Here is a 57,671-nt window from a genome sequence, read left to right as displayed (position 1 = left end):
AGCGGGAAGATGTAGGCGAAGTAACCCAGCACCATGAACAGAATGTCGGCGAAGTAGGCACCGGCACGCCCGGCGGCGTTCTGCACCTGGTCGACGTTGCTGGTGTGGCTGAAGCCCGGGTCCGACGTGTCGTAGGTCAGCAGCGCCATCCACAGGTACAGGCACAGGGCGCCGACTGCGATCAACGCACCTTCCTTGAGGCGATAATGCAGCTGCTGCCGCCACAGGGGGACGGGCAAGGGAGCTGGAGTTGCGGTGGATTTCTTCAAAACGCGTCTATTCCTGCGCGTGCTGCGCGTCCAATAGTGATCGGCCGACGGTGCGGCCAATGAACCACTACTTTTAACATTACTGCCCGCCCACTGCCATGACGGCACGCCGTAAGGAGCTTGAGTGGGGGCGACTTTCGTATACCTGCAATTTGAGCACGCATTGTCTTCTGTGACAAAGGCTTATGCTGTGTTTTTGCACAGGTGTGACAGCAAATGTAGCGGATGGTGCCTGCGGTTTCATGAATGTGTAGGAAATTGCCTATTTTCATCGCCTGTGCCGGCCTCTTCGCGGGCTTGCCCGCTCCCACAGGTATTGCAACACCCCTGAAGGCAGCAGGGCCCCTGTGGGAGCGGGTTTACCCGCGAAGGGGCCACAACCATTGACCCTGCCATGCGCGCAAGCCATGCTGAGCCCTCCCCTCCCCCACCGCACGATAGACCATGCTCACCTGGCTGACCCGCGACTCGCTTGCCTTCCCTCCTCTGGAAAAGGCCCTGCACGACCCCAACGGCCTGCTCGCCGCCGGCGGCGACCTGAGCCCCGAGCGCCTGGTGCAGGCCTATCGCCATGGCTGTTTCCCGTGGTACCAGGACGGCCAGCCGATCCTCTGGTGGTCACCCGACCCGCGCACGGTGCTGTTCCCTGACCAGCTGCACGTGTCGCGCTCGCTGGCCAAGCTGATGCGCCAGGGCCGTTACCAGGTCAGCTTCGACACTGACTTCGCCGCCGTCATCGCCGCCTGCGCCGCGCCGCGTGACTACGCCGACGGCACCTGGATCACCGACACCATGCGCGCCGCCTATTGCGAGCTGCACCGGCGCGGCATCGCCCATTCGGTAGAGGTGCGCCGGGACGGCGAGCTGGTCGGGGGCCTGTACGGCCTGGCCATGGGCCAGCTGTTCTTCGGCGAATCGATGTTCAGCCGCGCCGACAACGCTTCCAAGGTCGGCTTCGTGACCCTGGTCAACCACCTGCGCCAGGCCGGTTTCGTCCTCATCGACTGCCAGATGCCGACCCACCACCTGCACAGCCTGGGCGCCCGCGCCATCAGCCGCGTCGAGTTCGCCGGTTACCTGGCACGCCACCTCGACCAGCCCAACAGCGCCACATGGGTTCCCTAGGCGAGTTCCCATAGCTGGCTTACACTTAAAGCAAAGTCTCACCGAGGGGGTTGATCATGACAGAGTTGGCGCGGTTGAAGTTCTATGCCACTCAGCCCCACTCCTGCAGCTACCTGCCCGACGAACAGGCAACCACGCTGTTCCTCGACCCCAGCCAGCCAATGGACGTGCATGTGTACGCCGACTTGTCGGAAATGGGCTTTCGCCGCAGTGGCGACCACCTGTACCGCCCGCACTGCCAGAACTGCAATGCCTGCGTGCCGGCACGCATCCCGGCGGCGCGCTTCATCCCCAACCGCCAGCAACGGCGCATCCTCAAGCGCAACGCCGACCTGACCGTGACTGCGGCACGCCCGGTGTTCAAGGAAGAATACTTCGATCTGTACCGGCGCTATATCGAAACGCGCCACGCCGACGGTGACATGTACCCGCCCAGCCGTGACCAGTTTTCCACCTTCCTGGTGCGCGACCTGCCGTTCTGCTGGTTTTACGAGTTCCGCCTGGAAGGCCGCTTGATGGCGGTAGCGGTGTGCGACCTGCTGCCCAACGGCCTGTCGGCGGTATACACCTTCTACGAGCCGGACGAAGAACGCCGCAGCCTGGGCCGCTTCGCCATCCTCTGGCAGATCACCGAAGCCCTGCGCCAGAACCTGGAGGCGGTTTACCTGGGTTACTGGATCAAGAACTGCAAGAAAATGAACTACAAGACGCAGTATCGGCCCATCGAACTGTTGATAAATCAGCGCTGGGTCACCCTCAACTGAAAGGCATTGGCTTGACACACAGTTTTCGGGCATAATCCACGCCACTTTTTTGCCCGGTGCGGTTATGCGTCGGGCCAACACTGGATCCGAGGGCTCTACTGCATGTCGAAAGAAGACAGCTTCGAAATGGAAGGTACTGTCGTCGACACCCTGCCCAACACCATGTTCCGCGTGGAGTTGGAAAACGGGCACGTCGTAACCGCGCACATCTCCGGAAAGATGCGCAAAAACTACATCCGTATTCTCACTGGCGACAAGGTCCGCGTCGAACTGACGCCCTACGACCTGAGCAAGGGCCGCATCACCTACCGTGCGCGCTAAGCTCAAGCCATGAAAAAGCCCGGCCATGTGCCGGGCTTTTTTGTGCCTGCCAGATGCAGGGGGCTGCATTGCAGCCCCCGCTGTCACGCAACCTCAGCCGTCGTCTCGAAGTCGAACACCAGTTCGCCATCGCGCAGGTCGACGTGCACCACGCCACCATGCTCGGCCAGTTCGCCAAACAGGATCTCCTCGGCCAACGGCCGCTTGATCTTGTCCTGGATCAGCCGCGCCATCGGCCGCGCACCCATCTGCACGTCGTAGCCCGAGGCCGCCAACCAGCCGCGTGCATCCTCACTGACCTCAAGCAGTACCCGCTTGTCTTCCAGCTGTGCCTGCAGTTCGATAAGGAACTTGTCGACGATGCTCTTGATCGTCTCGTGGCTCAGGCGGCCGAACTGGATGATGGTATCCAGGCGGTTGCGGAATTCCGGCGTGAAGCTCTTGCGGATGACTTCCATGGCATCGGACGCATGGTCCTGATGGGTGAAGCCGATCGAGGCCCGCGCAGCGGTTTCTGCACCGGCGTTGGTGGTCATGATCAGGATCACGTTACGGAAGTCGGCCTTGCGCCCGTTGTTATCGGTCAGGGTGCCGTGGTCCATCACCTGCAGCAGCAGGTTGAAGACTTCCGGGTGGGCCTTCTCGATTTCATCGAGCAGCAACACGCAGTGCGGTTGCTTGGTAATCGCCTCGGTCAGCAAACCACCCTGGTCGAAGCCAACATAACCAGGAGGCGCACCGATCAGGCGCGACACGGTGTGGCGCTCCATGTACTCGGACATGTCGAAGCGCACCAGCTCTACACCCAGCGCCTTGGCCAGCTGCCGCGCCGCTTCGGTCTTGCCGACGCCGGTCGGGCCGGCGAACAGGAACGAACCAACCGGCTTGTCTGGCGACTTGAGGCCGGCACGGGACAGCTTGATCGCGGTAGCCAGCGAATCGATCGCCTGGTCCTGACCAAATACGGTCAGCTTCAGGTCACGCTCGAGGTTACGCAGCAGTTCCTTGTCGGAGCTGGTGACGTGTTTCGGCGGAATCCGCGCGATCTTGGCGACGATGTCTTCGACCTGTGGCACGTCGATGCGCTTGACGCGGCTGGCCTCCGGCTGCAGGCGCTGGTAGGCACCGGCTTCGTCGATCACGTCAATGGCCTTGTCCGGCATGTGCCGGTCGTTGATGTAGCGCGAGGCCAGCTCGGCAGCGGCGCGCAAGGCTTCGTCGCTGTACTCGATGTTGTGGTGGCTTTCGAAGCGCCCTTTCAGGCCACGCAGGATGCCCACGGTGTCTTCGACCGAGGGCTCGCTGACATCGACCTTCTGGAAGCGCCGTGCCAGGGCACGGTCCTTCTCGAAGATGCCGCGGAACTCCTGGAACGTGGTCGAGCCGATGCAGCGGATTTCACCGGACGACAGCAGTGGCTTGAGCAGGTTGGACGCATCCATTACCCCGCCCGACGCTGCACCGGCACCGATGATGGTGTGGATTTCGTCGATGAACAGGATTGCCTGCGGGCGCTTGCGCAGCTCGCCCAGCAGCGCCTTGAAGCGCTTCTCGAAGTCGCCACGGTACTTGGTACCGGCCAGCAGTGCGCCGAGGTCGAGGGAATACACCACGCTCTGCGCCAGCAGGTCGGGCACCTGGCCATCGACGATGCGCTTGGCCAGGCCTTCGGCGATGGCGGTCTTGCCAACGCCAGCCTCACCCACCAGCAGTGGGTTGTTCTTGCGCCGACGGGCAAGAATCTGCGCCACGCGCTCCACTTCCTGCTCGCGACCTACCAGCGGGTCGATACGGCCGGCACGGGCCAGCTCGTTCAGGTTGCTGGCATAGGCATCCAGCGGGTTGCTCGAAGAAGCGGTATCGCCGCCCTCTTCGTCCTGCATTTCCTGGTCGGTTTCGGAATGCGAACCATGGCCCGGCACCTTGGAGATGCCATGGGCGATGTAGTTGACCACGTCGATGCGGGCCACGCTCTGCTGCTTGAGCAGGAACACGGCCTGGCTTTCCTGTTCGCTGAAGATCGCCACCAGCACGTTGGCGCCGGTGACTTCACGCTTGCCGGAGCTTTGCACGTGGAACACGGCACGTTGCAGTACACGCTGGAAGCCCAGGGTCGGCTGGGTTTCGCGGTCTTCGTCGTTGACCGGAATCAGGGGCGTGGTGGAATCGATGAACTCTTGCAGGTCGTGCTTGAGTTTGTCGAGATTGGCGCCACAGGCGCGCAGAACGGTCGCGGCAGCCTCATTGTCAAGGAGTGCCAGCAGCAGATGTTCGACGGTCATGAACTCATGACGCTTCGAACGGGCCTCCTTGAAGGCAAGATTGAGGGTGACTTCGAGCTCGCGGTTTAACATAGCTTCACCTCATACCCAAGTGGTCGGCGATTAACCGTCCTTCTCGATTTCACAGAGTAGCGGATGCTGGCTTTCCCTGGCGTATTGGTTGACCTGCATAGCCTTTGTTTCGGCGATGTCACGGGTAAACAATCCGCACACTGCCCGCCCTTCGGTATGGACGGTCAGCATGATCTTGGTCGCCAGCTCGCGGTTCAGATTGAAGAACGTCTCGAGCACTTCGACGACGAAATCCATCGGCGTGTAGTCATCGTTGAACAAAACCACCTTGTACATCGGTGGTGCCTGCAGGATCGGCTTGGCTTCCTGTACTGCAAGACCTGAGCCGTCGTCCTCATTCGATTGCGGGCGATCCTGATTGAATGTTAGTCGAATCTCACTAGGTGCATGCATGGAAAGAATTTCATCATGAGCGACAGGTTAAGGTTATGGGTTGACTGCGAAAGGCACGGCCAGCGCAGGCGCCGGGCGACCTTGACTATCGGCAAAACGGTGTTACAAACAATAAGAACCCACCGTGGTCGATAAAGATCCGCGCAGTCAACCAGATTTTTCGCATGGTTCGTATGCGGATGAAGTGGATGATACTCCAGTGATGGAGTCCTTTGCAGAGGGACATAGGGATGGCAAGCGGTAAAGTCAAGTGGTTCAACAATGCCAAGGGCTATGGATTCATCAATGAAGAGGGCAAGGACGAAGACTTGTTCGCTCATTACTCAGCCATCCAGATGGACGGGTACAAGACGCTCAAGGCCGGCCAGGCCGTGAGCTTCGACATCGTCCAGGGCCCCAAAGGCCTGCACGCGGTGAATATCAGCAGCGCCACTGCCGCCACTGCCACCAGCGCACAGCAAACCGGCAGCACTGCCGACGCCTGACTTGCCGCGCGGCCTGCCGGCATACGAAAAACCGGCCGCCTCCTTACTGGAAGCGGCCGGTTTTGCATTGCTTTACATATGCTTGATCATTTCATCGCCAAAGCCTGAGCTGCTCACCAGCCTGGCGCCGTCCATCAGCCGTTCGAAGTCATAGGTCACGGTCTTGGCGGCAATCGCGCCGTTGGTGCCCTTGATGATCAGGTCGGCCGCCTCGGTCCAGCCCATGTGCCGCAGCATCATCTCCGCCGACAGGATCACCGAGCCTGGGTTGACCTTGTCCTGCCCCGCATATTTGGGTGCGGTGCCGTGGGTGGCCTCGAACATGGCCACGGTGTCGGACAGGTTGGCACCCGGCGCAATGCCGATACCGCCCACTTCCGCCGCCAGGGCATCGGACAGGTAGTCACCGTTCAGGTTAAGGGTGGCGATCACGTCGTACTCGGCCGGGCGCAGCAGGATCTGCTGCAGCATGGCGTCGGCAATGGCGTCCTTGACGATGACCTCGCGGCCGCTCTTGGGGTTCTTGAACTTCATCCACGGGCCACCATCGAGCAGCTCGGCGCCGAACTCGTCGCGCGCCACTTCATAGCCCCAGTCCTTGAAGGCACCCTCGGTGAATTTCATGATGTTGCCCTTGTGCACCAGGGTCAGCGACTCGCGGTCGTTGTCCACCACATACTGCAGGGCCTTGCGCACCAGGCGCTTGGTGCCCTCGCGGGACACCGGCTTGACGCCAATGCCACAGTCCTGGTCGAAGCGGATCTTGGTAACGCCCATTTCCTCCTTGAGGAACTTGATCACCTTGTTCGCCTCGGGCGAACCGGCCTTCCACTCGATGCCGGCATAGATGTCCTCGGAGTTCTCGCGGAAGATCACCATGTCCACATCGCCAGGCTTTTTCACCGGGCTCGGCACGCCCTGGAACCACAGCACCGGGCGCAGGCACACGTAAAGGTCGAGCTGCTGGCGCAAGGCCACGTTGAGCGAACGGATGCCACCACCCACCGGGGTGGTCAGCGGCCCCTTGATCGACACCACGTAATCACGCACGGCATCGAGGGTTTCCTGGGGTAGCCAGGTGTCCTGGTCGTACACCTGGGTGGCTTTTTCGCCGGCGTACACCTCCATCCAGGCGATCTTGCGCTTGCCGCCGTAGGCCTTCTGCACGGCGGCGTCGACCACCTTGATCATGACCGGCGAGACATCGACGCCAATCCCGTCGCCCTCAATATAAGGAATGATCGGGTTGTCAGGCACGTTGAGCGAATGGTCGGCATTGACGGTGATCCTGGCGCCGTCGGTCGGAACCTTGATTTTCTGGTATCCCATGCTTGCACTACTCCGCTGTCGGGTGTGGTTTGGACATCAAGTGATGCAATGAGCCTAAACCACATCTGCGGACCTGCAAGGCATGCGACAACCCGCCACATTGCCGCTTAGTCTTTGGTCTTATAAATGGGCCGATATCACTTGGCCTTGCTGATTAGCCCGAATGGTTTGGTATACTGCGCCGCGACCGAAGGGTCATCGGGGCGATCCCCAGGAAAAATGCGGACCGCCCTCGGCCATGAATGGACACAAAGCCTGGCCACGAAGCCTGGGTTGTTACCGCAGCTCAGCACTTGACGCTCGACTGATGCATCCACCATCACCGCTCGCAGCCTCTCGACTTTCCGCTCATGGCGCTGCCAGGGCGATGCGCCTACCCTGCGCAGCACGAGACTCGAGCACGCTCAGCACACAGAGAGTTAACCCGCATGCCCACCCGTTCCAAGATCATCTATACCTTCACCGACGAAGCCCCCGCCCTCGCCACTTACTCGCTGCTGCCGATCATCGAAGCCTTCACCGCTTCGGCTGACATCGCCGTCGAAACCCGCGACATCTCCCTGGCTGGCCGCATCCTCGCCGCCTTCCCGGAGCAACTGGGCGCAGAGAAGCAAGTAGGCGATCACCTGGCGGAACTGGGCCAGCTGGCTACCACCCCTGAAGCCAACATCATCAAGCTGCCGAACATCAGCGCCTCGGTACCGCAGCTGAAAGCCGCGATCAAGGAACTGCAAGGCAAGGGCTTCAACATCCCTGACTACGCCGACGAGCCGGCCACCGCGCAAGAGAAAGAATCCCGCGCCCGCTACGACCGCATCAAGGGTTCCGCCGTGAACCCGGTACTGCGCGAAGGCAACTCCGACCGCCGCGCGCCGCTGTCGGTCAAGAACTACGCCCGCAAGCACCCGCACAAGATGGGCGCCTGGGCTGCCGACTCCAAGTCGCACGTTGCCCACATGACCCAGGGCGACTTCTACGGCAGCGAAAAAGCCGCACTGATCGAAGCTGACGACAGCCTGCGCATCGAGCTGGTCGGCAAAGACGGCAGCACCACCGTGCTGAAAGAAAAGACCGCGGTAAAAGCCGCCGAAGTCATCGACTGCGCCACCATGAGCCGCAAGGCCCTGAAAGCCTTCATCGCCGAGCAGATCGCCGATGCCAAGGCCTCCGGCGTGCTGCTGTCGGTGCACCTGAAAGCCACCATGATGAAGGTCTCCGACCCGATCATGTTCGGCGTCATCGTCGAAGAGTTCTACAACGACGTGCTGGCCAAGCACGCCGCCGCCCTGGCTGAAGTAGGCTTCAACGCCAACAACGGCATCGGCGACCTGTACGCCCGCATCAAGGACCTGCCAGCCGAGAAGCAGGCCGAGATCGAAGCCGACATCCAGGCCCTGTACGCCCAGCGCCCGGCCCTGGCCATGGTCAACTCCGACAAAGGCATCACCAACCTGCACGTGCCGAGCGACGTCATCGTCGACGCCTCGATGCCGGCCATGATCCGTGACTCGGGCAAGATGTGGAACGCCGCCGGCGAACTGCAGGATGCCAAGGCGATCATCCCGGACCGCTGCTACGCCGGCATCTACCAGGCCACCATCGAAGACTGCAAGGCCAACGGCGCCTTCGACCCGACCACCATGGGCAGCGTGCCGAACGTCGGCCTGATGGCACAGAAGGCCGAAGAATACGGTTCCCACGACAAGACCTTCCAGATCAAGGCCGACGGCGTGGTGCGCGTGGTCGACAGCAAAGGCAAGGTCGTTCTCGAGCAGAACGTCGAAGCCGGTGACATCTTCCGCATGTGCCAGGTCAAGGACGCGCCGATCCAGGACTGGGTCAAGCTGGCCGTCAACCGTGCCCGCCTGAGCAACACGCCGGCAGTGTTCTGGCTGGACCCGGCCCGCGCCCACGACGGCGTGATGATCGAGAAGGTGCAGAAGTACCTGAAGGATCACGACACCAGTGGCCTGGACATCCGCATCATGGCACCGGTCGACGCCATCAAGTTCTCCCTGGCCCGCATCCGCGAAGGCAAGGACACCATCTCGGTGACCGGCAACGTGCTGCGTGACTACCTGACCGACCTGTTCCCGATCATGGAGCTGGGCACCAGCGCCAAGATGCTGTCGATCGTACCGCTGATGAACGGCGGCGGCCTGTTCGAAACCGGCGCTGGCGGTTCGGCACCGAAGCACGTGCAGCAGCTGGTGGAAGAGAACTTCCTGCGTTGGGACTCGCTGGGTGAATTCCTGGCCCTGGCCGCTTCCCTGGAGCACCTGGGCAACACCTACGACAACCCGCGCGCCAAAGTGCTGGCCAACACCCTGGACCAGGCCACTGGCAAGTTCCTCGACACCAACAAGTCGCCGTCGCGCAAAGTCGGTGGTATCGACAACCGCGGCAGCCACTTCTACCTGACCCTGTACTGGGCCCAGGCCCTGGCTGCGCAGAACGACGACGCTGCCCTGCAGGCACGCTTCGCCCCACTGGCCAAGACCCTGACCGAGAACGAGGAGACCATCGTCGCCGAGCTCAACGCCGTCCAGGGCAAGCCGGCCGACATCGGTGGCTACTACGCCCCGGATGCCGAGCTGACCGCCAAGGTGATGCGCCCAAGCCAGACCCTCAACAGCGCCATTGCCGCCCTGTAAGGCTCGCTTGAAGTAACAGCACAAACCCCGGCCACGCACCGGGGTTTGTGCTTTCTGGATAAACGATTTCTGGCCGCCAGCGCGGACCCTGTGGGAGCGGGTTTACCCGCGAATGCGATGGCGAGTCCACTGACGCATTCGCGGGCAAACCCGCTCCCACAAGGGCTGTGCAGGCCTCTAAGGAGCTGTTCATGACCTGGCAACCCCACATCACCGTCGCCACCATCGTCGAACATGAAGGCAAGTTCCTCTTCGTCGAAGAATTCAAGGCAGGCCAACACGTCTTCAACCAACCCGCCGGCCACCTCGAACCCAACGAGACCCTGCCCCAGGCCGCCCTGCGCGAAACCCTCGAAGAAACCGCCTGGGAAGTCGAGCTCACCGGCGTGGTCGGCATCTACCTGTACACCGCACCAAGCAACGGCGTGACCTACCAGCGCATCTGCTTCGCCGCCCGCCCCGTGCGCCATCACGCCGACCTGGCACTGGACCGCGACATTGTCCGCGCCGTGTGGCTGACCCGCGACGAACTGCTGGCCGACCCCGCCCGCTGGCGCAGCGAACTGGTGCCACGCTGCCTCGACGACTACCTCAAAGGCCCCTTGCACAGCCTCGACCTGCTGCGCGACTGACGCGCCGCCGCAGGTTTGATAGAATCGACGTTTTTCCCCCCTTGATACACACCGGTAACCATGACCAGCCCAGCACTCAAAGACCCCGCCAAGACCCGCGTCATCGTCGGCATGTCCGGCGGCGTGGACTCTTCTGTCTCCGCCCTTCTGCTCATGGAGCAGGGCTACCAGGTGGAAGGGCTGTTCATGAAGAACTGGGAAGAAGACGACGGCACCGAATACTGCACCGCCCGTGAAGACCTGGCCGACGCCCAGGCCGTGTGCGACCGCATCGGCATCAAGCTGCACACCGCCAACTTCGCCGCCGAATACTGGGACAACGTGTTCGAGCACTTCCTCGAGGAGTACAAGGCCGGCCGCACGCCCAACCCGGACATCCTCTGCAACCGCGAAATCAAGTTCAAGGCGTTCCTCGACTACGCCCTGTCGCTGGGTGCCGACCTGATCGCCACCGGCCATTACGTGCGCCGCCGCGACACCGGTGAACTCACCGAACTGCTCAAGGGCCTGGACCCGAACAAGGATCAGAGCTACTTCCTGCACGCCGTCGGCGGCAAGGAAATTGCCCGCACCCTGTTCCCGGTCGGCGAGCTGGAAAAGCCCGAAGTCCGCGCCATTGCCGAAAAACACGGCCTGGCCACCGCCAAGAAGAAGGACTCCACCGGCATCTGCTTCATCGGCGAGCGCCGCTTCAGCGACTTCCTCAAGCAGTACCTGCCGGCACAGCCAGGCGACATCGAAACCACCGACGGTGAAGTGATCGGCCGCCACCACGGTCTGATGTACCACACCATCGGCCAGCGCCAGGGCCTGGGCATTGGCGGCCTTAAGGACGCCGGCGACGAGCCGTGGTACGTGCTGCACAAGGACCTGACCCGCAACGTGCTGGTGGTCGGCCAGGGTAACGAACACCCATGGTTGTTCTCCCGCGCCCTGCTGGCTTCGGAAATTTTCTGGGTCAACCCGGTCGACCTCAGCAGCCCGCGCCAGCTGACCGCCAAGGTACGCTACCGCCAGAGCGACCAACAGTGCACCCTGGCGCTGACCGAAAGCGGTTACCGCGCGGTGTTCGACGAGCCGCAGCGCGCCGTTACCCCGGGCCAGTCGGTGGTGTTCTACGACGGCGAAGTGTGCCTGGGTGGCGGCGTGATCGAAGCCGCCGAGCCCTGGAGCCCGCGCACATGAGCAACCTGCAGGAGCAGCTGATTGCATTGGGCGGTGTGTTCCAGGCCGCTGTATTGGTCGATCGCATCGCCCGCACCGGCCAGGCCAGCGAGGCCAACATCGGCTGCATGCTGGGCAGCCTGCTGGTGCGTGACCCCAAGGACACCCTGGAGGTATTCGGTGGTGACGACCTGAACCTGCGCGACGGCTACCGCGCGCTGGTCGGCGCGCTGGAGCGCGACCCCAGCAGCCTGCAGCGCGAGCCGCTGCGCTACGCCCTGTCGATGCTGGGCCTGGAGCGCCAGCTGAACAAGCGCGGCGACCTGCTCGACACCATCGGCAACCGCCTGCCGCAAATCCAGTCCCAGGCCGAGCATTTCGGCCTGGTTCATGAAAACGTCATTGCATCCAGTGGAGCCTTGTACCAGGACACCCTGAGCACCTTGCGCCAGCGCATCCAGGTACATGGCGACATGCGCTTCCTGCAGCAGGCCAGCAACGCCTCGAAGATCCGCGCCCTGCTGCTGGCCGGCATCCGCGCCGCGCGCCTGTGGCGCCAGCTGGGCGGGCACCGCTGGCAGCTGGTGTTCAGCCGGCGCAAGTTGCTCAACGAACTGTACGACATGATGCGTTCGCCTTCCTGACAGGCGACCCCCACCCCTGTGGGAGCGGGTTCACCCGCGAATGCGATGCTGGATCAGCCGACGTATTCGCGGGTAAACCCGCCCCACAAGGGCCGCGACATGCTTTTAATGGCCCGACCTTTGGTCAGCCACCCGACTCGGGCGCAAAATTCATGTATGATATGCGCCCTTCCAAAAGCCTGACTGTCCGAGAACACCCCATGCAGCTCTCTTCGCTCACTGCGGTTTCCCCTGTAGACGGCCGTTATGCCGGCAAAACCCAGGCCTTGCGCCCTATTTTCAGCGAATTCGGCCTGATCCGTTTCCGCGCCCTGGTCGAAGTGCGCTGGCTGCAGCGCCTGGCCGCCCACCCGCAGATCGGCGAAGTGCCGGCATTCTCCGCCGAAGCCAACGCCCTGCTGGACAGCCTGGCCACCGACTTCAAGCTCGAGCACGCCGAACGCGTCAAGGAAATCGAGCGCACCACCAACCACGACGTCAAGGCGATCGAATACCTCCTCAAGGAGCAGGCTGCCAAGCTGCCTGAGCTGGCCAAGGTCAGCGAGTTCATCCACTTCGCCTGCACCAGCGAGGACATCAACAACCTGTCCCACGCCCTGATGCTGCGCGCCGGCCGTGACGAAGTGCTGCTGCCGCTGATGCGCCAGATCGCCGATGCCATCCGCGCCCTGGCCCACGCCCATGCCGACGTGCCGATGCTGTCGCGCACCCACGGCCAGCCGGCTTCGCCGACCACCCTGGGTAAAGAGCTGGCCAACGTCGTGTACCGCCTGGAGCGCCAGATCGCCCAGGTTGCCGCCGTGCCGCTGCTGGGCAAGATCAACGGCGCCGTGGGCAACTACAACGCCCACCTGTCGGCCTACTCGCAGATCGACTGGGAGCAGAACGCCCGCGCCTTCATCGAAGACGAGCTGGGCCTGCAGTTCAACCCGTACACCACCCAGATCGAGCCGCACGACTACATCGCCGAGCTGTTCGACGCCATCGCCCGCTTCAACACCATCCTGATCGACTTCGACCGCGATGTGTGGGGCTACATCTCGCTGGGCTACTTCAAGCAGAAGACCGTTGCCGGCGAAATCGGCTCGTCGACCATGCCGCACAAGGTCAACCCGATCGACTTCGAAAACTCCGAAGGCAACCTGGGTATCGCCAACGCGCTGTTCCAGCACCTGGCCAGCAAGCTGCCGATCTCGCGCTGGCAGCGTGACCTGACCGACTCCACCGTGCTGCGCAACCTGGGCGTAGGCTTTGCCCATAGCGTCATCGCCTACGAAGCCAGCCTGAAAGGCATCGGCAAGCTGGAAGTCAACGAAGCCCGCATCGCCGCCGACCTGGACGCCTGCTGGGAAGTACTGGCCGAGCCGATCCAGACCGTGATGCGCCGCTTCAACATCGAAAACCCCTACGAGAAGCTCAAAGAGCTGACCCGTGGCAAGGGCATCACCCCGGAAGCGCTGCTGACCTTCATCGACGGCCTGGACATGCCAGCCGACGCCAAGGCCGAGCTCAAGCAGCTGACCCCTGCTACCTACATCGGCAACGCGGCAGCACAGGCCAAACGCATCTAAGCTGACCGTCGCGTTCAACGCCCGGCCTGCCCGGGCGTTTTTATTCCCGGACGAAAATTACATTTTTTCAATAGGTTGAACATGAATCCTGATACTCCACTGCAGCTGCTCGGCGGCATCTCGGCCCGCGAATTCATGCGCGACTACTGGCAGAAGAAGCCGCTGCTGGTGCGCCAGGCCTTCCCGGACTTCATCAGCCCGATCGACCCCGACGAGCTGGCCGGCCTGGCTCTGGAAGAGGAAGTAGAGTCGCGTATCGTGCTCGAGCACGGCGCGCACCCGTGGGAGCTGCGTCGCGGCCCGTTCACCGAAGAGACCTTCGCCGAGTTGCCGGAAAAGGACTGGACCCTGCTGGTGCAGGCCGTCGACCAGTTCGTCCCGGAAGTGGCCGAACTGCTGGAAAACTTCCGTTTCCTGCCCAGCTGGCGCATCGATGACGTGATGATCAGCTTCGCCGCCCCCGGTGGCAGCGTCGGCCCGCACTTCGACAACTACGACGTGTTCCTGCTGCAGGGCCACGGCCAGCGCAACTGGAAAATCGGCCAGATGTGCAGCAGCGACAGCTCGCTACTGGAGCACGCCGACCTGCGCATCCTCGCCGAATTCGAGCAGAGCGATGAGTGGACCCTGGAGCCGGGCGACATGCTCTACCTGCCACCGCGCCTGGCCCACTACGGCGTGGCCGTGGACGACTGCCTGACCTACTCGGTCGGCTTCCGCGCCCCAAGCGCCGCCGAAGTGCTGACCCACTTCACCGATTTCCTCGGCCAGTTCCTGCCCGACGAAGAACGCTACAGCGACGCCGACGCCCAGCCGGTCAGCGACCCGCACCAGATCCAGCACGACGCCCTCGACCGCCTGAAGGCGCTGCTCGACAAGCACATGGGCGACAAGGACCTGCTGCTGACCTGGTTCGGCCAGTTCATGACCGAGCCACGCTACCCCGAGCAGATCGTCGGTGAAGAGCTGTCCGAGGAAGAGCTGATCGACGCCCTGGAACAGGGCGCCATCCTGATCCGCAACCCGAGCGCACGCCTGGCCTGGTCGGAATTCGAAGAAGACCTGCTGCTGTTCGCCAGCGGCCGCAGCTGCCCGCTGCCGGGCAAACTGCGCGAGCTGCTGAAGCTGGTTTGCGCGGCCGACGCCCTGCACATCGATAACCTGGGCGAATGGCTGCAGGATGAAGATGGCCTTATGCTGGTACAGCAGCTGGTCAAACAAGGAAGCCTGGGATTCGCCAATGAATAAGATTCGTGTGCGCCTTGCCGACTGGCACAAGGACAACGCCGACATCCGCCGCATCCGCGAAGCGGTGTTCATTGCCGAACAGCACGTGCCGCCGGAGCTGGAGTGGGACTCGGACGACCCGACCGCCGCGCACTTCCTGGCCCTGGAAGGCGACTACCCGATCGGCACCGCCCGCCTGCTGCCTGACGGCACCATCGGCCGGGTCTCGGTGCTGAAGGACTGGCGCGGGCTTAAGGTGGGTGACGCGCTGATGAACGCGGTGATTGTCGAAGCCCAGAACCGCGACCTGAAGCAGCAGATGCTCAGCGCCCAGGTGCACGCCACGCCGTTCTACGAGCGGCTGGGTTTTCGCGTGGTCAGCGAGGAGTTCCTCGAAGCCGGCATCCCGCACGTGGACATGGTGCGCGACTCGCGCGCCTGATCCACGACCTTCCCACAGGCCCCCACAAATTCTGAAAATTGTGGGGCCCCTGTGGGAGCGGGTTCACCCGCGAAGAGGCCGGTACAGCCAAGACATCCCCTCTGACAAAAAACCTGTACATCCATCCAGATAAAACTTGCCTCCGCGCCCTCGCTTGCGCATCCTATCGCCCATCACCCCCGATGAAGCGTCCCCGGCCATGCGCCTGTTCCTCTGCGAAAAACCCTCCCAGGCAAAAGACATCGCCAAAGTGCTCGGCGCCAACCGCAAGGGCGATGGCTGCTGGCAAGGCACCGACGTCTGCGTGACCTGGTGCATCGGCCACCTGCTGGAAACCGCCCCGCCCGACAGCTACGACGAACGCTACAAGCGCTGGAACCTGGCCGACCTGCCGATCATCCCGGACAAGTGGAAGATGCTGGTCAAGCCCAAGACCGCCAGCCAGTTCAAGGCGGTCAAGCGCCTGCTCGGCGAAGCGCGCGAACTGGTGATCGCCACCGACGCCGACCGCGAAGGCGAAATGATCGCCCGCGAACTGGTCGAGCATTGTCGCTACCGCGGCCCGGTGCAGCGCCTGTGGCTGTCGGCACTGGACGACGCCTCCATCCGCAAGGCACTGGCACGCCTGCTGCCGGGCCACGAAACCTTCAACCTGTACCACTCGGCGCTGGGCCGCTCCCGCGCCGACTGGCTGATCGGCATGAACATGAGCCGGCTGTTCACCCTGCTGGGCCGGCAGTCCGGCTACCAGGGCGTGCTGCCGGTGGGCCGGGTGCAAACGCCCACCTTGCGCCTGGTGGTCGACCGCGACCGCAGCATCGCCGACTTCGTGCCGGTGCCGTTCTGGGCCATCGACGTGCAACTCGAACACGCAGGCTTTGGCTTCAACGCCCAGTGGCGCGCCCCCGAGGACGCCTGCGACGACCAGGGCCGCTGCCTGAACCAGGCCCTGGCGCAGCAGGCTGCCGCCGACATCGGCAATGCGGGTATTGCCCGGGCCATCAAGGTGACCACCGAGCGCGTGCGTGAGGCGGCTCCCCTGCCCTTCGACCTGGGCACGCTGCAGGAACTGTGCTCGAAAAAATTCGGCCTCGGCGCCCAGGAAACCCTCGACATCGCCCAGGCGCTGTACGAAACCCACAAGCTGATCACCTACCCGCGCAGCGACTGCGGCTACCTGCCACAAAGCCAGCACGCCGAAGCGCCCGCCATCCTCGCCGCCCTGCAACGGGCCGATGCCAGCCTGGCGCCGCTGCAGCCCTACCTGGAGCCGCAGCGCCGTTCACGGGCGTGGAACGACGCCAAGGTCAGTGCCCACCACGGCATCATCCCCACTGCCGCCGCCAGCGACCCGTCGCGCCTGCCGGCCAAGCACAAGGCGGTGTACACCCTGATCCGCGCCCGCTACCTGGCGCAGTTCCTGCCCAACCACGAGTACGACCGCACCCAGGCCGACTTCGATTGCGCCGGCCATGCCCTGCGTGCAGTAGGCAAGCAGATCGTCGAACCCGGCTGGCGCCGTGCACTGCCCGAAGCGCTGACCCCGGCCAAGGGCCGCGAGACACCACCGGCCCAGGTGTTACCAGCGCTGCGCGAAGGCCAGGACTGCAGCGTGCAGAGCCTGCAACTGAAAGACCTGTGGACCCAGCCACCCAAGCCGTTTACCGAAGGCGACCTGATCAAGGCGATGAAGAACGTCGCCAAGCTGGTGGATGACCCTCGACTGAAGCAGAAGCTCAAGGAAACCACCGGCATCGGCACCGAAGCCACCCGCGCCAGCATCATCCAGGGCCTGCTTGACCGTGGTTACCTGGTCAAGAACGGCAAGGCCCTGTCCGCCACGCCTGCGGCGTTCAGCCTGATCGACGCCGTACCGCGCGCCATTGCCGACCCGGGTACCACGGCTATCTGGGAGCAGGCGCTGGACATGGTGCAGAGTGGCGAGATGACGCTGGAAGAGTTCGTCGCCCGGCAGTCGGCATGGATGGGCAAACTGGTGGAGCGGTGCAGCGGTATGCGCATGACCATCAGCGGGCCGGCGGCCGGGGCGGCGCCGCCGTGGAAGAAGAAGCGCAGGGGCGGCGGGAAAGGAAAAGCGGCCGCAGGCAAACCAAGGCAGCCTCGAAAAAAGGCGACAACCTGAAGATTTTGCCCTCCCAGGTCAGGCCCCTTCGCGGGTAAACCCGCTCCCACAGGAACAGCGCCGACCTCAAGACCTGTGATGACTCTGTGGGAGCGGGTTTACCCGCGAAAGGGCCAGGACAGGCAACACAACAACCCCAGGTAAACCACAAAGGCGGCCAATGCATTGGCGCCATGAAATTTACCTGCTAAATTTTCATGAAAATAATCAAAATAAATTTCATGAGACCCCTGCATGTTCAAACAATCCGCCCAGCACGTCGCCAGCTACTACGCCCAGACCTACCCCACCAGCATTCCCCTGCGCCCCACCCTGCAAGGCAACCACGACACCGATGTACTGATCATTGGCGCCGGCTTCAGCGGCCTGCACACCGCCCTGCGCCTGACCCAGGCCGGCAAACGCGTAACGCTGCTGGAAGCCAGCCGCGTGGCCTGGGCCGCGTCCGGCCGCAATGGTGGCCAGGCACTGCTCGGCTGGTCGTGCGACATGCCGCCGCTGGAAAAGGCCCTGGGTATCGAACGCACCCGACGCCTGTGGGCCAGCATGTGCTGGGCCGCCGACGAAATGCGCGAACTCCCCGTGCGCCATGGCTTCGACATTGACTACCGGCTGGGCAGCTTGTGGACTGCCGTGCTGCCGCGCCGGGTGAAACTGTTGGAAGAAGCCCTGCACGAGGCCGAACACAAATGGGGCTACGACGCCCTGCGCCTGATCGGCCGCGACGAGCTGCCCCAATGGATCGACAGCCCGCGCTACCAGGCTGCGCTCTATGACGCCAAAGGCGCCCACCTCAATCCGCTAAAGCTGGCCCAGGGCCTGGCCAGTACCATCGAAGCTAGCGGTGGGCGTATCTTCGAACAAAGCCAGGTGCTCGACTACCAACAGACCGGCAGCGGCTACATCGCCCGCACCGAGCGTGGCGAAGTGCGCAGCGACGTGCTGGTACTGGCCTGCAACGCCTACATCGACCGCCTCGACCGCAGCCTGTCACGCCGCCTGCTGCCCGTCGGGTCCTATCAGGTAGCCACCGCGCCGTTGGACGCCGACTTCGCCCAGTCGCTACTGCCCCGCAACAGCTGCGTAATCGACAACCAGTTCGTGCCCGACTATTTCCGCCTTACCCCGGACCATCGTCTGCTATTTGGCGGCGGCTGCACCTACCTGGGCGGTATTCCCAGGGACGTCGCCAGTGCCACCCGCCCCTACCTGGAGCGGGCTTTCCCGCAGCTGGCCGGGGTAGCCATCGACTACGCCTGGGGCGGCCATATCGATTGCAGCATCCAGCGTACCCCGGACGTCGGCCGCGAGGGCCAGCGCTACTGGCTACAGGGCTTCTCAGGCCATGGCGTGCTGCCGACCCTGGCCGCAGCCCGGGCCGTGAGCGATGCCATCCTCGGTGACGACGACCTGCTGGCGCTATATCAAGGCATCGACAACGGCCGCTTCCCCGGTGGCGACCTGCTGGCCGCACCGCTGGAAGCCGCCGCCAAGGCCTGGTACCGGATGCGCGACCGCGCCTGATCGCCTGGCACCGCTCCTACACGGCGCCGGGCAGGCCGGAAGCATGGTGCAAGCCCACTGCAGTGCAGTCACCACAAATTCCGGCGCCAAGCAAAATTCCTCCTATTCTCAATAGCTCACTTCGCTTCCTGCACACAGGAGACCCGACCATGAGCTATGTAACCACGAAGGACGGCGTACAGATCTTCTACAAGGACTGGGGCCCGCGCGATGCGCCGGTCATCCACTTCCACCACGGCTGGCCGCTCAGTGCCGACGACTGGGACGCGCAGATGCTGTTCTTCCTCGCCCACGGTTACCGCGTGGTCGCCCACGACCGCCGCGGCCATGGCCGCTCCAGCCAGGTATGGGACGGCCACGACATGGACCACTACGCCGACGACGTAGCCGCAGTGGTGGCCCACCTGGGCATTCAGGGCGCCGTGCATGTCGGCCACTCGACCGGTGGCGGTGAGGTGGTGCGCTACATGGCCCGACACCCTGCAGACAAGGTGGCCAAGGCCGTGCTGATCGCCGCCGTACCGCCGTTGATGGTGCAGACTCCCGATAATCCCGGTGGCCTGCCCAAATCCGTTTTCGACGGCTTCCAGGCCCAGGTCGCCAGCAACCGCGCGCAGTTCTACCGGGATGTGCCGGCAGGGCCGTTCTACGGCTACAACCGCCCCGGTGTCGACGCCAGCGAAGGCATCATCGGCAACTGGTGGCGCCAGGGCATGATCGGTAGCGCCAAGGCCCATTACGATGGCATCGTGGCGTTTTCCCAGACCGACTTCACCGAAGACCTGAAGGGCATTACCCAGCCGGTGCTGGTGATGCATGGCGACGACGACCAGATCGTGCCGTATGAGAACTCCGGGCTGCTGTCGGCCAAGCTGCTGCCCAATGGCACACTGAAGACCTACCAGGGCTACCCGCATGGCATGCCGACCACCCATGCCGATGTGATCAATGCGGATTTGCTGGCGTTTATCCGTAGCTGATGTGATCGCCTGCACCGGCCTCTTCGCGGGCACGCCCGCTCCCACAGGTACTGCACAGGTCTTGAAATGTGCAGGTAACCTGTGGGAGCGGGCGTGCCCGCGAAGAGGCCGGCACTGGCAACACACCTCCCCCAGGATTACCATGTCACGCTTCTAGTGCGGCCCTTTGCCGCCCCTTGCCTCCCTGCCTGCCAAAACCCCATGCCCTTCGAACTCACCGTAGAACCCCTCACCCTGCTGATCCTGGCCCTGGTCGCCTTCGTTGCCGGTTTCATCGATGCCATTGCCGGCGGTGGCGGCCTGCTCACCACCCCGGCGCTACTCACCGCCGGCATGCCACCGCACCTGGTACTGGGTACCAACAAGCTCAGCTCCACCTTCGGCTCGGCCACCGCCGGCTTCACCTACTACAGGCGCAAGCTGTTCCACCCGGCACAATGGCGCCCCGCCTTGTTCGCCACCTTGACCGGGGCCTTGCTCGGCGCGGTCATCGCCCACTACATGCCGGCCGAATGGCTGAACAAGATGCTACCGGTGATCGTCTTCGCCTGTGGTGTCTACCTGCTGTTCGGCGGCACGCCCAAGGCACCGCTGGATGCCGATGCACCGATCAGGAAAAAGTGGCAAGTACCACAAGGCTTCACCCTGGGCTTCTATGACGGCGTGGCCGGCCCGGGTACCGGGGCGTTCTGGACGGTCAGCACCTTGCTGCTGTACCCCATCGACCTGGTCCGTGCCAGCGGCGTGGCGCGCAGCATGAACTTCGTCAGCAACATCGCGGCGCTGACGGTGTTCATCATTTCCGGGCAGGTGGACTACATCGTCGGCCTGTGCATGGGCCTGTCGGTGATGGTCGGCGCCTTCTTCGGCGCACGCACGGCGATCAGTGGCGGCAGCAAGTTCATCCGCCCGGTGTTCATCACCGTGGTGCTGGCATTGACCGTGCGCCTGGCGTGGCAGCACTGGTTCGGGCAAGCCTGATGGGCTGTGATACCCCTGCTTACCCGCCCTATCTGCGCGAGAAATGTCCTCCGCCGTCGTTGCAGGACTTGGCAATGGAATGACCATTGCCTGCGCCCTGCGCCTAGTCGGAGAACATTTCTCACTGCAGCTAGGACGGGAAAGCAGGGATATCACAGCCCAGCCGCCGTGCAACATAAAGGTCGATCAGGTACCGGGCAATCGAACGCCCGGCCGGCAGCGGCGGCAGGTCGTGGACGCTGAACCACCTGGCGTCCTCGATCTCGTCCGGCTGCATGACGATATCGCCGCCGGCATACTCGGCATGGAAGCCCAGCATCATCGAATGCGGGAACGGCCAGCACTGGCTGCCGACGTACTGGATGTTCTGCACCTCCACCGCCACTTCTTCACGTACTTCGCGCACCAGGCAGTCCTCGGCCGACTCGCCCGGTTCGGCGAAGCCTGCCAACGTGCTGTATACCCCGGTGACGAAACGCGGCGAGCGCGCCAGCAGGATTTCGTCGCCACGGGTCACCAGCACGATCATGCTCGGTGAAATGCGCGGGTAGCTGCGCAGGTCGCAGGGCTGGCAGTACATTGCCCGCTCCCAGCGAATCTGCGTCATCGCCTGGCCGCAGCTGCCGCAGAAGCGGTGCTCACGGGCCCAGGTGCCGATCTGTGCGGCATAGCCCAGCACTGTGTAGGTATCGAAGTCACCTTCGAGCATGAATGCGCGCAATCCTCGCCAGGCGCAGCCGGGCACGTCGGTGGCGCTGCGCAGCTCCAGCAGGAACACCGGCTGGCCGTCGAAGTGGCCAATGCCGTGCTCGCACAACACATCGAGGTCCTGGCGCTTGAGCCAGTCGCGGGGGAACAGCGCGCCGTTGTCGTCCACCAGGAACCCTTCCGGGCTGCGGGCCACGGCCAGCCCCCCGGTGATCTGCGGGTCGAGTACTGCGGTAGTCCAGCGTGCTGACATGTCGGGGGGTTCCTTTACTGCGCGTCCCCCGGCCTGATCAGTCGGCGAACGTCGGTTTCTGTTTGCTCATGTGCGCCGCCACTGCCACGCGCAGGTCTTCGGACTGCAGCATCGCGGCGTTCCAGGTGGCGATGTACTCCAGGCCATCGTCGATGCGATGGTCACGCATGTAGCTGAGCATTTCCTTGGTGCCGGCCACGGCGATCGGCGATTTTGCGGCAATCTCGCGGGCGATGGCAAAGACCCCGTCCATCAGCGCGGCCTGATCATCATAGACCCGGTTGACCAGGCCAATGCGCAGCGCCTCTTCGGCCTCGACATTGCGCCCGGTGAAGGCCAGCTCACGCATCATGCCGTCACCGATGATACGAGGCAAACGTTGCAGTGTGCCGACATCGGCGGCCATGCCCATGTCGATTTCCTTGATCGAGAACTGCGCGTCGCTGCTGCAGTAGCGCATGTCGCAGGCCGAGATAAGGTCGATGGCACCGCCAATGCAGTAACCCTGCACCGCTGCCAGTACCGGCTTGCGGCATTTGTCCACGGCATTGAACGACGCCTGCAGGCGCAAGATGGTGCTGCGCAGGAAGCGCGCATTGCGGCCCACGTCCTTGCCCATCTGCCCGGCCAGCGAGGCCAGCATCATCAGGTCGATACCGGCGGAAAAATGCTTGCCGGCACCGCTGATCACCACCACCCGCACCGCGTCGGTGTCATCGACCCACTGGAAGATGTCGGTGATCTCCTCCCAGAAGGCCGCATTCATCGCATTGACCTTTTCCGGGCGGTTGATCTGAACATGGGCAATGCTGTCGGTCAGTTCGACCTTGAATGCGCTGTACTCGGTCACGGGCGGCACTCCTGCGGGTGAAGGGTTCATGGCACGGATGGTAACCCAGCCCGATGACCGCACTTGTGCCAAAAACGGGACTTTACGCCTTGCCTAAGACGCGCTGATCCGGCACCGTGCGCCATCGCCGAATCATAAGGATACAAATTCATGTCGCGCTCCCTGACCGGCGCCCTCGCCCACAGCTTTCTGGGCCAGTCGCCGCTTTGGTACAAGGCAGTCATCTGCCTGTTCCTGGTGCTCAATCCGCTACTGCTGCTGACCGTCGGCCCGGTCGCGGCCGGCTGGGCACTGGTGCTCGAATTCATCTTCACCCTGGGCATGGCCCTGAAGTGCTACCCGCTGATGCCCGGCGGCCTGCTGCTGGTCGAAGCCCTGTTGTTGCAGATGACCACCCCGCAAACCCTGTACGAAGAGTTGCAGCACAACTTCCCGGTGATCCTGCTGCTGATGTTCATGGTTGCGGGCATACACTTCATGAAGGAACTGCTGCTGTTCCTGTTCTCGCGCATTTTGCTGGGGGTGCGTTTGAAGGCGACCCTGGCGTTGCTGTTCTGCGTGCTGTCGGCATTCCTCTCAGCGTTTCTCGATGCGCTGACCGTGACCGCCGTGATCATCAGCGCCGCGGTCGGCTTCTATGCGGTCTACCACCGCGTCGCCTCCGGGGCCAACCCGCGCGAAGACGGTGCACTGGACAGCGACCAGCAGATCGCACAGTTGCACCGTGAAGACCTCGACCAGTTCCGCGCCTTCCTGCGCAGCCTGCTGATGCATGGCGCGGTGGGTACCGCCCTGGGCGGCGTGTGTACGCTGGTGGGCGAGCCGCAGAACCTGCTGATTGGCCACGAAATGGGCTGGCACTTTGCCGATTTCTTCCTGAAGGTGGCACCGGTGTCGCTGCCGGTGCTGGGCGCCGGCCTGCTGACCTGCGTGCTGCTGGAGAAGCTGCGCCTGTTCGGCTATGGCACGCTGATGCCCGAACCGGTGCGCCAGGTGCTGGCCGCCTACGCCGCCGAGGACGATGCTGCGCGCACCACAGCCCAACGCATTGCGCTGTGGGTGCAAGGGTTCGCCGCACTGATCCTGATCGTCTGCCTGGGGCTGCACGTTGCCGAGGTCGGCCTGATCGGCCTGATGGTGATCGTGCTGATCACGGCCTTTACCGGCATCACTGACGAACACCGCCTGGGCCGTGCCTTCCAGGACGCCATGCCGTTCACCGCATTGCTGGTGGTGTTCTTTGCCGTGGTGGCGGTGATTCATCAACAGCAGCTGTTCAGCCCGTTGATTGCCTGGGTGCTGGCGCTGCCGGCCGAGCAGCAGCCGGGCATGCTGTACCTGGCCAACGGCCTGCTGTCGGCGATCAGCGACAACGTATTCGTCGCCACTATCTACATCACCGAGGTGAAGCAGGCGTTCCTCAATGGCGGCATGAGCCGTGAGCATTTCGAGACGCTGGCGGTGGCAATCAACACCGGTACCAACCTGCCCAGTGTGGCGACACCGAATGGGCAGGCGGCGTTCCTGTTCCTGCTGACGTCGGCGATTGCACCGCTGATCCGGCTGTCGTATGGGCGGATGGTGTGGATGGCCTTGCCCTATACCGTAGTGATGGGTGGCCTGGGGTGGTGGGCGGTGACCTACTGGCTGTGATGTAGCCTGTACCGGCCTCTTCGCGGGTGAACCCGCTCCCACAGGTACTGCACAGCCTGCGAAACTGTGGAGATCATGTGGGAGCGGGTTTACCCGCGAAAGGGCCAGTGCAGACCACTCAAACAGCCCTGTCGATTCTGCTGCCTGCCATTCGACTATCCCATGCCCACAGCCACCCCGGCTGCCAACAGGAGAGTCCCCATGCGCAAACTCATCGTAGCCGCCTTCATCAGCCTCGACGGTGTCATGCAGGCCCCCGGCGGCCCGCAGGAAGACACCAGCGGCGGCTTCACCTACGGCGGCTGGATCGTGCCGTATGCAGAGGAAGTCTTCGGCCAGGCCATGCAGGCCCTGTTCAGCGAGCCCTTCGAGCTGCTACTGGGCCGGCGCACCTACGACATCTTCGCCGGCTACTGGCCTGACATCAAAGACAGCTCGGAAGACTTCTCCATCGCCAACCTGTTCAACAGCGTGCCCAAGCACGTGGCCACCCACAACCCCTCAACCCTCGACTGGCACAACAGCCATGCCCTGGGCACGGACATCGCCGCAGCGGTTCGCACGCTGAAACAGCAGGACGGCGCCAACCTGCTGACCCAGGGCAGCAGCGAACTGGTACAGCAACTGCTGGCGGCAGGCCTGGTCGATGAACTGCAACTGCTGATCCACCCGCTGCTGCTCGGCCACGGCAAACGCCTGTTCGGCGACGATGCGGCAGCGGCGGCCTTCACCCTGCAGCACTCGCAGGTTTCGCCCAAGGGCGTGGTCATCGCCCGCTACGTGCGCGCAGGCGAAGTGCAGACCGGTTCGTTCTGAAAGCTACAATCCCGTACAACTTTTGCCTCTCGCCCGCATCGAAACACAGGTAAGCCCCGTCCGTATCAAGGAGGTTCACCATGGCGCTACGCACCACGTTGCTGCTTTCCTGCATGACCCTGGCCCTGCTCGGCTGCGCCGGCAACGACCACCCGGCACCGCCGCGTACCCAGCAGGTCGACCTGCAACGTTACCAGGGCTCCTGGTACGAACTCGCGCGGCTGCCGATGTTCTTCCAGCGCAACTGCGTGCAGTCCGAGGCGCACTACGGTCTGCGAGAGGACGGCCGCCTCGACGTGACCAACCGCTGCCAGGAAAAGGACGGCCAGTGGAACCAGGCCAAGGGCATCGCCGAAGCCCAGCAACCGGGTAGCACCGACAAGCTCTGGGTGCGCTTCGACAACTGGTTCAGCCGCCTTGCGCCCGGCCTGGCCAAGGGCGAGTACTGGGTGCTGTACCACGATCAGGACTACCGCGTGGCCTTGGTCGGCCACCCGAACCGCGAATACCTGTGGCTGCTTTCGCGCACGCCCGCGGTCACCGACCAACTGCGCGAGCAACTGCTGATGATCGCCCGTGAGCAAGGCTATGACACCAGCAAGCTCATCTGGCGACAGGCAGAGTAGGCAAACCTGGCGGGCCATCGACGACATGCGGCAATCCGGCTAAGGTGTGCGCCCCGTATCACCTCGAAGGAATGAGCCCGTTGAGTACCACGCCGCCACAAGCACCTTGTATCCGCCTGATGCATATCGGTCCGCTGGTACAGGCGTCGCTGCCGGGCTGAAACAAGGAGCCAGACCATGGATTTGCTGTTCCTGGGCACCTCCGCCGGCGTGCCGACCAAGGCACGCAACGTCAGCGCCACCGCTGTGATCGAAGCCAGTGGCAGCCACTGGTACCTGGTCGACTGTGGCGAAGGCACCCAGCACCAACTGCTGCACACGCCGCTGTCGATCCGCGACCTGCGCGCCATCTTCATCACCCACGTGCACGGCGACCATTGCTTCGGCCTGCCAGGCCTGCTGGCCAGCGCCGGCATGAGCGGGCGCACCCAGCCGCTGGACCTTGTATTGCCCACCGCCCTGCACGACTGGGTGCGCCAGGGGCTGGTGGCCAGCGATACCTTCCTGCCGTTCGAACTGCGCCTGCTGGCCGTGGAAGACCTGGTGGAGTGGCGCAGTGAAGCCGTGCAGGTGACCAGCGTGCAGTTGTCGCACCGGGTGCCGAGCGTCGGCTTCGTGTTCACCGAACTCAACCCCGAACCGCGCCTGGACATCCCGCGCCTGGAAGCAAAAGGCATACCCCGTGGCCCACTGTGGGGCGACCTGGCCAAAGGCCTGACGGTGCAGCATGGCGGGCAACTGCTGCACGGCAGTGATTACTTGCGCCCTTCGCGCCCGCCACGGCGGATGATCGTGTGCGGCGACAATGACAACCCCGCGCTATTGGCCGATACCGCCAGGGGGGCGGACGTGCTGGTACACGAAGCCACGTTCACCCAGGCGGTGGTCGAGCGCACGGGGGTCACCTTCGGCCATAGCACCGCGGCTGCGGTGGCACGCTTTGCCGAAGCTGCGGGCGTGCGCAACCTGGTACTGACGCACTTCAGCGCCCGCTACCAGCACGACTCACGGCGCAGCCCGAGCATCGACGATGTGCGTGCCGAGGCGTTGGCCCACTATAGCGGGCGGCTGGTTCTGGCGCAGGACCTGCAGCGTTATCACATTGGGCGCGATGGCCGTCTTGAGCCCGCGGGATGAATTGTGGAGCTCGCAGGTGCTCGCCACAACCCGCCGCTCCACTATGCCGCCAACCGCCCGCTGGCAATCGCCTCCGACGCCGCCAGCATCGCGCGCAGCAACACCGCGCAGCCCGCCGCCAGGTCCTCGGGCGTGGCGTTCTCGATCTCGTTATGGCTGATACCGTTCTCGCACGGCACGAAAATCATCCCCGCCGGCCCCAGCTCGGCCAGGAAGATCGCGTCGTGCCCCGCCCCGCTGACGATGTCCATGTGCGGCAGGCCCAGCGCCTGCGCCGACTCGCGCACGGCATCGACACACCCTTGGTCGAAGTACAGCGCCGGGAAATCGGCCGTGGGTACCAGTTCGTAGCTCAGGCCATGCCTGGCACAGGTCGCCTCGATCACCGCGCGCACATCGGCAATCATCGCATCCAGTTGCTCACCCTCCAGATGACGGAAGTCCAGGGTCATGCGCACTTCGCCCGGGATCACGTTGCGCGAGCCCGGGTAGGCCTGCAGGCAACCCACCGTGCCGCAGGCATGGGGCTGGTGACCGAGGGCAGTGTGGTTGACTGCCTCCACCACCGCCGCCGCACCGACCAAGGCGTCCTTGCGCAGGTGCATCGGCGTCGGGCCGGCATGGGCCTCGACACCGCGCAGGGTCAGGTCGAACCACTTCTGGCCCAATGCGCCCAGCACCACGCCGATGGTCCTGGCCTGGTCTTCGAGGATCGGGCCCTGCTCGATGTGCGCTTCGAAATAGGCCCCCACCGGGTGGCCTGATACAGCGCGCGGGCCGGCGTAACCGATGGCGTTCAACGCCTCGCCAACGCTGACACCCTGGGCGTCACGCTTGGCCAGGGTTTCCTCCAGGGTGAACTTGCCGGCGAACACCCCCGAACCCATCATGCACGGCGCAAAGCGCGAACCTTCCTCGTTGGTCCACACCACCACTTCCAGCGGCGCTTCGGTTTCCACGCCCAGGTCATTGAGGGTGCGGATCACCTCCAGCCCGGCCATCACCCCGAAGCAGCCGTCGAACTTGCCACCGGTGGGTTGGGTGTCGATATGGCTGCCGGTCATCACCGGGGGCAGCTTGGGGTTACGCCCCGGGCGACGGGCGAAGATGTTGCCGACGGCGTCGATGCTGACCGAGCAACCGGCGGCCTCGCACCATTGCACGAACAGGTCGCGGGCCTGGCGATCGAGGTCGGTCAGGGCCAGGCGGCACACGCCGCCCTTGGCGGTGGCACCGAGGCGGGCCAGGTCCATCAGGGATTGCCACAGGCGGGTGCTGTCGATGTGGTGCTGGCTGGATTGCAGTACTTGTTGAGCTGGGGTCATGGGGTTTTCCTCAGGCATTTTTGTTGTCTGTGCCGGCCTCTTCGCGGGTAAACCCGCTCCCACAGGTACAGCGCAGGTCCCGAGGTCAGCGCTTTACCTGTGGGAGCGGGTTTACCCGCGAAGGAGCCAGCGCGGTCTCACGGCAAAGGCTTGGCCACCCGCGCCGGGCTGCGCGCCAGCACGCCGGCAAAGAGGTAATACAGCGCCCCGCCCAGCAGCGAACCGGTGAACCAGCCGTAGTCGTAGAACCAGCTGAAACTGCTGTTGCCAATGGCCATCACGGTCAGCGCCACCGGCAGCGCAAAGGCGGCAAACCCGGCCCGGTTCCATGCCGGGTACACGTCGTCGCGGTACAACCCGGCCAGGTCCAGCTTCTGCTGGCGGATCAGGAAGTAGTCCACCACCATGATCCCGGCGATCGGCCCCAGCAGGCTTGAATAGCCCAACAGCCAGTTGGAGTACACGCTCTCCAGGCTCAGGTCGGAGACGATCCAGCCCAGCTTCTTCAGCAACTCATGGCCCATCAGCGCCAGGCCGATGAAGCCGGTAAGCCACACCGCGCGGCTGCGCCCGATCAGGCGTGGGGCGATGTTCTGGAAGTCGTTGGTCGGCGACACGATGTTCGCCGCAGTGTTGGTCGACAGCGTGGCGATCACGATCAGCGCCATGGCCAGGGCCACCCAGAACGGGCTGTGGATCTTGCCGATCAGGCTGACCGGGTCGGACACGGTCTCGCCAACCAGCGACGCCGAGGCAGCGGTCAGCACCACGCCCAGCGCGGCGAACAGGAACATGGTCAGCGGCAAGCCGAAGATCTGCCCGAGAATCTGGTCCTTCTGGCTGCGGGCGTAGCGGCTGAAGTCGGGAATGTTCAGCGATAGCGTGGCCCAGAAACCGACCATGGCGGTAAGCCCGGCGCAGAAGTAGCCGAGCATGCTCGCCCCTTCCGGGCGCTTGGGCGGCTGGGCCAGCAGTTCGGTCATCGACATGTGCGGCAAGGCCCAGAACAGCAGGCCGACGCCCACTGCCACCAGCAGCGGCGCCGACAGCGTTTCGAGCCACTTGATCGACTCGGCGCCACGCAGCACCACCCACAGGTTCAGGCACCAGAAGATCATGAAGCCGATCACCTCGCCGGTGCCGCCCAGGGCCTTCCAGCCGTCGAACACCGAGCCGAGGAACAGGTGGATGGCCAGGCCGCCGAACATGGTCTGGATGCCGAACCAGCCACAGGCGACCACCGCGCGGATCAGGCATGGCACGTTGGAGCCGATAATGCCGAACGACGATCGCAGCAGCACCGGGAACGGGATGCCGTACTTGGTACCGGGGAAGGCGTTGAGGGTGAGCGGGATCAGCACGATCAGGTTGGCCAGCAGAATCGCCAGCAAGGCCTCGCCCACGCTGAGGCCGAAGTAGGCGGTGAGCACGCCGCCGAGGGTGTAGGTGGGCACGCAGATGGACATGCCCACCCACAGGGCGGTGATGTGCCATTTGTTCCAGGTGCGCTGGTGCACCTTGGTCGGGGCGATGTCGTGGTTGTAGCGCGGGCTGTCGAGGACATCGCTGCCCTCGGACAGCTCGAACAGGCCATCCTGCTCGACCACTTCCGATCTGCTCTGCTGCATGGGGCTTTCTCCAGATTTTCTTGTAGTTGTTTGCCCACCGGGCTATTGCGATGGCCGGAGTACACACGCTTTATGTGCTTGAAAATCTTGACCAGATTTTCATCTTGTCAAGTCAGTCAAAGTTTTCAAAAGCCCCATAGTCAGCGCCATAAAACAATTTAATCCTCTAATTTCAATCACTTAAAAACCACAAAATTAATGGGAAAATTTTCTTGATGAATCGAGGATCAGCATCTAGCCTCCAATCTTGTCAGACCTGACAGGATTAACCACCCTGCCCGCCCTGTACCAAGAAAATTCCAAGAACCGGCCCAGACCGGTCAGCCTGCGAGGAAAACGGCATGTCCCTGTTGATCCGTGGCGCCACCGTGGTCACCCACGAAGAGAGTTACCCCGCCGATGTCCTGTGTGCCGATGGCCTGATCCGCGCCATCGGGCAAAACCTTGAACCACCCACCGACTGCGAGATCCTCGACGGCAGCGGCCAGTACCTGATGCCCGGCGGCATCGACCCGCACACCCATATGCAACTGCCATTCATGGGCACGGTGGCCAGCGAGGACTTCTTCAGCGGCACCGCTGCGGGCCTGGCCGGTGGCACCACCTCGATCATCGACTTCGTCATCCCCAACCCGCAGCAGTCGTTGCTGGAGGCGTTCCACACCTGGCGCGGCTGGGCGCAGAAAAGCGCCAGCGACTATGGCTTCCATGTCGCCATTACCTGGTGGAGCGAGCAGGTGGCCGAAGAGATGGGCGAACTGGTGGCCAAACACGGGGTGAACAGCTTCAAGCACTTCATGGCCTACAAGAATGCGATCATGGCCGCCGACGACACCCTGGTGGCCAGTTTCGAGCGCTGCCTGCAACTGGGTGCGGTGCCCACCGTGCATGCCGAGAACGGCGAACTGGTGTACCACCTGCAGAAAAAACTGCTGGCCCAGGGCCTGACCGGGCCGGAAGCCCACCCGCTGTCACGCCCCTCCCAGGTCGAGGGCGAGGCGGCCAGCCGCGCCATCCGCATTGCCGAAACGCTGGGTACGCCGCTGTACCTGGTGCATGTTTCCAGCCGCGAAGCGCTGGATGAAATCGCCTATGCCAGGGGCAAGGGTCAGCCGGTGTACGGCGAGGTCCTGCCCGGCCATCTGCTGCTGGATGACAGCGTCTACCGTGACCCGGACTGGGCCACCGCCGCAGGCTACGTGATGAGCCCACCGTTCCGCCCGCGCGAACACCAGGAGGCGCTGTGGCGCGGGCTGCAGTCGGGCAACCTGCACACCACCGCCACCGACCATTGCTGCTTCTGCGCCGAACAGAAAGCCATGGGCCGTGACGACTTCAGCCGTATCCCCAACGGCACTGCCGGCATCGAGGACCGCATGGCGGTGCTGTGGGATGCCGGGGTGAACAGCGGGCGCCTGTCGGTGCATGAGTTCGTCGCGCTGACCTCCACCAACACCGCGAAAATCTTCAACCTGTTCCCGCGCAAGGGCGCCATTCGTGTTGGCGCCGACGCCGACCTGGTGCTGTGGGACCCGCAAGGCACCCGTACCATCTCGGCCAAGACCCACCATCAGCAGGTGGACTTCAACATCTTCGAAGGCCGTACCGTGCGCGGCATCCCCAGCCACACCATCAGCCAGGGCAAGGTGCTCTGGGCCGATGGCGACCTGCGCGCGGAAAAGGGCGCGGGGCGGTATGTGGAGCGGCCGGCGTACCCGTCGGTGTATGAGGTGCTGGGGCGCAGGGCCGAAGTGCAGCGGCCGACGCCCGTGCAGCGCTGAAGCCATTGGGGCTGCTGCGCAGCCCGTCGCGCAGCGGCCCCGGAAACCACCGCAATGCTTGTCGCCTGCATCCATAAAAAATAGAGAGGCTACAACCGTGATCGACGCCCTGAACCACTTGCCGCGCCCCCGGGCCGGCGCCGACCAGCTGGCCGAGCGCTTCAGCGACCTGGCCCCACCCCTCACCGCCCGCCAGGCCGCCGTCGAAAGCGCACGCTGCCTGTATTGCTACGACGCCCCCTGCGTCAACGCCTGCCCCAGCGACATCGACATCCCGTCGTTCATCCACCGCATCAGCGACGAAAACCTGCAAGGCGCCGCCGAACGCATCCTCTCGGCCAACATCCTCGGCGGCAGTTGCGCCCGCGTCTGCCCCACCGAAATCCTTTGCCAGCAAGCCTGCGTGCGCAACAACGCGCAGGAATGCGCACCGGTGCTGATCGGCCAGCTGCAGCGCTATGCCCTGGACAACGCCCATTTCACCGAGCACCCGTTCCAGCGCTCGCCGGCCACCGGCAAGCGCGTCGCCGTGGTCGGTGCCGGCCCTGCCGGGCTGTCCTGCGCCCATCGCCTGGCCATGCACGGGCATGATGTGGTGGTGTTCGAGGCCTGCGACAAGGCCGGTGGCCTCAACGAGTATGGTATCGCCCGCTACAAGCTGGTGGACGACTACGCCCAGCGTGAAGTGGAGTTCCTGCTCGGCATCGGTGGCATCGAGATCCGCCATGGCCAGCGCCTGGGCAGCAACCTCGGCCTGGGTGAACTGCGCGACCAGTACGACGCAGTGTTCCTCGGCCTCGGCCTGAATGCCGTGCGCCAGCTGGGCCTGCCGGATGAAGAAGCCCCCGGCCTGCTCGCCGCCACCAAATACATCCGCGAGCTGCGTCAGGCCGATGACCTGACGCAGCTGCCCCTGGCCGACCGCTGCCTGGTAATCGGCGCCGGCAACACCGCCATCGACATGGCCGTGCAGATGAGCCGCCTGGGTGCCCGCGACGTCAACCTGGTGTACCGCCGTGGCCATGCCGACATGGGTGCCACCGGCCACGAGCAGGACATCGCCAAGGCCAACCAGGTGCGCCTGCACACCTGGGCCCGCCCCGATGCCGTGCTGCTGGACGACACCGGCAAGGTGCGCGGCATGCGCTTTGCCCGCACCGAGCTGGCAGGCGGCCACCTGCGCGACACCGGCGAAACCTTCGAGCTGGCCGCCGATGCCATCTTCAAGGCCATCGGCCAACGCTTCGACGACGCCAGCCTCGGCGACCCGGTGGCCGCACAACTGGCACGCGACGGCGAGCGCATCCGCGTCGACGAAACGATGCAGACCAGCCTGCCAGGCGTATATGCCGGCGGCGACTGCACCGCCCTGGGCCAGGACCTGACCGTCCAGGCCGTGCAACACGGCAAGCTGGCCGCCGAAGCCATCCATGCCCAACTCATGCTCAACGTGGAGGCTGCGTAAATGGCCGACCTGTCCATCGAATTTGCCGGCATCAAGGCACCCAACCCCTTCTGGCTGGCCTCCGCACCGCCAACCGACAAGGCCTATAACGTGGTCCGCGCCTTCGAGGCCGGCTGGGGCGGCGTGGTGTGGAAGACCCTGGGCGAAGACCCGGCGGCGGTCAACGTGTCGTCACGCTATTCGGCGCACTATGGCCCCAACCGCCAGGTGCAGGGCATCAACAACATCGAGCTCATCACCGACCGCTCCCTGGACATCAACCTGCGCGAAATCACCCAAGTGAAGAAGGACTGGCCCGACCGCGCGCTGATCGTGTCGCTGATGGTGCCGTGCGAGGAGCAGTCCTGGAAGTTCATCCTGCCGCTGGTGGAAGCCACCGGGGCCGATGGCATCGAACTGAACTTCGGCTGCCCGCACGGTATGCCGGAGCGCGGCATGGGTGCGGCAGTCGGCCAGGTGCCGGAGTACGTGGAAATGGTCACCCGCTGGTGCAAGACGTACTGCTCGCTGCCGGTGATCGTCAAGCTCACGCCGAACATCACCGACATCCGCCAGTCGGCCCGCGCCGCGCATCGTGGCGGGGCCGATGCGGTGTCGTTGATCAATACCATCAACTCGATCACCAGCGTCGACCTCGACCGCATGGTCGCCCACCCCATCGTCGGTGACCAGAGCACCCATGGCGGTTACTGCGGTTCGGCAGTAAAGCCGATTGCCCTGAACATGGTGGCGGAAATCGCCCGCGACCCACAAACGCACGGCTTGCCGATCTGCGGCATTGGCGGCATCGGCAGCTGGCGTGATGCCGCCGAGTTCATGGCCCTGGGCAGTGGTGCCGTACAGGTGTGCACGGCGGCCATGCTGCATGGCTTCCGCATTGTCGAGGACATGAAGGACGGCCTGGCGCGCTGGATGGACCAGCACGGGCACCGCAATATCGAGGCGTTCCGCGGCCAGGCGGTGGGGCATACCACCGACTGGAAGTACCTGGACATGAACTACAAGTCGGTGGCGCACATCGACCAGCAGGCATGCATTGGCTGCGGGCGCTGCCACATTGCCTGTGAGGATACCTCGCACCAGGCGATTGCCAGCACGCTGAAGGCGGATGGCACGCATGCCTACAACGTGATCGAGGAGGAATGCGTAGGCTGCAACCTGTGCCAGATCACCTGCCCGGTGGAGAGTTGCATCGAGATGGTGGCACAGGACACCGGCAAGCCGTACCTGAACTGGACGCAGGACCCGCGTAACCCCTACCGCGAGGCCAGCTGAAACCCATTGGGGCCGCTGCGCAGCCCTTCGCGGGTAAACCCGCTCCCACAGGGACCGCGCCGCTTGTGAGGGCAGCAAGACACCTGTGGGAGCGGGTTTACCCGCGAAGGGCCGCGCGGCGGCCCCGACCTCAAGGCTCCAGCCCGATCCCCCGCAAGATCACACTGGTCACCGTCTGCACGGCATTTTCAAAGGCCATGTCCGACAACGCCTCCCCGCCATTGAGCAATGCCACTTGGTAACCAAAGTCGGCATAGTGCTGGGTCGAAGCCCAGATCATGTACAACAGCGCCGACGGCTCCACCGGCAGGATGCGCCCCTCCTCCACCCAGCGGCGGATCTTGGCTTCCTTCAGCTTGGCCCAGGGCACCAGGCTTTCATCCAGGCTCACCCCCAGTACCGGCGCCCCGTGCAGCATCTCTTCGGCCCAAATCTTCGAACCCAGCGGCCGCGAGCGCGAATGGCCCATCTTCGCCCGGATGTAACTGGTCAGCACCACGCGCGGGTCGTCGAAGTTCTCGAAGCACAGCGCGTCCTGCTTCCACACATCCAGCAGATCCTGCAGCACCGCGCGGAACAGGTCGTCCTTGGTGCTGAAGTAGTAATGCAGGTTGGAACGCGGCAACTCGGCCTGCTCGGCGATATCCCCCATCGAGGTGGCGCCGTAGCCTTTCTCGGCAAACACCTTTTCCGCCGCCTGCAGGATCTTCTCGATATTGCGCCGGCGGATTTCGATCTTGTGATTGGCCATCAGGCTTGGGCCGTCCACACCGCCAGTTCATAACCATCCGGGTCGATGAAGTGGAAGCGCCGCCCGCCAGGGAAAGCAAAGGTGGCCCGGCTGATTTTCGCCCCGGCTGCTTCGATCCGCTGCTGCGTAGCCTCCAGATCGTCGGCGTACAAGATGACCAGCGGCCCGCCCGGGCGCACCGGCTCCCCCGTGGTGAAGCCACCGGTCAGCCGGCCATCACTGAACTCGGTGTAGGACGGCCCGTAGTCGGTGAACGCCCAGCCGAACACACTGCCGTAGAAGGCCTTGCTCCGTGCGATGTCGCTGACATTGAACTCGATGTTGTCGATCTGCCGGTCAGTACCGCGAATGCCCATGTGTGCTCCGTGCCGAAAGGGTTTGCCCTAGTCTACTCCGGTCGTTTCACACTTTTATATCAGGCAGCCTGAAACAACCGGGTAATCAGGGCATAGTCTTCGATGTGGGCGGACATTGAGACGTCTTTGTGTGGTTGCCTGTGCTGGCCTCTTCGCGGGTAAACCCGCTCCCACAGGTACATCACAGGCCTTGAAACCATCGATATCCCTGTGGGAGCGGGTTTACCCGCGAAGAGGCCGGCACAGGCTTTACAAACAAACTCAGCCCAAGCTGTGCCACTCCCGCTTGTCCCGCGCCAGCAATTCATTGCCGGCCTCGGGCCCGTCTTCACCGGCCGGGTACTCATGCACCTCGCCGCCCTGGGCCCAGGCATCGAGGAACGGCTGCACCGCGCGCCAGCCGTTTTCGATGTTGTCAGCCCGCTGGAACAAGGTCTGGTCACCGGTCAGGCAGTCGTAGATCAGCGTCTCGTAGCCGGTCGCCGGGGTCATCTTGAAGAAGTCCTTGTAGGCAAAGCCCAGCTCGACATTCTCCATCACCAGCTCCGGCCCGGGGCGCTTGGCCTGCAGGTCGAACCACATGCCTTCGTTGGGCTGAATCTGGATTTTCAGGTAGTTGGGCTTGGGCCGTTCCAGCTCCGATTCACGGAACTGCGCATAAGGCGCAGGCTTGAAGCAAATGGCGATTTCGGTGTCACGCACGCTCATGCGCTTGCCGGTACGCAGGTAGAACGGCACCCCGGCCCAGCGCCAGTTGTCGATCATCACCTTCAGCGCCACATAGGTCTCGGTCTGGCTATCGGCCGCAACGTTGGCCTCCTGACGGTAGCCGGGCAACTGCTTGCGCCCCTGCTTGCCGGCGCTGTACTGGCCACGCACGGAGTTTTTCAGGGCCATCTTCGCCGACCATGGGCGGATGGCACCGATCACCTTGGCCTTTTCGCTGCGCACGGCATCAGCGGCGAACGCGGCCGGGGGCTCCATGGCCACCATCGCCAACAACTGGAACAAGTGGTTGGGCACCATGTCGCGCAGCGCCCCGGTGCTGTCATAGAACGCGCCTCGGGTCTCGACACCGACGGTTTCCGCAGCGGTGATCTGCACATGGTCGATGTAGTGGTTGTTCCAGAACGATTCGAACAAACCGTTGGAGAAGCGGCTGACCAGGATGTTCTGCACCGTCTCCTTGCCCAGGTAATGGTCGATGCGGTAGATCTGCCGCTCGCCCATCACCTTCAGCAGGCAGGCGTTGAGCGCTTCGGCGCTGGCCAGGTCGGTGCCGAAGGGCTTTTCGACCACGACGCGACGAAAGCCGCCGGCCGATTCGTCGAGCAGCCCGGCCTGCCCCAGGCGCTGCGCCACCTCGGGGAAGAAGCGCGGCGAGGTCGCCAGGTAGAAGATGGCGTTGCCATGGCGGGTTGTGTCGATGCGCCTGGCAAGGGCCTGGTAGGTGGCCGGGTCGAGGAAATCGCCGGTCTGGTAATCCAGGCGCTTGGCCAGGCGTGCCCAGCGCTTCTCGTCCAGGCACTTGGTCGTGTCCTCGCCACCTTTGTCACGCTCGACCATGAAGGCATGCAGGCGCCCGGCGAACTCCTCGGCAGTGGCCGGGTTGTGGTCGACCCCGACGATGCGCAGGTTGCGGTCCAGCAAGCCGTCACGGCTGAGGTTGTACAGCGCCGGCATCAGCAGGCGCTTGACCAGGTCGCCATTGGCGCCGAACAGGAACAGGGTGCAGGGTGGTGCGGCCGGAATACTCTGTTTGGTCATTCGCCTTTCTTCTCGACATGGCCACCAAAGCCCAGGCGCATGGCCGAGAGAATCTTGTCGCCATAGGTGCCCTGCTGCTGACGCGAACGGAAGCGGGCGAACAGTGCGCTGGACAGTACCGGCACCGGCACCGCCTGCTCGACGGCGGCGTCGATGGTCCAGCGGCCTTCGCCACTGTCAGACACCGAGCCACTGAACTGCGACAGCTGCGGGTCGGCCACCAGCGCATCGGCAGTGAGGTCGAGCAGCCACGAGGTGACCACGCTGCCACGCCGCCACACTTCGGCGATTTCGGCCACGTTCAGGTCGAAACGCTGGTCTTCCGGCAGTTCGTTGCCGCCCTTGCTGCGCAGCAGGTCGAAACCTTCGGCATAGGCCTGCATCAGGCCGTATTCGATGCCGTTGTGCACCATTTTCACGTAGTGCCCGGCACCGGGTGGGCCGGCGTGGATGTAGCCGTGTTCGGCACGCTGATGCTCGCCGCTGCGGCCATGGGTACGCGGGATGTCACCCACCCCCGGCGCGAGCGCCTTGAACAGCGGCTCCAGGCGCTCGAACACATCCTTTTCGCCACCGATCATCATGCAGTAGCCACGGTCCAGGCCCCACACGCCACCGGAGGTGCCGACGTCCAGGTAATGCAGCCCGCGCTTGGCCAGCTCGGCGGCGCGGCGCACGTCGTCCTTGTAGAAGGTGTTACCGCCGTCGATGATCGCATCGCCCGGTTCCAGCAGTTCGGCCAGTTGGGCGATGGTCTGCTCGGTGGGCTCGCCGGCCGGCAGCATTACCCACACCGCACGCGGTGCTTTCAGCTTCTGTACCAGCGCACCGAGGTCGTGCGCGCCCTGGGCGCCTTCGCTCTCCAGGCCGTCGATGGCCTCACGGTTGCGGTCATGCACCACAGTACGGTGGCCGGCGCGCATCAGGCGCCTTGCGATATTGCCGCCCATGCGGCCCAGCCCGATGATTCCCAGTTGCATGAGCCGATGCTCCCCTTTCGAAATAAATGACAACACAATCCAGCTTTTCAGATTAGTCCAGCGAACCGATCGAGGGTTCAGCGACGAACGGCGAGACCACGATAAACAAAAAAGTTCCCAAGGCCTGCGAAAGAATTCAGAATGCGCCCGCGTGAAGCGTCTACGCTTTGACTTGTCACTAGCCAAAACCGCGAGGTGTGCTCATGGGTACCTTGATGCCTGCAACCCCAACCCAGACCCTCTATGTCTCTGTGCGCCGTGATGAGCTGCGTAAACTGAAGGACGAACGTGACCAACTGCGCCAACAGGTCGCCCAACTGAACCTGCTGCTGGCGCAAGCGCGCACAGACGGCAAGGCCGTCAGCCTCTGAACCTGCCCCGTCCCTGTGGGAGCTGAACTGCTCCCGCATCGCTCAATCGAGCAGCCAGCTATTATCGCCATTTTCCAGGGTACCGCCATGACTGGTGGCATCGCCGATCCTGGCAAGCGGCTGCCCATCATCCATCATCAGTGCCGAGCCGCTGGTAATCACCGCCCCACACCCGAGCCTGTCGCCAACCCTGGCGGCTGCCCTGCCGTTGACGAAGAACAGGCTGGAGCCGCTGCTGATGCTGGTCGGTCCGCACGACGGGCAGTGATGAGGGTGACCCAGCAGAACGATGGCAGGCATTGTTGCCACTCCCGAATCATGTGAGGCGCCAGGCACGCATGCCGGCAGCGCCATCAGAACGTTTTCGACAGCCGCCAGTGCACGACCTGGCCATCGATCTCAGGGAAAGGTACCTGGTGCATGAACACTTGCTCACCTACCATGCGCTCGACGCAGACGTAGTAACCGGGCCATGGGCAAGGTGTGCCGGAAGGCCAGCCTGGGGCATCCTCGCGCCTGGCGGTTTCCGGATCGCGGAACTGCTTGCCCAGGCGTCGGTAATGCGCCCTTTCGACGAGCGCCTGCGGGTAAAAGTGGGGAGCGCTTTCCAGGCCATCACCCTGCACTGACCATAAAAACGCCACCAGTGCCGCCTCGAAGGCCCAATAACCCAAGTGGTCGCTCCGTGCCCAGGTGTGGCGCTCATACCAGTAGCAATCGTGCGCATTGGCGTACCACTGCCCGAGATAGTGCATGAGCGCGTCATGCTGCGCGGGCCCTTTCAGGTCGAGGCTCTCCAGCAAGGCGCCATAAGGTTCGGGGTGAAGCAATAAGGTGCCAGGGTAGGCCTTGCCCAGCCGCTGGAACAGGCGATGCAGCAGCAGGTCGGGGCTGCGCTCGTCGTTCTGGTTCAGCCAGCCCAGTATCTGGCCGACACGCTCGGGGTAACCGCACAGCACCGCCAGCGACAGCAGCCACAAGGCAAGCCGGTATTCATCCGACACCCAAGGGCGCAACTGCTCGCTGGATGCCGGGTACGCCGAAAAATGCCGGGCGAACTGGGCGAACGCATAGTCTGCATAGGCCTCCACCAGTTCCATTGGCTCGCCACCGGAATACCGCTGTACTGCCAGCTCCAGTGCCATGTGTGCCCAGTCGCGGCTAAGGCCACGGTAGTGATGCCTGTGCTCGGCTGGCCCGATCAGCAATGCCTGGGCGTCAGGGTCGGCGAATTCCTGCTCTTTTTCACGCGTCGAAGCCAGGTAATGCTGCTCGACCATCCACGGGTCGCGCTTGATGCTGTCGAACTGGCCCATTGGCCCTCCCGCACGCTATAAGCCTTTCACCAAGCGCCAAACCAGAGAGCGCCCATTTTCGCTCGGCATCTCTACGCCTTGCATGAATGTCTGGGGCCCCACCGCCCATTCATCACATACCCACACGCCCGTGCGCGGGCAAATTTCGCCCGACCTGGCAAGCGCATCCGAATACGGCGCGCTTTGCAGTTGTTCAGGGAAGCTTTTGATAACTTGACGCTTGCGAGCATCGTCTACCAAATCCTTCGGGTAGAAAGGAAGATCTCTATAGGGCGTATCGTCGACGCCCCACAACACAGTGACCAATCCTGCCTCAAAGGCCCAATAGCCAAAGAAACCCGCATCGCTTCGTGCCTTGTGCCGGTCATGCCAATAACAGTTGCGCATGCCGCGATACCACTGCTTCAGGTAACTACGCACTGCCTGTTGCTGCTCATCCTTCTCAGTAGTTACGGCATTGAGCAATTCATGGTAGGGGCGCTCATGAATCAACGTACTCCCAGGGATCGTCACCCCCACACGGGAAAACAGTTGCCGCAACAGGATGTCCTCACCGTCATCTGGGGCTTCACTCAAAAAACCTGCGATTTGTCTGATGCGCCCGGGCTTGTTGAACAGCACTGCAAACGATAGAAGCCAGAGTGTGTACTGATAGGCATCCGGCTCCCACAGTTTCAAGCTGAAACTCGGATAAGCTTGCTTGTGACGTTGAAACTGGGAAAACATGTGATCCGCGTAAAACTCAAGCGCTTCAATGGGTTCCCCTCCCGAATATAGAGCAATGAGCAACTCCATAGACTGAAAGCACCACCTCCAGCTCAACATCTTGACATTTACATACTCGGGACGCTCAATTTCGAGAAAAGACTCAGCCTGGCGCTCTACATAATTCTCCTTCCAAAAAGAAACACTATCGAGATAGGCTGCCTCTTGCAAAAAAGGCTCACGCTTGACCCGATCAAATCCAGTCATTACACACCCCTATTGGATCACATCACCGATAAATTTAGCATTTTCGTCGAGCTTGACTATTTTCGTTACCACACCACCTTCATCTACGATCATTAACCAACGTTCATATCCGGCGAATGCAACTTCTTCCGCCTGTTTTTTCCCAAGCTCCAAGTCAAGTCTCGGCTCAATCCACGCATCACTCATCTGCCTGGCGCTCGGAAACCCCTTACTCCCCTTTGTAACCGGCAAACTACCCGGCGAAAACGCGCCCCCCGTTCGATACTTGGTCTCGGTAATGATGAACGGCGGCGGTGGATGGGCATTACGATAGACGCCATCCAGCCCGCGCCCGGTGGGTTTCATTTCCAGGCTGCGAGGCCCACGAGCGACCGACAGCAGGTTCTCATGGCCTTTGCCGAGCATGTACTGATCACTGACCACCTCCCCATAAATGCCCTTCTGCGCCCGGGTCGCCGTCGAATGATCGAAGACGTGCACATTGGCGCCATGCGTGGCGGCAGCCGCAGAGGTGGGCACTGGCGGGCCGAGCGCACCCTCGGGGCGCTCGAGGTAACGCGGACGCATGCCAATGCCAGAAGTCACCCGCCCACCACTCATCGCCATGGGCACCGGCTTAGGCGCATGCACCCCGGCCTGCGCAACCTGCGCGGGCAGATCGCTGGCCTGTTCCAGCACCTTGGCCAACCTGGCGTCGAGTTGCATTAGCGCCTGTGGGATTTCCCGCACTGCATGCACCTGCACCGCGTAGAACTGCGCTTCCATGGCCTGCAGCCGCACCAACAGGTGCGAGGCCGCTTGGTTGAAGGGCCAGTTGCCCAGGTAGCTGCGAAGCTTTGCCGTTGCAGCGATGACCTTGGTCAAGAACTGGTTCAGATAGGCCAGCAAATCCTTTTCATAGCTCGTGAACCTGACCTGGCGCAGCCAGAACTCCACGCTGCCGCGGGTGAACTTGCCAAGAAACGCAACCACGGTCCGCAAGATGATCTGGCTTTCACGGATAAGTAGCAGGCACAAACCTCGCAGAAACGCTGCCGCTTCCTGGCCGACCAATGCACCTGCCACCGAGCCCACGGGCGTACCCACCGCCCCCACCACGGCACCGATGATCGGCGCGATCAAAGTAAGCAGGCAGGCAACCAGCAGCACCCACTCCTGCCACTGTGGCGGCTGCGCCGTTGCCTGGCTGCCATCCGCCGTGTAGCGCTTGCCCAGGCGCAGGCACACTGCGGCCAGGTCACGGGCACTGAGCACAATCACTACCCCGGGCACCAACGACAGCAGCATGTCGGCGATGACCACGCTCAGTGGCCGTTCCTCGGCAAACTCGCCCAGCACCAGGTCACGCAGCCAGCCAAAGCCGCCTGCCACCTTTTCCACCGCTTCATCCAGCCAGTCAGCAGCGGAGTTCATGGCTGGCCACCTGCCGAGGTGCAGCCGGCAAGCAATGCCTGCAAGGCAGCATCCGGCTCGGTTGCGGTCGTCAGTTGCAGCGAGCCTTGGCCAACCTCGTAGCGCACCTGGGCGCTGCAACCGGGGGTAACGCCAGCCAGGCGGGCATAGCCGTTCTGATCGACCATACCCTGGCGCTGGGTGCCATCGGACAACGTCGCCACGTAGGCCGTGCCCGCAATCGGCGTACCGTCGGCATGCACCAGGCGAAACTCGATTTCATCCTGCAACGGTGCAGGCGGCTCACCGTAACGTGCAGGCGCCTTTACCTGGGCGATGGCATGCAACAGCAGTGGCTCGGGGCAACCGATTTCGATGCGGCCATCACCCAGCTTGATGAACGCCCCGCCGCAACTCAGGGTCAGCGACGTTCGGCTGTCGATGTGCACATGGCCGTGATGGCTGGTGAGCGACACATCGTCATTGGCATCGACCCGCAGTTGCCCGCCGACCTGCACACGCTTGTCCTGCGCGACCTGCTCGCTGGCCTCGAGGCCAACCATCACGCTCAACGCCCCGCCAACGGCCAACGACTTGCCCAGGCCAATGCTTTCGACTTTGCCAAGGGCGACCGTTTCGCTCTTGCTGGCGCCGACCTTGACACTGCGGTTGCCACCTATGTGCACCACTTCGTCATGCTCGACGCGCTCGCTACGATCATTGCCGATGAACGTGGTTTCGTTGTGCTTCACGACGTTGTTCTGGTCGCGCTCGGCATGAATGAATACTTCCTGCCGCCCCAGTTCGTCCTCGAAGCGCAACTCGTTGAAGCCATCGCCTTTGTGGGTCTGGCTCTTGATGGTCATGCGGGTCTTGTGTTCGGGCAGGTCGTAAGGCGGCAGCTGGTCACCGCAGTAGGTGCGCCCGGTGATCATCGGCTGGTCAGGGTCGCCATTGACGTACTGGACAATCACATCCTGGCCAACACGCGGAATGGCCATCGAACCCCAACTGCCACCGGCCCAGCCTTGCGACACCCGCACCCAGCAGGAACTGAATTCGTTGTTGCTGCTTTCACGGTCCCAGGGGAAGCTGACCTTGACCCGCCCCCACTGGTCGCAAAAAATCTCTTCGCCCGGCGGGCCGACCACGGTGGCCATGTGCGGGCCATCGATGCGCGGCTTGGCCAAGGGTGCCGGGCGCCATTCGGCCATGCCTTGCACCAGCAGCGCATCGTTCACATAGCGGGTACCTTGTTCGGCACCGGCGGCTTCTTCCTGCAGGCTGGTGAACTGCGTACCTTCGTGGCACAGGCTGATCACGCGCCAGTGCACATTGAGGTCTTCGCGCGGGTGGCCGACGAGGGTGAAGCTCAGGCCTGGCTGCAGGCGCACGTCATCGCCCTGCACTTCGGCCAGGCGGGCGTCATGGCGCAGGGCCGTCAGCCGCGTTTCAGTGAAGCGCTTGCCGACCGCATCGCGCTTGTAGCGGCCCGGGTAATCAAAAAACTCGTAGTCCAGCGACTGGTGCGTGATTCCGCTGGCCTGAGCCTTGTGCTCCTGGCGATAGGCCGGGTTGGTGAAGGTGTAGTCGCGCTGCACCTGCTGCGCGGTACGCACCTGCTCGCAGTAGCGCAAACGCCGCAGGCAGGCACGGGCTTGGTCGCCACCGCTACTGGCGTGGTACAGCACCTTGTCGGGGCCGAGATCATCTTCATCCAGCCAAAGCGCCTCATCATCTACGGGCTTTAGCGTGCCCCGGCTGAGCAACCCAAGCGATAGCAGGCGATCGGTAACGATCAGCGTGTGGTGCCTGGCGCAGTGCGCAAAGCGGTAGACGAAGCCCTCTTCAGCGGCAAGGCGATGGATGAAGTCGAGGTCGGTTTCCCCCGCCTGGACACAAAACTCACGCACCTGGTGCTCGGCGCTGCTATTGAACTCAAACCGGGCAATGCCCTGACGCTTGAACATCAGTTCAAGAATCTGCGGCACGGTTTTCTGCTGGAAGATGCGCCAGTTCGAACGCAAGCGGGCGCGGGCCAGTTGCGGCTCGACCAGGGCGTGGTAGCGCGTGCGACAGAAGCCGGTTTCACCCTGGCTGAAGGCACTGACCAAGCCATGCACATGACGCAGTGGCCGGTCTGCGCAATAAAGGGTGAATAGCGCAGGCTTGTCGAGCACCTGGCCGAAGTCGACATCACTGTCGTAACTGACAAGTTCAAGGTTCAGTAAAAATGGCTGGCTGATGGTTTCTTCCAGCTTGAATGAAACCACTTCGAACTCCGTGCGCCCGGCGAGCGCCTGAAACCCGAAGCGAAAGTCCGACTGTTTCATGAGTTGCTCTACCCGCCTCATGTTTACCGGCGAAAAACAACCACATCCTGGCTTTCTTCAAGATGAGTACGTCGAATGAAAATTGCCCGTCGTCAACGCTCAAGCCGGCTAGATCCGTGGCATTGGCGGACTTGATCGATGACGACAGTGAGGATGAGGCAGTGACTGAAGAGCAACTTAAACCGTACCGCCCCGCCATGACAGGAACGATGGGTTTCATGCATTGACGATTTCGTAGGAAATTTCTTAACGCATCAACTTACAAAATTTTGCGCGCGCGAGGCCGATCACTGAATCACCAAAAATTCAAGCCAGGAAAATAATAAAAACAGTTACTAAAAAGTTCGCGAAACAGCCACTTTCATTTCTCCTGAAATCACTCGGATTCCGAAATGCACCATTCTCTTGGAAGGCAATGACTCTGACACCCCTCCAGCGCACCAAAAAGGTGCGCAGCTATCCGTAATGGGGCAGCCCGCCTGCCCCTTCATCAACCGCTCCATCCCCTGCATTCACATCCAGTCACAACCGCCAACGTTTGCGTCTACTCCGCGGCACGACAATGGTGACCAGCGGGTCACATTTTTATCTCTTTCTCTCCTACACTCGGGTTTCGGCCCGCCATTTGCTCAACGGAAGAGTGACGAAAAAAAGTCGAACTTTACGGAACGCGGGCAGGTCAGGAACTAAGTAGGCCAAACGCAAAGGGACTTCCCAGCCTCGGCCCACACACCCCACCAGCCCAATCGCCTTCGGCGGGAATGCCGATCGCGCTGTGCCTGCGCGCACGAACCTGGGGCATGGAACGCACTACGCAGAAACCAGAAACAGAGAGAACCAACACGAAACATCGCCACGGGTGCCAGCACCCGGCCAAGCATAGGGACGGAGAGAAGTATGATCAGTGCCGCTGTCGAGCCTCACGTAGATTCATTCAACCCGGACAACCGCGAACCGCTCACCCCGGACTTCGCCGCGACAGGCAAGGCACCCGGCGCCCAGCGCCAGCACAACCGCAACAAGCGCAAGATATTGTTCGTGACCTCGGAAATCGCCGACCTGGTGAAGACCGGCGGCCTGGGCGACGTGTCCGCCGCCCTGCCCCGCGCCCTGGCGCACCTGCACGATGTGCGGGTGCTGATCCCCGGCTACCGCCAGGTGATGGAAAGCGACAACCCCATCCATATCGTCGGTGAACTGGGCGGCCACGCCGCCCTGCCGCCGTGCAAGATCGGGCGCATGGACATGGCCGACGGCCTGGTCATCTATGTGCTGATCTGCCCCGAACTGTATCAGCGCGACGGCACCCCCTATGGCGCCAACAACGGCCGCGACTGGCCCGACAACCACATCCGCTTCGCCCGCCTGGGCCTGGCCGCCGCCGAAATCGCCGCCGGCGAAGGCAGGATCCACTGGAAGCCCGAAGTGGTGCACGCCCACGACTGGCCCGCCGGCCTGGCGCCGGCCTACATGCACTGGCGCGGGCTGAGCACGCCCACCCTGTTCACCATCCACAACCTGGCCTACCAGGGCGTGTACAGCCGCGGCTGCAGCCCGGAGCTGGCAATCCCCGAACATGCCATGCAGCAGGAAGGCATGGAGTTCTACGGCAAGCTGTCGTTCCTCAAGGCCGGCCTGGCCTATTCCAGCCACATCACCACGGTCAGCGCCACCTATGCCCGGGAAATCACCACCCCGGAATTCGGCTGCGGCCTGGACGGCTTCCTCGCCAGCAAGGCGCAGCAAGGCCTGCTCGGCGGCATTCCCAACGGCATCGACGAAAGCTGGGACTCGGCTACCGACAAGCACCTGCAGCACAACTTCAGCATCAATGACTGGGAAGGCAAGGCGCGCAATGCCCAGGCAGTGCGCGAGCTGTTCAAACTGCAGCCCTCCGAAGGCCCGCTGTTCGCCGTGGTTTCGCGCCTGGTCTACCAGAAAGGCCTGGACCTTACCCTCGGTGTCGCCGACTACATCGTCGAGCAAGGTGGGCAGATCGCGATCATCGGCCGTGGCGAGCCCGAAGAAGAACAGGCCATGCGCGAGCTGGCGCTACGCCACCCGGGCCGCATCGGCGTGCGCATCGGCTTCAACGAAACCGACGCCCGGCGCATGTTCGCCGGCAGCGACTTCCTGCTGATGCCGTCACGCTACGAGCCGTGCGGCCTCAGCCAGATGTATGCGCAGCGCTTCGGTTCGTTGCCGGTGGCGCGCAACACCGGCGGCCTGGCCGACACCATCGAGTCCGGTGTCACCGGTTTCCTGTTCAATGAGTCCACTGTCGAGAGCTATCGCCAGGCCCTCAGCCGGGCCTTCTATGTCTACGGCAAGAAGGACCTGCTGAATGCCATGCGCTGCCTGTCGATGACCCAACCGTTCAACTGGTGCCAGGCCGTGGAACCCTACGCACGCCTGTACGAAGACCTGGTCAAGCAGGCGCAGCACAGCCACTACTGAGCGGGGAGCAGAAGATGCACAGGCATGGCGCACACCTGCTGGACGCCACGTCGGCGCGCTTCGCCCTCTGGGCCCCGGATGCGCGCAGCGTGAGCGTGGAACTGGAGCAACAGCCGGCCATCGAGCTGTTGCCCGATGATGATGGCTGGTACACCGGCGTGGCCCCGTGCCGGGCCGGGGACCGTTACCACTACCGTATCGACGGTGCACTGCAGGTGGCCGACCCGGCCTCGCGCTACCAGCCTGAGGGCGTACAGGGCCCAAGCCAGGTGGTGGATGTGGCCGGCTATGCCTGGCAACACCCCTGGCAAGGCCGGCCCTGGCACGAGGCGGTCATCCAGGAGCTGCATGTCGGCTTGCTCGACGGCTACGTCGGGGTCGCCCGGCAACTGCCTCGCCTGGCCGAGCTGGGCATCAGCGCCATCGAACTGATGCCGCTGGGGCAGTTCCCCGGCGAGCGCAACTGGGGCTACGACGGCGTGCTGCCCTATGCGCCGCAAAACACCTATGGCAGCCCAGAGCAATTGTGTGAGCTGGTCGACCAGGCCCATGGCCTGGGGCTGATGGTGCTGGTCGATGTGGTGTACAACCATTTCGGCCCCGACGGCAATTACCTGCACCGGTACGCCAGCCCGTTCTTCCGCGACGACCGGCAGACGCCTTGGGGCGCAGCCATCGACTTCCGTCGCCCGCAGGTGCGCGAGTACTTCATCCAGAATGCCCTGATGTGGCTGTGCGACTACCGCTTCGATGGCCTGCGCCTGGACGCCGTGCACGCCATCGACCAGCCCGACTTCCTGATCGAGCTGGCACAAAGGGTACGCGCGGCAGTGGAGCCGGGCCGCCAGGTGTGGCTGGTACTGGAGAACGAGCACAACCAGGCCTTCCTGCTGGAACAAGGCTTCGACGCCCAGTGGAACGACGACGGCCACAATGCCCTGCACGTGCTGCTGACCGGCGAAACCGAAGGCTACTACGCCGACTACCAGCAGCGCCCCATCGACCAGTTGGCCCGCTGCCTTGGCGAAGGCTTCGTGTTCCAGGGCCAGGCCAACCGCCATGGCACGCCCCGCGGCGAGCCCAGCGGGCACCTGCCGCCCAGCGCCTTCGTGCTGTTCCTGCAGAACCACGACCAGGTCGGCAACCGCGCCCTCGGCGAGCGCCTGACCCGCCTGTGCCCGCCGCCGGCGCTGCGGGCGGCCACCGGCCTGTTGCTGCTGGCGCCGATGATCCCACTGCTGTTCATGGGCGACGAAGACGGCAGCTGCCGGCCGTTCCTGTTCTTCACTGACTTCCATGACCAGCTGGCTGACGCCGTGCGTGAAGGCCGGCGCGGCGAGTTCGCCCATTTCGCCGCTTTCGCCGACCCCGAGCAGCGCCAACGCATCCCCGACCCCAACGCCGAACAGACCTTCGAGGCATCCCGCCCGCAGGCCTGGGAAGTGATCGCCGGCTGGCACGGCCTGTACCAGCAGTTGCTCGACTTGCGCCGCCGCCATGTGATCCCCCACCTGCCTGGCAGCCGCGCGCTAGGTGCCGAGGTGCTCGGCGACAAGGCACTGACCGCACGCTGGCGCCTGGGCGATGGCAACACCCTGCGCATTGACCTGAACCTGGACGCCAGCCCACAGGCGGTCGAGTTGCCCGCACCAGCCACCCGGCTGTTCGACAGCAGCGACGCCCGGCACCCCGATACTCATCTGGCCGCGTACAGCTGCGTGGTCAGCCTGCTTCCACCTGCCCAGGAGCGCCCATGAGCGAAACCGCCCTGCACCGTCTGGCGACCCGCGTCGGGCTGAGCCGCGACTGGATCGACGCCAACGCCCGGCCCCAGCGTGTCAGCGACGAGGTGCTGCGCAACATCCTTGCAGGCCTTGGCCACCCGGCCGCCGATGACGCCGCCATTGCCGCCAGCCTGCGCGCCGTCGACGCTGCCGAAGACAGTGAGCACCTGCCGCCGCTGCTGACCGCCGACCTCGGCCAGCCACTGCCACTGGCGCGCTACTTCAGCGCCGCCAGCGTCGCGCACTGCACCCTCGAAGACCACGCCTCACTCACCCTATGCCTCGACGACCAGGCTCGCCTGCCTGGTGAACTGCCCATCGGCTACCACCAGGTGGAAATCGACAGCCGCCGCTTCACCGTGGCCGTGGCCCCGCCACGCTGCCACAGCCTTGAAGACCGTGTGCCGCAGCCGCCACCGCGCTGCTGGGGCCTGGCGGTGCAGCTGTACAGCTTGCGCCGCCCCGGCGATGGCGGCTACGGCGACTGCCTGGCCCTGGAACAACTGGCCCGAGCGGCCGCCGAGCGCGGTGCCGATGCCCTGGCGATCAGCCCGATCCACGCCCTGTCGGCCATCGACCAGACGCACTACAGCCCCTACTCGCCCTCCAGCCGCCTGCTGCTCAATACCCTGTACGCCAGCCCGGCCGCGCTGCTGGGCGAGCGGGCTGTGCGCGTGGCCATCGAAGCTTGCGGCCTGGAGCAACAGCTGGAGGACCTGGAACAAGCCCCGCTGGTCGACTGGCCGCGTGCCGCCGGTGCCCGCCTGCGCCTGCTCGAAGCCCTGTACCTGGGCTTCAGCCAGGGCGAGCACCCGCTGCGCACGGACTTCGACAGCTTCCGCGAAGCCGGTGGCCAGGCCCTGGAGCACCACTGCCGCTTCGAGGTGCTGCAGGCGCAGGCCGTAGAGCATGGCCTGGGCGCCGACTGGCGCAACTGGCCCAAGGCCTGGCACGACCCTTACCACCCGGAAGTGGAGGCCTTCGCCAAAGCCTACCCGGCCAAGGTCGAGTTCCATGCCTTCTGCCAATGGCTGACCGAACGAGGCCTGCAACGCGCCCAGGAAGCGGCACGCGGCAACGGCATGGCGGTCGGCCTGATCGCTGACCTGGCGGTGGGCGCCGACGGTGCCGGCAGCCAGGCCTGGAGCCGCCAGGACGAGCTGCTGGCAGGCCTGAAAGTGGGCGCACCGCCTGACATCCTCAACCGTGCCGGCCAGGACTGGGGCATCTGCGCCTTCTCGCCCGAAGGCCTCAAACGTAACGGTTACCGCGCCTTCATCGAAATGCTGCGAGCCAATCTCGCCCACGCCGGCGGCCTGCGCATCGACCATGTCATGGGCCTGCGCCGGTTGTGGCTGATACCGCAGGGGAGCAAGCCCAGCGAAGGTGCCTACCTCAACTATCCGCTGGACGACCTGCTGCGCCTGCTGGCGCTGGAGTCGGTGCGCCACCAGGCGATCATCCTCGGCGAAGACCTGGGCACCGTGCCTGACGGCCTGCGCGAGCAACTGGCGGCCAAGGCCGTACTGGGCATGCGCGTGCTGCCCTTCGAGCAGACCCAGCCCGGCCATTTCAAGCCGATTCTCGACTGGCCGGACAACGCCCTGGCCACCACCGGCACCCACGATCTTGCGCCGCTGGCCGGCTGGCTGGAAAACCGCGACATCGACTGGAACCACCGCCTGCAACTGATCGACGCCGCCACCGAACTGCACTGGCGCCACGAACGGCAAAAGGAGCACGACGGCCTGCGCCGTACCCTGGAGGCCAACTACGGCTCGCTGCCGGACAACGACGCGCTGATCGATGCGGCCATCCGCTACGTCGGCCACACCCGCGCACCGTTGGTACTGGTGCCGCTGGAAGACCTGCTAGGCTGCGACGAACAACCCAACCTGCCGGGCACCACCGCCGGCCACCCCAACTGGCGCCGACGCTTTGCCCGGCCGGTACGTGAGCTGCTCGACGACGAAGACGCAGCAAGGCGCCTGGAACTGCTGGCCCAGGCCCGCGAACAGGCCTGGGAGCGTGACCGATGAAAGCGCTGACCGCGACCCTGCGCCTGCAATTTCACAGTGACTTCACCCTCGATCACGCGGTGCCGCTGGTGCCGTACTTCGCCCAGTTGGGCATCAGCCACCTGTATGCGTCGCCTATCCTCAAGGCCCGCGCCGGCTCACGCCACGGCTACGATGTGGTCGACCCGACCTGCGTCAACCCCGAACTGGGCGGCGAGGCGGCGCTGCAACGGCTGGTCGCGGCCCTGCGCCAGCACGGCATGGGGCTGATCCTCGATACGGTGTCCAACCACATGGCCGTGGGCGGTGCCGACAACCCCTGGTGGCAGAGCCTGCTGGCCTGGGGCCGACGCAGCCCGTATGCGGAATTCTTCGACATCCAGTGGCACTCCAGCGACCCGCTGCTGGCCGGCCAGCTGCTGTTGCCGTTCCTCGCCTGCGACTATGGCGTGGCGCTGAAAAATGGCGAGATACCGCTTGAGTTCGACAAGCACCATGGGCAGCTGCAAATCGCCCATTACCAACACCGCTTCCCGATCTGCCCGGTCGACTATGGCTGGATTCTCGCCCTCAGCCCGGAACCGGCGCTCAAGGCCCTGGCCGAACGCTTCACTGCGTTGAACGCATCGGCCACGCCGCTGGCCGACGCCCTGCCGCTGCAAGCCGAACTGGCGCGCCTGGCAGGCGCAGGCGTCGACCTTGCGTCGGCCCTGGTGGCGTTCGACAGCCGTAGCGAGAATGGCTTCAAGCGCCTGCACCTGCTGCTGGAACGCCAGACCTACCGTCTGGCCAGCTGGCGCACCGCCGCCGACGACATCAATTGGCGGCGCTTCTTCGACATCAACGAACTGGGCGGCCTGCGGGTTGAACGCGCCGTGGTGTTCGAAGCCACCCACGCCAAGCTGTTCGAGCTGATCGAACGTGGCCTTGTGGACGGCCTGCGCATCGACCATATCGACGGCCTGGCCGACCCGCGCGGTTACTGCCGCAAGCTGCGCCGGCGGGTCGATGGCCTGCTGGCGCGGCGGCCGTTGCATGCAGCCCTGGAGCATTTCCCCATTTACGTGGAGAAGATCCTCGGCGCCAACGAGCACCTGCACCGCGACTGGCTTACCGATGGCACTACCGGCTATGAGTTCATGAACCAGGTCTCGCTGTTGCAGCACGACCCGGCGGGTGAAGCAGCGCTGACCGAGCTGTGGGCCAATGCAAGCGAACGCCCGGACTTCCCCGAGGAGGTGCGCCAGGCTCGCCACCTGGTGCTCAATGCCAGCCTGGCCGGCGACTGCGAGTCGGTGGCCCAGGCGCTGTTGCAGGTAGCGCGCAACGACCTGATGACCCGCGACCTGACCCTGGGCGCTATCCGTCGCGCCTTGCAGGCGCTGGTGGCGCATTACCCGGTGTACCGCACCTACTTCAATGCCTGCGGGCGCCCGGCAGAAGACGAAGGGTTTTTCCAGCAGGCCCTGGCCAATGCCCGCCAGGACCTCGGCGAAGCCGACTGGCCGCTGCTTGAGCACCTTGAACAATGGCTGGGCGGGCAAGCCTGGCGCAACCTGCCAGCGGGCCGGGCACGCAAGCAACTGCGCCACGCCTGCGTGCGCTTCCAGCAACTGACCGCGCCCAGCGCCGCCAAGGCCGTGGAAGACACCGCCTTCTACCGCAGCGCACGGCTGCTGTCGCGCAACGACGTGGGCTTCGACGCCGAGCGCTTCAGCGCCCCGCTCGAACACTTCCACAACGAGGCCCAGCGACGCCTGCGCGACTTCCCCGACAACCTGTTGGCCAGCGCCACCCATGACCACAAGCGCGGCGAAGACACCCGCGCGCGCCTGGCCGTGCTCAGTGAGCGCGGCCCGTGGCTGGCCAGCCGAATGGAACACTGGCGCGAACTGGCGACACCGTTGCGCACGCAACTGGACGACGGCCTGGCGCCCAGCCCCGGCGATGAGCTGATGCTGCTGCAGACCTTGCTGGGCAGCTGGCCACTGGACCTCGACCTGCACGAGGACAACGCCCTGCGCCAGTACGCCGAACGCATTCGCCAGTGGCAGCAGAAGGCCCTGCGCGAGGCCAAGCTGCGCAGCAGCTGGAGCGCGCCGAACGAGGCCTACGAAGGCGCCTGCGCCCGCTACATCGACGGCCTGCTGCTGGACAGCGAGAACCAGCAGCTGCGCAAATCCCTGGCCGATGCCGCATACCTGCTGGCCTGCCCCGGTGCCCTCAACGGCCTGGTCCAGGCCCTGCTGCGCATGACCACGCCGGGCGTACCTGACCTGTACCAGGGCACCGAATACTGGGACTTCAGCCTGGTCGACCCGGACAACCGCCGCGCCGTGGACTACGCTTGCAGGCGTCGCACCCTGGACGATGCAACACCTGTAGCCGAACTGCTGGCGCACTGGCGCGACGGCCGCCTCAAACAGGCGCTGATCGCCCGGGTGCTGGACTGCCGCCAGGCCCACGCCGAGTTGTTCCGCCAGGGTGCCTACCTGCCGCTGAGCGTGCACGGCCGGCATGCCGACAAGGTGGTGGCCTTTGCCCGCCTGGGCGAAGGCGAGCGAGCCGTCATCATCGCGCCACGCCTGGCCAGTACCCTGCTGGCGGGTGCACCGATACCCCTGATCCCGGCACAGAACTGGGACGATACCCGAGTAAGCCTGCCGTTTGCCTTGTCGCCTGCCAACTCGACGGGACTTTTCCCCAGTGCTGCGGTCAGCTCTTCCAGGGAGCTGCTGTTGAGCGCCGTGCTGGCGGAGTTTCCGGTCAACCTGCTGATACAACAATCTTGAGCATCAGGAGCGTCATGATGAGTGTTGATGAAAAACGTATCCGCGAATTTGCCTACCAGATCTGGGAATCCGAGGGTAAGCCTGCCGGCCAGGAAGACCGCCATTGGGACATGGCCCGCAAGCTGGCCGAAGCCGAGGCACTGGCCCCCAAGGCGGCGCCGCGCAAGCGGGCGCCGGCCAAGCCCAAGGTAGCGGCTGAGCCGGTTGAGAAAGCCGTAGCGGTGAAGAAGCCCCGGGCGGTGAAAAAGCCGGCTGCCGGTTAAGCCTGTACCGGCCTCTTCGCGGGCTTGCCCGCTCCCACAGGTAGGCGCCAGGCCTGAGTGTGGCGCCGTACCTGTGGGAGCGGGCAAGCCCGCGAAGAGGCCGGTGCAGGACTGCACAGCTCCCCCTCCACCACGGCCATAGAGGACCGCCATGAGCCCCCGCACCCCGAAGAAAACCCGCTCGGTCGCCCCATCGCGCATCCGTGAAGGCCTGCCCTTCCCCCTCGGTGCCACCTGGGATGGCCTGGGGGTCAACTTTGCCCTGTTCTCGGCCAACGCCACCAAGGTCGAGCTGTGCCTGTTCGACTCCACTGGCGAACACGAAATCGAGCGCATCGAGCTGCCCGAATACACCGACGAGATCTACCACGGCTACCTGCCCGACGCGCACCCCGGGCTGATCTATGGCTACCGCGTGCACGGCCCCTACGAGCCAGAGAACGGCCACCGCTTCAACCCCAACAAACTGCTGATCGACCCGTATGCCAAGCAACTGGTCGGCAGCCTGCAATGGTCCGAAGCACTGTTCGGCTACACCATCGGCCACCCCGACGGCGACCTGTCGTTCGACGAACGCGACAGCGCGCCCTTCGTGCCTAAGTGCAAGGTGATCGACCCTGCCTTCACCTGGGGCCGCGACCAGCGCGTGCTGATCCCCTGGGAACGCACGATCATCTACGAGGCGCACACCCGTGGCATCAGCATGTGCCACCCGGCAGTACCGGAAAACCTGCGCGGCACCTTCGCCGGCCTGGCCAATGACGAGCTGCTCAGGCACATCAAGGAGCTGGGCGTTTCCAGCATCGAGCTGCTGCCGGTTCACGCCTTCGTCAACGACCAGCACCTGCTGGACAAGGGCCTGAACAACTACTGGGGCTACAACAGCATCGCCTTCTTCGCCCCCCACCCGCGCTACCTGGCCAGCGGCAAGATCGCCGAGTTCAAGGAAATGGTCGCGCACCTGCACGACGCCGGGCTGGAGGTAATCCTCGACGTGGTCTACAACCACACCGCCGAAGGCAACGAGCGCGGGCCAACGCTGTCGATGCGCGGCATCGACAACGCCTCGTACTACCGCCTGATGCCGGACGACAAGCGCTATTACATCAACGATTCCGGCACCGGCAACACCCTGGACCTGAGCCACCCCTGCGTGCTGCAGCTGGTCACCGACTCGCTGCGCTATTGGGCCGGCGAAATGCACGTGGACGGCTTCCGCTTCGACCTGGCGACCATTCTTGGCCGCTACCACGACGGCTATAGCGAACGCCACGGTTTCCTCGTCGCCTGCCGCCAGGACCCTATGCTGAGCCAGGTGAAACTGATCGCCGAGCCCTGGGACTGCGGCCCGGGCGGCTACCAGGTGGGCAACTTCGCCCCGGGCTGGGCAGAGTGGAACGACCGCTTCCGCGACACCGTGCGCGCCTTCTGGAAAGGTGACGAAGGCCAACTGGCCGACTTTGCCTCGCGCATGACCGCCTCGGGGGACATGTTCAACAACCGTGGCCGGCGCCCCTATGCCTCGGTCAATTTCGTCACCGCCCACGACGGTTTCACCTTGCGCGACCTGGTGTCCTACAACCACAAGCACAACGAAGACAACGACGAGAGCAACCAGGACGGCACCGACAACAACCTGTCGTGGAACTGCGGTGTCGAGGGGCCAACCGACGACCCGGGCGTGAATGCCCTGCGCATGCGCCAGATGCGCAACTTCTTCGCTACCCTGCTGCTGGCCCAGGGCACGCCGATGATCGTCGCCGGTGACGAGTTCAGCCGCACCCAGCACGGCAACAACAATGCCTATTGCCAGGACAGCGAGATCGGCTGGGTGAACTGGGACCTGGACCAGGAGGGTGAAGAGCTGCTGGCCTTCGTCAAACGCCTGACTCGCCTGCGCCTGGCCTACCCGATACTGCGCCGCTCGCGCTTTCTGGTGGGCGACTACAATGAGGCAATCGGGGTCAAGGACGTGACCTGGCTGGCACCGGATGGCAACGAGATGAGCGTGGAGCAATGGGAAGACCCGCACGGGCGATGCCTGGGCATGTTGATCGATGGCCGCGCGCAGGTCAGTGGCATTGCCCGGCCAGGCGCCGAGGCCACCGTGCTGCTGATCGTCAATGCCCACCATGACATCGTACCGTTCGAGTTGCCGACGGTACCCGATGGGGATTACTGGAGTTGCCTGGTCGACACCGACCGGCCGGAGCTGCGCAAGGGGCAGCATCTGCAGTTCGACAGCACCTTCGAGGTCAAGGGGCGGTCGTTGCTGCTGATGGTGTTGCAGCGTGATGAGGAGTGAACCTGAACCGCGGGTATGTGTCCCTTTTGCAGGAGCGGCGCAAACCCGTTGACCGAGGAGTAACCGTGAACCCCGAAGCCGGCAGTAAAGGTTTCGCCAGCGACAACCAGGCCCCGGCCGTGAAGCGGCTGCGGGTGCTGACGGTGAATACCCACAAGGGCTTCACCGCCTTCAACCGGCGCTTCATCCTGCCGGAACTGCGCGAGGCGGTGCGCAGCACCCAGGCCGACATCGTCTTCCTCCAGGAGGTGCTCGGCAGCCACGACCGCCACGCCGCGCGCTACCCCGGCTGGCCGCAGACCTCGCAGTACGAGTTCCTCGCCGACAGCATGTGGAGCGACTTCGCCTACGGCCGCAACGCGGTCTACCCCGACGGCCACCACGGCAACGCGCTGCTGTCCAGATACCCGATCATCGAACACCGCAACCTCGACGTGTCGATCACCGGCCCCGAACGTCGTGGCCTGCTGCACTGCATCCTCGACGTCCCCGGCCAGCGCCAGGTACATGCCATCTGCGTGCACCTGTCGTTACTGGAAAGCCACCGCCAGAAGCAGCTGCAACTGCTGCGCAAGCTGCTCGAGTCCTTGCCCGCCGATGCCCCGGTGATCATCGCCGGCGATTTCAACGACTGGAAATCCCACGGCAACCGCACCCTGGGCCTGCAGCATGACCTGCACGAGGCCTTCGAGCGCCACCATGGCCACCTGGCCCGCACCTACCCTGCGCGCCTGCCGCTGCTGCGCCTGGACCGCGTCTACCTGCGCAACGCCGAAAGCCATGGGCCGCGGATTCTGGGGCACAAACCTTGGTCGCACCTGTCGGACCACCTTCCGTTGGCGGTCGAGGTCAGGCTCTAGCAATCATTTTTCATAGTCACCACACGGCAAATAGCGAACCCCGCTATAGCCCTCTGTTTTACCAGGAAAATCAATTGGTTGAGCCACGCCACGGAACATGAACACTTCCTTCACGCTTTCTTGACGCAAGCGGCGCCCTCTCCTTAGCTGAACATATCAAGCAGTAATGATCTCGCGCCGGGCCTCTAGCTCGCGCCTTCGTGCGCGCTGGCGAAAGCCGGGCGTGCTGGTTTGGGTCGCCCACTGTTTTTGCCGTACAGCTCGTGACAACAGGCCAGGTCCTAGGGCTGTAACACAAAAACAAAGGAGATCCGCCATGAAAAGCACCTCGAATCCCTTGCGCTTCGACAGCATTTTCTACGCGGTTTCCACGTCGCTGCTTCTGGCAACCCCGGTGGAAACTATCGCGTATGAATTGCAGGACGACCCGGCCTC

49 protein-coding genes (2 of these 49 cut by a window edge) are annotated in these 57,671 nt (G+C 63.9%); 31 read left to right on the top strand and 18 right to left on the bottom strand.

Annotated features, from left to right (window positions below; genetic code table 11):
• A protein-coding gene (locus M2S36_RS07545; RefSeq protein WP_402799134.1) for a DNA translocase FtsK crosses the window boundary here: on the bottom strand, window positions 1–329 show its 5' portion. 2,227 nt of this gene lie to the left of the window's left edge; the window shows 329 of its 2,556 coding nt (coding positions 1–329); its start codon is at window positions 327–329; its stop codon lies off the left edge, out of view.
• Between the two features lie 384 nt (window positions 330–713).
• On the opposite strand from M2S36_RS07545, the gene aat reads away from it, so the two are divergent.
• From aat to infA, 3 genes are all read left to right on the top strand, one after another.
• A complete protein-coding gene (gene aat, locus M2S36_RS07540) occupies window positions 714–1,394 on the top strand; it encodes a leucyl/phenylalanyl-tRNA--protein transferase (protein WP_333956913.1) in 681 nt (226 codons plus the stop codon).
• A 56-nt stretch (window positions 1,395–1,450) separates the two neighbouring features.
• Window positions 1,451–2,158: an arginyltransferase gene (locus M2S36_RS07535; RefSeq protein WP_207831191.1), complete on the top strand. Its 708-nt coding sequence runs from the start codon at window positions 1,451–1,453 to the stop codon at window positions 2,156–2,158.
• 102 nt (window positions 2,159–2,260) lie between these two features.
• Entirely contained in the window at window positions 2,261–2,479 is a 219-nt protein-coding gene (infA, locus tag M2S36_RS07530) for a translation initiation factor IF-1 (RefSeq protein WP_002553999.1), read from the top strand.
• 83 nt (window positions 2,480–2,562) lie between these two features.
• Here infA and clpA read toward each other — a convergent pair whose 3' ends face one another.
• Entirely contained in the window at window positions 2,563–4,833 is a 2,271-nt protein-coding gene (clpA, locus tag M2S36_RS07525) for an ATP-dependent Clp protease ATP-binding subunit ClpA (RefSeq protein ID WP_233693637.1), read from the bottom strand.
• Between the two features lie 30 nt (window positions 4,834–4,863).
• Window positions 4,864–5,226 carry an ATP-dependent Clp protease adapter ClpS gene (gene clpS / locus M2S36_RS07520; RefSeq protein WP_013973290.1) on the bottom strand — a complete coding sequence of 121 codons (363 nt, stop codon included), beginning with the start codon at window positions 5,224–5,226 and terminating at the stop codon, window positions 4,864–4,866.
• A 230-nt stretch (window positions 5,227–5,456) separates the two neighbouring features.
• On the opposite strand from clpS, the gene cspD reads away from it, so the two are divergent.
• Window positions 5,457–5,711 carry a cold shock domain-containing protein CspD gene (cspD, locus tag M2S36_RS07515; protein WP_207831187.1) on the top strand — a complete coding sequence of 85 codons (255 nt, stop codon included), beginning with the start codon at window positions 5,457–5,459 and terminating at the stop codon, window positions 5,709–5,711.
• Window positions 5,712–5,783: 72 nt separating this feature from the next.
• Here the strand turns inward: cspD and icd are convergent, their stop codons facing one another.
• Window positions 5,784–7,040 (bottom strand): NADP-dependent isocitrate dehydrogenase, encoded by a 1,257-nt coding sequence (gene icd, locus M2S36_RS07510; RefSeq protein WP_207831185.1) that lies wholly within the window; start codon window positions 7,038–7,040, stop codon window positions 5,784–5,786.
• A 428-nt stretch (window positions 7,041–7,468) separates the two neighbouring features.
• On the opposite strand from icd, the gene M2S36_RS07505 reads away from it, so the two are divergent.
• The 11 genes from M2S36_RS07505 (at window position 7,469) to M2S36_RS07455 (ending at window position 21,002) form a co-directional block, all read left to right on the top strand.
• Complete coding sequence (locus M2S36_RS07505) at window positions 7,469–9,694, top strand: NADP-dependent isocitrate dehydrogenase (protein WP_333956911.1); 2,226 nt, start codon at window positions 7,469–7,471, stop codon at window positions 9,692–9,694.
• A gap of 191 nt (window positions 9,695–9,885) precedes the next feature.
• The gene (locus tag M2S36_RS07500) at window positions 9,886–10,326 is read left to right on the top strand and encodes an NUDIX hydrolase (protein ID WP_207831181.1); all 441 of its coding nucleotides are present in this window, start codon (window positions 9,886–9,888) and stop codon (window positions 10,324–10,326) included.
• Between the two features lie 60 nt (window positions 10,327–10,386).
• Window positions 10,387–11,511, top strand: a complete 1,125-nt coding sequence (mnmA, locus tag M2S36_RS07495; protein WP_233693638.1) for a tRNA 2-thiouridine(34) synthase MnmA — start codon at window positions 10,387–10,389, stop codon at window positions 11,509–11,511.
• A complete protein-coding gene (hflD, locus tag M2S36_RS07490; protein ID WP_015270973.1) occupies window positions 11,508–12,134 on the top strand; it encodes a high frequency lysogenization protein HflD in 627 nt (208 codons plus the stop codon). Before mnmA ends, hflD begins: the two co-directional genes overlap by 4 nt.
• A gap of 200 nt (window positions 12,135–12,334) precedes the next feature.
• Window positions 12,335–13,705: an adenylosuccinate lyase gene (gene purB, locus M2S36_RS07485; protein ID WP_063912590.1), complete on the top strand. Its 1,371-nt coding sequence runs from the start codon at window positions 12,335–12,337 to the stop codon at window positions 13,703–13,705.
• 81 nt (window positions 13,706–13,786) lie between these two features.
• A complete protein-coding gene (locus M2S36_RS07480) occupies window positions 13,787–14,953 on the top strand; it encodes a ribosomal protein uL16 3-hydroxylase (protein ID WP_063912591.1) in 1,167 nt (388 codons plus the stop codon).
• The gene (locus M2S36_RS07475) at window positions 14,946–15,374 is read left to right on the top strand and encodes a GNAT family N-acetyltransferase (RefSeq protein WP_003258855.1); all 429 of its coding nucleotides are present in this window, start codon (window positions 14,946–14,948) and stop codon (window positions 15,372–15,374) included. The genes M2S36_RS07480 and M2S36_RS07475 overlap by 8 nt, the downstream gene beginning before the upstream one ends.
• Window positions 15,375–15,573: 199 nt before the next feature.
• Entirely contained in the window at window positions 15,574–17,517 is a 1,944-nt protein-coding gene (locus M2S36_RS07470; protein WP_207831177.1) for a DNA topoisomerase III, read from the top strand.
• Between the two features lie 234 nt (window positions 17,518–17,751).
• Window positions 17,752–19,041 (top strand): NAD(P)/FAD-dependent oxidoreductase, encoded by a 1,290-nt coding sequence (locus M2S36_RS07465; protein WP_233693639.1) that lies wholly within the window; start codon window positions 17,752–17,754, stop codon window positions 19,039–19,041.
• A 149-nt stretch (window positions 19,042–19,190) separates the two neighbouring features.
• On the top strand, window positions 19,191–20,021 hold the full coding sequence (locus M2S36_RS07460) for an alpha/beta fold hydrolase (protein WP_207831173.1): 831 nt from the start codon (window positions 19,191–19,193) through the stop codon (window positions 20,019–20,021).
• Window positions 20,022–20,222: 201 nt separating this feature from the next.
• Window positions 20,223–21,002: a TSUP family transporter gene (locus M2S36_RS07455; protein WP_063912595.1), complete on the top strand. Its 780-nt coding sequence runs from the start codon at window positions 20,223–20,225 to the stop codon at window positions 21,000–21,002.
• A gap of 130 nt (window positions 21,003–21,132) precedes the next feature.
• On the opposite strand, the gene nudC is transcribed toward M2S36_RS07455, so the two are convergent.
• Both nudC and M2S36_RS07445 read right to left on the bottom strand, forming a co-directional pair.
• Entirely contained in the window at window positions 21,133–21,963 is an 831-nt protein-coding gene (nudC, locus tag M2S36_RS07450) for an NAD(+) diphosphatase (protein WP_207831167.1), read from the bottom strand.
• Between the two features lie 37 nt (window positions 21,964–22,000).
• Window positions 22,001–22,813, bottom strand: coding sequence for a crotonase/enoyl-CoA hydratase family protein (locus M2S36_RS07445; protein WP_207831166.1), 813 nt, complete (start codon window positions 22,811–22,813; stop codon window positions 22,001–22,003).
• Between the two features lie 150 nt (window positions 22,814–22,963).
• Here M2S36_RS07445 and nhaB point away from each other — a divergent pair, with 150 nt between their 5' ends.
• The 4 genes from nhaB to M2S36_RS07425 all read left to right on the top strand — a co-directional run bounded on the left by nhaB (window position 22,964) and on the right by M2S36_RS07425 (window position 27,045).
• Window positions 22,964–24,466 carry a sodium/proton antiporter NhaB gene (gene nhaB, locus M2S36_RS07440; RefSeq protein ID WP_333956909.1) on the top strand — a complete coding sequence of 501 codons (1,503 nt, stop codon included), beginning with the start codon at window positions 22,964–22,966 and terminating at the stop codon, window positions 24,464–24,466.
• Between the two features lie 201 nt (window positions 24,467–24,667).
• The gene (locus M2S36_RS07435; protein WP_233693640.1) at window positions 24,668–25,282 is read left to right on the top strand and encodes a dihydrofolate reductase family protein; all 615 of its coding nucleotides are present in this window, start codon (window positions 24,668–24,670) and stop codon (window positions 25,280–25,282) included.
• A gap of 80 nt (window positions 25,283–25,362) precedes the next feature.
• The gene (locus tag M2S36_RS07430; RefSeq protein ID WP_333956907.1) at window positions 25,363–25,908 is read left to right on the top strand and encodes a lipocalin family protein; all 546 of its coding nucleotides are present in this window, start codon (window positions 25,363–25,365) and stop codon (window positions 25,906–25,908) included.
• 177 nt (window positions 25,909–26,085) lie between these two features.
• On the top strand, window positions 26,086–27,045 hold the full coding sequence (locus M2S36_RS07425) for a ribonuclease Z (protein ID WP_333956906.1): 960 nt from the start codon (window positions 26,086–26,088) through the stop codon (window positions 27,043–27,045).
• A 41-nt stretch (window positions 27,046–27,086) separates the two neighbouring features.
• Here M2S36_RS07425 and M2S36_RS07420 read toward each other — a convergent pair whose 3' ends face one another.
• Complete coding sequence (locus M2S36_RS07420) at window positions 27,087–28,370, bottom strand: Zn-dependent hydrolase (RefSeq protein ID WP_207831156.1); 1,284 nt, start codon at window positions 28,368–28,370, stop codon at window positions 27,087–27,089.
• Between the two features lie 137 nt (window positions 28,371–28,507).
• Window positions 28,508–29,998 carry an NCS1 family nucleobase:cation symporter-1 gene (locus M2S36_RS07415; RefSeq protein WP_241105837.1) on the bottom strand — a complete coding sequence of 497 codons (1,491 nt, stop codon included), beginning with the start codon at window positions 29,996–29,998 and terminating at the stop codon, window positions 28,508–28,510.
• Window positions 29,999–30,339: 341 nt separating this feature from the next.
• Here M2S36_RS07415 and hydA point away from each other — a divergent pair, with 341 nt between their 5' ends.
• The 3 genes from hydA (at window position 30,340) to preA (ending at window position 34,519) form a co-directional block, all read left to right on the top strand.
• On the top strand, window positions 30,340–31,779 hold the full coding sequence (hydA, locus tag M2S36_RS07410; RefSeq protein ID WP_207831152.1) for a dihydropyrimidinase: 1,440 nt from the start codon (window positions 30,340–30,342) through the stop codon (window positions 31,777–31,779).
• A gap of 97 nt (window positions 31,780–31,876) precedes the next feature.
• Window positions 31,877–33,244, top strand: coding sequence for an NAD(P)-dependent oxidoreductase (locus tag M2S36_RS07405; protein WP_233686896.1), 1,368 nt, complete (start codon window positions 31,877–31,879; stop codon window positions 33,242–33,244).
• Window positions 33,245–34,519, top strand: coding sequence for an NAD-dependent dihydropyrimidine dehydrogenase subunit PreA (gene preA, locus M2S36_RS07400; protein ID WP_207831148.1), 1,275 nt, complete (start codon window positions 33,245–33,247; stop codon window positions 34,517–34,519).
• Window positions 34,520–34,649: 130 nt separating this feature from the next.
• Here the strand turns inward: preA and M2S36_RS07395 are convergent, their stop codons facing one another.
• The 4 genes from M2S36_RS07395 to gnd form a co-directional block, all read right to left on the bottom strand.
• On the bottom strand, window positions 34,650–35,270 hold the full coding sequence (locus M2S36_RS07395) for a TetR/AcrR family transcriptional regulator (protein ID WP_063913067.1): 621 nt from the start codon (window positions 35,268–35,270) through the stop codon (window positions 34,650–34,652).
• Window positions 35,270–35,626: a VOC family protein gene (locus M2S36_RS07390; RefSeq protein ID WP_063912609.1), complete on the bottom strand. Its 357-nt coding sequence runs from the start codon at window positions 35,624–35,626 to the stop codon at window positions 35,270–35,272. Before M2S36_RS07390 ends, M2S36_RS07395 begins: the two co-directional genes overlap by 1 nt.
• 261 nt (window positions 35,627–35,887) lie before the next feature.
• Entirely contained in the window at window positions 35,888–37,393 is a 1,506-nt protein-coding gene (zwf, locus tag M2S36_RS07385) for a glucose-6-phosphate dehydrogenase (protein WP_207831146.1), read from the bottom strand.
• The gene (gnd, locus tag M2S36_RS07380; RefSeq protein WP_207831284.1) at window positions 37,390–38,412 is read right to left on the bottom strand and encodes a phosphogluconate dehydrogenase (NAD(+)-dependent, decarboxylating); all 1,023 of its coding nucleotides are present in this window, start codon (window positions 38,410–38,412) and stop codon (window positions 37,390–37,392) included. Before gnd ends, zwf begins: the two co-directional genes overlap by 4 nt.
• A 164-nt stretch (window positions 38,413–38,576) precedes the next feature.
• Between gnd and M2S36_RS07375 the strand changes: the two genes are divergently transcribed.
• Complete coding sequence (locus tag M2S36_RS07375; protein WP_013973320.1) at window positions 38,577–38,744, top strand: DUF6026 family protein; 168 nt, start codon at window positions 38,577–38,579, stop codon at window positions 38,742–38,744.
• Between the two features lie 42 nt (window positions 38,745–38,786).
• Here M2S36_RS07375 and M2S36_RS07370 read toward each other — a convergent pair whose 3' ends face one another.
• The 5 genes from M2S36_RS07370 to M2S36_RS07350 are packed head-to-tail and all read right to left on the bottom strand — an operon-like array spanning window position 38,787 to window position 44,757.
• Window positions 38,787–39,044, bottom strand: a complete 258-nt coding sequence (locus M2S36_RS07370; protein ID WP_207831144.1) for a PAAR domain-containing protein — start codon at window positions 39,042–39,044, stop codon at window positions 38,787–38,789.
• Window positions 39,045–39,097: 53 nt separating this feature from the next.
• Entirely contained in the window at window positions 39,098–40,060 is a 963-nt protein-coding gene (locus tag M2S36_RS07365) for a PoNe immunity protein domain-containing protein (protein ID WP_207831142.1), read from the bottom strand.
• A 15-nt stretch (window positions 40,061–40,075) separates the two neighbouring features.
• Window positions 40,076–41,032, bottom strand: a complete 957-nt coding sequence (locus M2S36_RS07360) for a PoNi-like cognate immunity protein (protein ID WP_333956903.1) — start codon at window positions 41,030–41,032, stop codon at window positions 40,076–40,078.
• A gap of 9 nt (window positions 41,033–41,041) precedes the next feature.
• A complete protein-coding gene (locus M2S36_RS07355) occupies window positions 41,042–42,445 on the bottom strand; it encodes a hypothetical protein (protein ID WP_333956902.1) in 1,404 nt (467 codons plus the stop codon).
• Window positions 42,442–44,757 carry a type VI secretion system Vgr family protein gene (locus M2S36_RS07350; RefSeq protein WP_333956901.1) on the bottom strand — a complete coding sequence of 772 codons (2,316 nt, stop codon included), beginning with the start codon at window positions 44,755–44,757 and terminating at the stop codon, window positions 42,442–42,444. Before M2S36_RS07350 ends, M2S36_RS07355 begins: the two co-directional genes overlap by 4 nt.
• 897 nt (window positions 44,758–45,654) lie before the next feature.
• On the opposite strand from M2S36_RS07350, the gene glgA reads away from it, so the two are divergent.
• The 7 genes from glgA (at window position 45,655) to M2S36_RS07315 (ending at window position 57,236) form a co-directional block, all read left to right on the top strand.
• On the top strand, window positions 45,655–47,214 hold the full coding sequence (gene glgA, locus M2S36_RS07345) for a glycogen synthase GlgA (RefSeq protein WP_207831134.1): 1,560 nt from the start codon (window positions 45,655–45,657) through the stop codon (window positions 47,212–47,214).
• 14 nt (window positions 47,215–47,228) lie between these two features.
• Window positions 47,229–48,971, top strand: coding sequence for a malto-oligosyltrehalose trehalohydrolase (treZ, locus tag M2S36_RS07340; protein WP_333956900.1), 1,743 nt, complete (start codon window positions 47,229–47,231; stop codon window positions 48,969–48,971).
• Window positions 48,968–51,037, top strand: a complete 2,070-nt coding sequence (gene malQ, locus M2S36_RS07335) for a 4-alpha-glucanotransferase (protein WP_333956899.1) — start codon at window positions 48,968–48,970, stop codon at window positions 51,035–51,037. Before treZ ends, malQ begins: the two co-directional genes overlap by 4 nt.
• A complete protein-coding gene (locus M2S36_RS07330; protein ID WP_333956897.1) occupies window positions 51,034–53,808 on the top strand; it encodes a malto-oligosyltrehalose synthase in 2,775 nt (924 codons plus the stop codon). The genes malQ and M2S36_RS07330 overlap by 4 nt, the downstream gene beginning before the upstream one ends.
• Window positions 53,809–53,822: 14 nt before the next feature.
• Complete coding sequence (locus M2S36_RS07325; RefSeq protein ID WP_061551133.1) at window positions 53,823–54,071, top strand: DUF2934 domain-containing protein; 249 nt, start codon at window positions 53,823–53,825, stop codon at window positions 54,069–54,071.
• A gap of 151 nt (window positions 54,072–54,222) precedes the next feature.
• Window positions 54,223–56,376, top strand: coding sequence for a glycogen debranching protein GlgX (gene glgX / locus M2S36_RS07320; protein ID WP_333956896.1), 2,154 nt, complete (start codon window positions 54,223–54,225; stop codon window positions 56,374–56,376).
• A gap of 65 nt (window positions 56,377–56,441) precedes the next feature.
• Window positions 56,442–57,236, top strand: a complete 795-nt coding sequence (locus tag M2S36_RS07315; RefSeq protein WP_207831122.1) for an endonuclease/exonuclease/phosphatase family protein — start codon at window positions 56,442–56,444, stop codon at window positions 57,234–57,236.
• Between the two features lie 3 nt (window positions 57,237–57,239).
• On the opposite strand, the gene M2S36_RS07310 is transcribed toward M2S36_RS07315, so the two are convergent.
• Complete coding sequence (locus tag M2S36_RS07310) at window positions 57,240–57,365, bottom strand: hypothetical protein (protein ID WP_267955677.1); 126 nt, start codon at window positions 57,363–57,365, stop codon at window positions 57,240–57,242.
• 187 nt (window positions 57,366–57,552) lie between these two features.
• Between M2S36_RS07310 and M2S36_RS07305 the strand changes: the two genes are divergently transcribed.
• Window positions 57,553–57,671, top strand: the beginning of a protein-coding gene (locus M2S36_RS07305) for an autotransporter domain-containing protein (protein WP_233693651.1). The gene runs 958 nt beyond the window's last position; the window shows 119 of its 1,077 coding nt (coding positions 1–119); it begins with the start codon at window positions 57,553–57,555; its stop codon lies beyond the right edge, outside the window.

Origin of the sequence: Pseudomonas sp. SF2 (assembly GCF_036858055.1) — a bacterium.
Taxonomy (GTDB): Bacteria; Pseudomonadota; Gammaproteobacteria; order Pseudomonadales; family Pseudomonadaceae; genus Aquipseudomonas.
Note: the sequence above shows the minus strand (reverse complement) of the source record. Positions and strands in the feature narration are given on the sequence as shown.

What these genes read in the sequence shown, in the direction of transcription:
- aat (WP_333956913.1), top strand. Translation starts at nt 714, where the DNA reads ATGCTCACCTGGCTGACCCGCGACTCGCTTGCCTTCCCTCCTCTGGAA.
- M2S36_RS07535 (WP_207831191.1), top strand. Translation starts at nt 1,451, where the DNA reads ATGACAGAGTTGGCGCGGTTGAAGTTCTATGCCACTCAGCCCCACTCC.
- infA (WP_002553999.1), top strand. Translation starts at nt 2,261, where the DNA reads ATGTCGAAAGAAGACAGCTTCGAAATGGAAGGTACTGTCGTCGACACC.
- clpA (WP_233693637.1), bottom strand. Translation starts at nt 4,833, where the DNA reads ATGTTAAACCGCGAGCTCGAAGTCACCCTCAATCTTGCCTTCAAGGAG.
- clpS (WP_013973290.1), bottom strand. Translation starts at nt 5,226, where the DNA reads ATGCATGCACCTAGTGAGATTCGACTAACATTCAATCAGGATCGCCCG.
- cspD (WP_207831187.1), top strand. Translation starts at nt 5,457, where the DNA reads ATGGCAAGCGGTAAAGTCAAGTGGTTCAACAATGCCAAGGGCTATGGA.
- icd (WP_207831185.1), bottom strand. Translation starts at nt 7,040, where the DNA reads ATGGGATACCAGAAAATCAAGGTTCCGACCGACGGCGCCAGGATCACC.
- M2S36_RS07505 (WP_333956911.1), top strand. Translation starts at nt 7,469, where the DNA reads ATGCCCACCCGTTCCAAGATCATCTATACCTTCACCGACGAAGCCCCC.
- M2S36_RS07500 (WP_207831181.1), top strand. Translation starts at nt 9,886, where the DNA reads ATGACCTGGCAACCCCACATCACCGTCGCCACCATCGTCGAACATGAA.
- mnmA (WP_233693638.1), top strand. Translation starts at nt 10,387, where the DNA reads ATGACCAGCCCAGCACTCAAAGACCCCGCCAAGACCCGCGTCATCGTC.
- hflD (WP_015270973.1), top strand. Translation starts at nt 11,508, where the DNA reads ATGAGCAACCTGCAGGAGCAGCTGATTGCATTGGGCGGTGTGTTCCAG.
- purB (WP_063912590.1), top strand. Translation starts at nt 12,335, where the DNA reads ATGCAGCTCTCTTCGCTCACTGCGGTTTCCCCTGTAGACGGCCGTTAT.
- M2S36_RS07480 (WP_063912591.1), top strand. Translation starts at nt 13,787, where the DNA reads ATGAATCCTGATACTCCACTGCAGCTGCTCGGCGGCATCTCGGCCCGC.
- M2S36_RS07475 (WP_003258855.1), top strand. Translation starts at nt 14,946, where the DNA reads ATGAATAAGATTCGTGTGCGCCTTGCCGACTGGCACAAGGACAACGCC.
- M2S36_RS07470 (WP_207831177.1), top strand. Translation starts at nt 15,574, where the DNA reads ATGCGCCTGTTCCTCTGCGAAAAACCCTCCCAGGCAAAAGACATCGCC.
- M2S36_RS07465 (WP_233693639.1), top strand. Translation starts at nt 17,752, where the DNA reads ATGTTCAAACAATCCGCCCAGCACGTCGCCAGCTACTACGCCCAGACC.
- M2S36_RS07460 (WP_207831173.1), top strand. Translation starts at nt 19,191, where the DNA reads ATGAGCTATGTAACCACGAAGGACGGCGTACAGATCTTCTACAAGGAC.
- M2S36_RS07455 (WP_063912595.1), top strand. Translation starts at nt 20,223, where the DNA reads ATGCCCTTCGAACTCACCGTAGAACCCCTCACCCTGCTGATCCTGGCC.
- nudC (WP_207831167.1), bottom strand. Translation starts at nt 21,963, where the DNA reads ATGTCAGCACGCTGGACTACCGCAGTACTCGACCCGCAGATCACCGGG.
- nhaB (WP_333956909.1), top strand. Translation starts at nt 22,964, where the DNA reads ATGTCGCGCTCCCTGACCGGCGCCCTCGCCCACAGCTTTCTGGGCCAG.
- M2S36_RS07435 (WP_233693640.1), top strand. Translation starts at nt 24,668, where the DNA reads ATGCGCAAACTCATCGTAGCCGCCTTCATCAGCCTCGACGGTGTCATG.
- M2S36_RS07430 (WP_333956907.1), top strand. Translation starts at nt 25,363, where the DNA reads ATGGCGCTACGCACCACGTTGCTGCTTTCCTGCATGACCCTGGCCCTG.
- M2S36_RS07425 (WP_333956906.1), top strand. Translation starts at nt 26,086, where the DNA reads ATGGATTTGCTGTTCCTGGGCACCTCCGCCGGCGTGCCGACCAAGGCA.
- M2S36_RS07420 (WP_207831156.1), bottom strand. Translation starts at nt 28,370, where the DNA reads ATGACCCCAGCTCAACAAGTACTGCAATCCAGCCAGCACCACATCGAC.
- M2S36_RS07415 (WP_241105837.1), bottom strand. Translation starts at nt 29,998, where the DNA reads ATGCAGCAGAGCAGATCGGAAGTGGTCGAGCAGGATGGCCTGTTCGAG.
- hydA (WP_207831152.1), top strand. Translation starts at nt 30,340, where the DNA reads ATGTCCCTGTTGATCCGTGGCGCCACCGTGGTCACCCACGAAGAGAGT.
- preA (WP_207831148.1), top strand. Translation starts at nt 33,245, where the DNA reads ATGGCCGACCTGTCCATCGAATTTGCCGGCATCAAGGCACCCAACCCC.
- M2S36_RS07395 (WP_063913067.1), bottom strand. Translation starts at nt 35,270, where the DNA reads ATGGCCAATCACAAGATCGAAATCCGCCGGCGCAATATCGAGAAGATC.
- M2S36_RS07390 (WP_063912609.1), bottom strand. Translation starts at nt 35,626, where the DNA reads ATGGGCATTCGCGGTACTGACCGGCAGATCGACAACATCGAGTTCAAT.
- zwf (WP_207831146.1), bottom strand. Translation starts at nt 37,393, where the DNA reads ATGACCAAACAGAGTATTCCGGCCGCACCACCCTGCACCCTGTTCCTG.
- M2S36_RS07375 (WP_013973320.1), top strand. Translation starts at nt 38,577, where the DNA reads ATGGGTACCTTGATGCCTGCAACCCCAACCCAGACCCTCTATGTCTCT.
- M2S36_RS07370 (WP_207831144.1), bottom strand. Translation starts at nt 39,044, where the DNA reads ATGCCTGCCATCGTTCTGCTGGGTCACCCTCATCACTGCCCGTCGTGC.
- M2S36_RS07365 (WP_207831142.1), bottom strand. Translation starts at nt 40,060, where the DNA reads ATGGGCCAGTTCGACAGCATCAAGCGCGACCCGTGGATGGTCGAGCAG.
- M2S36_RS07360 (WP_333956903.1), bottom strand. Translation starts at nt 41,032, where the DNA reads ATGACTGGATTTGATCGGGTCAAGCGTGAGCCTTTTTTGCAAGAGGCA.
- M2S36_RS07355 (WP_333956902.1), bottom strand. Translation starts at nt 42,445, where the DNA reads ATGAACTCCGCTGCTGACTGGCTGGATGAAGCGGTGGAAAAGGTGGCA.
- M2S36_RS07350 (WP_333956901.1), bottom strand. Translation starts at nt 44,757, where the DNA reads ATGAAACAGTCGGACTTTCGCTTCGGGTTTCAGGCGCTCGCCGGGCGC.
- glgA (WP_207831134.1), top strand. Translation starts at nt 45,655, where the DNA reads ATGATCAGTGCCGCTGTCGAGCCTCACGTAGATTCATTCAACCCGGAC.
- treZ (WP_333956900.1), top strand. Translation starts at nt 47,229, where the DNA reads ATGCACAGGCATGGCGCACACCTGCTGGACGCCACGTCGGCGCGCTTC.
- malQ (WP_333956899.1), top strand. Translation starts at nt 48,968, where the DNA reads ATGAGCGAAACCGCCCTGCACCGTCTGGCGACCCGCGTCGGGCTGAGC.
- M2S36_RS07330 (WP_333956897.1), top strand. Translation starts at nt 51,034, where the DNA reads ATGAAAGCGCTGACCGCGACCCTGCGCCTGCAATTTCACAGTGACTTC.
- M2S36_RS07325 (WP_061551133.1), top strand. Translation starts at nt 53,823, where the DNA reads ATGATGAGTGTTGATGAAAAACGTATCCGCGAATTTGCCTACCAGATC.
- glgX (WP_333956896.1), top strand. Translation starts at nt 54,223, where the DNA reads ATGAGCCCCCGCACCCCGAAGAAAACCCGCTCGGTCGCCCCATCGCGC.